Annotated in this window: 44 protein-coding genes and 1 pseudogene (1 of these 45 cut by a window edge); 20 read left to right on the top strand and 25 right to left on the bottom strand. The window is 71.3% G+C overall.

Annotation, left to right across the window (positions count from 1 at the left end):
* The first annotated feature begins 272 nt into the window (after positions 1-272).
* A complete protein-coding gene (locus tag IEY99_RS32235; RefSeq protein WP_229799456.1) occupies positions 273-1820 on the top strand; it encodes a CBM96 family carbohydrate-binding protein in 1548 nt (515 codons plus the stop codon).
* 86 nt (positions 1821-1906) lie between these two features.
* Here the strand turns inward: IEY99_RS32235 and IEY99_RS32230 are convergent, their stop codons facing one another.
* Positions 1907-2236, bottom strand: coding sequence for an ArsR/SmtB family transcription factor (locus tag IEY99_RS32230; protein ID WP_189207890.1), 330 nt, complete (start codon positions 2234-2236; stop codon positions 1907-1909).
* 99 nt (positions 2237-2335) lie between these two features.
* Between IEY99_RS32230 and IEY99_RS32225 the strand changes: the two genes are divergently transcribed.
* Positions 2336-2725, top strand: a complete 390-nt coding sequence (locus tag IEY99_RS32225) for a nuclear transport factor 2 family protein (protein WP_189207889.1) — start codon at positions 2336-2338, stop codon at positions 2723-2725.
* A 110-nt stretch (positions 2726-2835) separates the two neighbouring features.
* Here IEY99_RS32225 and IEY99_RS32220 read toward each other — a convergent pair whose 3' ends face one another.
* On the bottom strand, positions 2836-3426 hold the full coding sequence (locus tag IEY99_RS32220; protein ID WP_189207888.1) for an aminotransferase class I/II-fold pyridoxal phosphate-dependent enzyme: 591 nt from the start codon (positions 3424-3426) through the stop codon (positions 2836-2838).
* Between IEY99_RS32220 and IEY99_RS32215 the strand changes: the two genes are divergently transcribed.
* Positions 3427-4533, top strand: coding sequence for an MFS transporter (locus tag IEY99_RS32215; RefSeq protein ID WP_189207887.1), 1107 nt, complete (start codon positions 3427-3429; stop codon positions 4531-4533).
* Positions 4534-4661: 128 nt separating this feature from the next.
* A complete protein-coding gene (locus IEY99_RS32210) occupies positions 4662-6026 on the top strand; it encodes an AfsR/SARP family transcriptional regulator (protein WP_189207886.1) in 1365 nt (454 codons plus the stop codon).
* Between the two features lie 43 nt (positions 6027-6069).
* Here IEY99_RS32210 and IEY99_RS32205 read toward each other — a convergent pair whose 3' ends face one another.
* From IEY99_RS32205 to IEY99_RS32185, 5 genes are all read right to left on the bottom strand, one after another.
* Entirely contained in the window at positions 6070-7716 is a 1647-nt protein-coding gene (locus IEY99_RS32205) for a hypothetical protein (protein ID WP_189207885.1), read from the bottom strand.
* A gap of 185 nt (positions 7717-7901) precedes the next feature.
* Positions 7902-8282 (bottom strand): hypothetical protein, encoded by a 381-nt coding sequence (locus tag IEY99_RS32200; RefSeq protein ID WP_189207884.1) that lies wholly within the window; start codon positions 8280-8282, stop codon positions 7902-7904.
* Positions 8283-8351: 69 nt separating this feature from the next.
* Positions 8352-9200, bottom strand: coding sequence for an alpha/beta fold hydrolase (locus IEY99_RS32195; protein ID WP_189207883.1), 849 nt, complete (start codon positions 9198-9200; stop codon positions 8352-8354).
* 10 nt (positions 9201-9210) lie between these two features.
* Positions 9211-9552, bottom strand: a complete 342-nt coding sequence (locus tag IEY99_RS32190; RefSeq protein WP_189207882.1) for an STAS domain-containing protein — start codon at positions 9550-9552, stop codon at positions 9211-9213.
* An 18-nt stretch (positions 9553-9570) separates the two neighbouring features.
* Positions 9571-10020, bottom strand: coding sequence for a DUF6232 family protein (locus IEY99_RS32185; RefSeq protein WP_189207881.1), 450 nt, complete (start codon positions 10018-10020; stop codon positions 9571-9573).
* 487 nt (positions 10021-10507) lie between these two features.
* Here IEY99_RS32185 and IEY99_RS32180 point away from each other — a divergent pair, with 487 nt between their 5' ends.
* Positions 10508-10660, top strand: coding sequence for a hypothetical protein (locus IEY99_RS32180; protein ID WP_189207880.1), 153 nt, complete (start codon positions 10508-10510; stop codon positions 10658-10660).
* 263 nt (positions 10661-10923) lie between these two features.
* Here the strand turns inward: IEY99_RS32180 and IEY99_RS32175 are convergent, their stop codons facing one another.
* Positions 10924-11946, bottom strand: a complete 1023-nt coding sequence (locus IEY99_RS32175) for a hypothetical protein (RefSeq protein WP_189207879.1) — start codon at positions 11944-11946, stop codon at positions 10924-10926.
* Positions 11947-12467: 521 nt separating this feature from the next.
* Here IEY99_RS32175 and IEY99_RS32170 point away from each other — a divergent pair.
* From IEY99_RS32170 to IEY99_RS32150, 5 genes and pseudogenes are all read left to right on the top strand, one after another.
* Positions 12468-12677 (top strand): hypothetical protein, encoded by a 210-nt coding sequence (locus IEY99_RS32170; RefSeq protein WP_189207878.1) that lies wholly within the window; start codon positions 12468-12470, stop codon positions 12675-12677.
* On the top strand, positions 12665-13609 hold the full coding sequence (locus IEY99_RS32165; protein ID WP_189207877.1) for a helix-turn-helix transcriptional regulator: 945 nt from the start codon (positions 12665-12667) through the stop codon (positions 13607-13609). Before IEY99_RS32170 ends, IEY99_RS32165 begins: the two co-directional genes overlap by 13 nt.
* 160 nt (positions 13610-13769) lie before the next feature.
* Positions 13770-14423, top strand: a complete 654-nt coding sequence (locus tag IEY99_RS32160; RefSeq protein ID WP_189207876.1) for a chemotaxis protein CheB — start codon at positions 13770-13772, stop codon at positions 14421-14423.
* Positions 14424-14674: 251 nt separating this feature from the next.
* A pseudogene (locus tag IEY99_RS32155) lies at positions 14675-15010 on the top strand (glycoside hydrolase domain-containing protein); the annotation flags it as partial.
* A 277-nt stretch (positions 15011-15287) separates the two neighbouring features.
* Complete coding sequence (locus tag IEY99_RS32150) at positions 15288-15734, top strand: hypothetical protein (RefSeq protein ID WP_229799455.1); 447 nt, start codon at positions 15288-15290, stop codon at positions 15732-15734.
* Positions 15735-15842: 108 nt separating this feature from the next.
* Here IEY99_RS32150 and IEY99_RS32145 read toward each other — a convergent pair whose 3' ends face one another.
* The 3 genes from IEY99_RS32145 to IEY99_RS32135 all read right to left on the bottom strand — a co-directional run bounded on the left by IEY99_RS32145 (position 15843) and on the right by IEY99_RS32135 (position 19762).
* On the bottom strand, positions 15843-16058 hold the full coding sequence (locus IEY99_RS32145) for a DUF2795 domain-containing protein (protein WP_189207874.1): 216 nt from the start codon (positions 16056-16058) through the stop codon (positions 15843-15845).
* Positions 16055-16939 carry an alpha/beta fold hydrolase gene (locus tag IEY99_RS32140; protein WP_189207873.1) on the bottom strand — a complete coding sequence of 295 codons (885 nt, stop codon included), beginning with the start codon at positions 16937-16939 and terminating at the stop codon, positions 16055-16057. The genes IEY99_RS32145 and IEY99_RS32140 overlap by 4 nt, the downstream gene beginning before the upstream one ends.
* Before the next feature lie 84 nt (positions 16940-17023).
* Entirely contained in the window at positions 17024-19762 is a 2739-nt protein-coding gene (locus tag IEY99_RS32135) for a LuxR family transcriptional regulator (protein WP_229799454.1), read from the bottom strand.
* A gap of 434 nt (positions 19763-20196) precedes the next feature.
* Here IEY99_RS32135 and IEY99_RS32130 point away from each other — a divergent pair, with 434 nt between their 5' ends.
* The 3 genes from IEY99_RS32130 to IEY99_RS32120 all read left to right on the top strand — a co-directional run bounded on the left by IEY99_RS32130 (position 20197) and on the right by IEY99_RS32120 (position 23994).
* Positions 20197-21519 carry an ABC transporter substrate-binding protein gene (locus tag IEY99_RS32130; RefSeq protein ID WP_189207872.1) on the top strand — a complete coding sequence of 441 codons (1323 nt, stop codon included), beginning with the start codon at positions 20197-20199 and terminating at the stop codon, positions 21517-21519.
* 96 nt (positions 21520-21615) lie between these two features.
* Positions 21616-23001: a diguanylate cyclase domain-containing protein gene (locus IEY99_RS32125; RefSeq protein ID WP_189207871.1), complete on the top strand. Its 1386-nt coding sequence runs from the start codon at positions 21616-21618 to the stop codon at positions 22999-23001.
* Between the two features lie 606 nt (positions 23002-23607).
* Positions 23608-23994 carry a hypothetical protein gene (locus IEY99_RS32120; RefSeq protein ID WP_189207870.1) on the top strand — a complete coding sequence of 129 codons (387 nt, stop codon included), beginning with the start codon at positions 23608-23610 and terminating at the stop codon, positions 23992-23994.
* A gap of 51 nt (positions 23995-24045) precedes the next feature.
* On the opposite strand, the gene IEY99_RS32115 is transcribed toward IEY99_RS32120, so the two are convergent.
* From IEY99_RS32115 to IEY99_RS32105, 3 genes are read right to left on the bottom strand one after another with little or no spacing between them, the layout of a single operon-like run.
* Entirely contained in the window at positions 24046-24942 is an 897-nt protein-coding gene (locus IEY99_RS32115; RefSeq protein WP_189207869.1) for a 5'-methylthioadenosine/S-adenosylhomocysteine nucleosidase family protein, read from the bottom strand.
* On the bottom strand, positions 24939-26651 hold the full coding sequence (locus IEY99_RS32110; protein WP_189207868.1) for an AbeC-like domain-containing protein: 1713 nt from the start codon (positions 26649-26651) through the stop codon (positions 24939-24941). Before IEY99_RS32110 ends, IEY99_RS32115 begins: the two co-directional genes overlap by 4 nt.
* Before the next feature lie 33 nt (positions 26652-26684).
* A complete protein-coding gene (locus IEY99_RS32105; protein ID WP_189207867.1) occupies positions 26685-27557 on the bottom strand; it encodes a hypothetical protein in 873 nt (290 codons plus the stop codon).
* 327 nt (positions 27558-27884) lie between these two features.
* Here IEY99_RS32105 and IEY99_RS32100 point away from each other — a divergent pair, with 327 nt between their 5' ends.
* Entirely contained in the window at positions 27885-28457 is a 573-nt protein-coding gene (locus tag IEY99_RS32100; RefSeq protein WP_189207866.1) for a hypothetical protein, read from the top strand.
* A gap of 93 nt (positions 28458-28550) precedes the next feature.
* The gene (locus IEY99_RS32095; RefSeq protein ID WP_189207865.1) at positions 28551-29195 is read left to right on the top strand and encodes a dihydrofolate reductase family protein; all 645 of its coding nucleotides are present in this window, start codon (positions 28551-28553) and stop codon (positions 29193-29195) included.
* Between the two features lie 95 nt (positions 29196-29290).
* Here the strand turns inward: IEY99_RS32095 and IEY99_RS32090 are convergent, their stop codons facing one another.
* Genes IEY99_RS32090 through IEY99_RS32080 form a run of 3 tightly spaced genes read right to left on the bottom strand, consistent with a single transcriptional unit; the run spans position 29291 to position 32342 of the window.
* Complete coding sequence (locus IEY99_RS32090) at positions 29291-31195, bottom strand: RICIN domain-containing protein (protein ID WP_189207864.1); 1905 nt, start codon at positions 31193-31195, stop codon at positions 29291-29293.
* Positions 31196-31209: 14 nt separating this feature from the next.
* On the bottom strand, positions 31210-31863 hold the full coding sequence (locus IEY99_RS32085) for a prepilin-type N-terminal cleavage/methylation domain-containing protein (RefSeq protein WP_189207863.1): 654 nt from the start codon (positions 31861-31863) through the stop codon (positions 31210-31212).
* Complete coding sequence (locus IEY99_RS32080) at positions 31860-32342, bottom strand: type IV pilus modification PilV family protein (protein ID WP_189207862.1); 483 nt, start codon at positions 32340-32342, stop codon at positions 31860-31862. Before IEY99_RS32080 ends, IEY99_RS32085 begins: the two co-directional genes overlap by 4 nt.
* Positions 32343-32777: 435 nt before the next feature.
* Between IEY99_RS32080 and IEY99_RS32075 the strand changes: the two genes are divergently transcribed.
* From IEY99_RS32075 to IEY99_RS32060, 4 genes are all read left to right on the top strand, one after another.
* Entirely contained in the window at positions 32778-32957 is a 180-nt protein-coding gene (locus IEY99_RS32075; RefSeq protein WP_189207861.1) for a hypothetical protein, read from the top strand.
* Positions 32950-33462 (top strand): hypothetical protein, encoded by a 513-nt coding sequence (locus IEY99_RS34740; protein ID WP_229799453.1) that lies wholly within the window; start codon positions 32950-32952, stop codon positions 33460-33462. The genes IEY99_RS32075 and IEY99_RS34740 overlap by 8 nt, the downstream gene beginning before the upstream one ends.
* Before the next feature lie 238 nt (positions 33463-33700).
* Complete coding sequence (locus tag IEY99_RS32065; RefSeq protein ID WP_229799452.1) at positions 33701-35272, top strand: TrkH family potassium uptake protein; 1572 nt, start codon at positions 33701-33703, stop codon at positions 35270-35272.
* Positions 35265-35930 carry a potassium channel family protein gene (locus tag IEY99_RS32060; protein ID WP_229799451.1) on the top strand — a complete coding sequence of 222 codons (666 nt, stop codon included), beginning with the start codon at positions 35265-35267 and terminating at the stop codon, positions 35928-35930. Before IEY99_RS32065 ends, IEY99_RS32060 begins: the two co-directional genes overlap by 8 nt.
* 33 nt (positions 35931-35963) lie before the next feature.
* On the opposite strand, the gene IEY99_RS32055 is transcribed toward IEY99_RS32060, so the two are convergent.
* The 6 genes from IEY99_RS32055 to IEY99_RS32030 all read right to left on the bottom strand — a co-directional run bounded on the left by IEY99_RS32055 (position 35964) and on the right by IEY99_RS32030 (position 42444).
* A complete protein-coding gene (locus tag IEY99_RS32055; RefSeq protein WP_189207860.1) occupies positions 35964-37541 on the bottom strand; it encodes an ABC transporter permease in 1578 nt (525 codons plus the stop codon).
* 56 nt (positions 37542-37597) lie between these two features.
* Complete coding sequence (locus IEY99_RS32050; RefSeq protein WP_189207859.1) at positions 37598-38488, bottom strand: ABC transporter ATP-binding protein; 891 nt, start codon at positions 38486-38488, stop codon at positions 37598-37600.
* Between the two features lie 136 nt (positions 38489-38624).
* Positions 38625-39497 (bottom strand): polysaccharide deacetylase family protein, encoded by an 873-nt coding sequence (locus tag IEY99_RS32045; RefSeq protein ID WP_189207858.1) that lies wholly within the window; start codon positions 39495-39497, stop codon positions 38625-38627.
* Positions 39498-39576: 79 nt separating this feature from the next.
* Complete coding sequence (locus tag IEY99_RS32040) at positions 39577-40284, bottom strand: DUF981 family protein (protein ID WP_189207857.1); 708 nt, start codon at positions 40282-40284, stop codon at positions 39577-39579.
* A 182-nt stretch (positions 40285-40466) separates the two neighbouring features.
* Positions 40467-40937 (bottom strand): SRPBCC family protein, encoded by a 471-nt coding sequence (locus IEY99_RS32035; protein WP_229799450.1) that lies wholly within the window; start codon positions 40935-40937, stop codon positions 40467-40469.
* 55 nt (positions 40938-40992) lie between these two features.
* Positions 40993-42444, bottom strand: coding sequence for a S8 family serine peptidase (locus IEY99_RS32030; RefSeq protein WP_189207855.1), 1452 nt, complete (start codon positions 42442-42444; stop codon positions 40993-40995).
* 259 nt (positions 42445-42703) lie between these two features.
* Between IEY99_RS32030 and IEY99_RS32025 the strand changes: the two genes are divergently transcribed.
* Positions 42704-43456 carry a hypothetical protein gene (locus IEY99_RS32025; RefSeq protein WP_189207854.1) on the top strand — a complete coding sequence of 251 codons (753 nt, stop codon included), beginning with the start codon at positions 42704-42706 and terminating at the stop codon, positions 43454-43456.
* A gap of 89 nt (positions 43457-43545) precedes the next feature.
* Here the strand turns inward: IEY99_RS32025 and IEY99_RS32020 are convergent, their stop codons facing one another.
* Together IEY99_RS32020 and IEY99_RS32015 are read right to left on the bottom strand one after the other, a co-directional pair.
* Complete coding sequence (locus IEY99_RS32020) at positions 43546-44502, bottom strand: phosphotransferase enzyme family protein (RefSeq protein ID WP_189207853.1); 957 nt, start codon at positions 44500-44502, stop codon at positions 43546-43548.
* A gap of 75 nt (positions 44503-44577) precedes the next feature.
* Positions 44578-45078, bottom strand: partial view of a SemiSWEET transporter gene (locus IEY99_RS32015; protein WP_189207852.1) — the 3' portion only. 198 nt of this gene lie beyond the right edge of the window; only the last 501 of its 699 coding nucleotides appear in the window; its start codon lies beyond the right edge, outside the window; its stop codon occupies positions 44578-44580.

Below are 45078 nucleotides of genomic sequence, written 5' to 3'. Positions count from 1 at the left end.
CTTGCCGTGAGTGCTGGGTTGCCGGCCGGGTGCCTGCTCCACCGGGTTGCGGCGGCGGTCGACGGGCGGTTGCCGTACGGGTGCAGAAGGCCCGACGACGGCAGGGCGGCACGCAGGCACACAGCCCTCGCCAGGGAGTAGAGGGACCGCTTCGCTGTGGATCGCCGCAACTGGCTGGCACCCGCACGGGCACTGCACGCGCACCGCCGGCCCCGGACTCTTGCCCGCAATCCTGGCCGACCTCGGCCGGACCAACCGGGGGAGAACTCATCGTGCGACGCGCCAAGCTGCCGAAGTCGTGGACAGCTCTGACCGCCGTACTCGCCGGCGCCATCGCCGTGATGGTGCCGAACGCCGCCGCCGCGGCGGCCGATGCCGAACTGGCCATCCGGCCCGCGCACGACACCTACACCTCCAGCGGCCGCAAGAGCACCGCCTTCGGTTCGAGCGACAAGCTCGCCATCGGCAAGCTCGGCAAGGACCGCAAGATCGCCTACCTCAAGTTCACGGTCCCGGCCGGCACCAAGGTCAAGGCCGCACGCCTGTACCTGAGCCCGTCCGGCAAGCCGTCCGGCAAGGTCACCGTCTCGCGGGTCGCAGGCACCTCGTGGACCGAGGCGAAGCTGACCTCCGGCAACGCCCCGAGGCTCGGCGCCGCGGTCGCCTCGGTCACCCCGCGGGCCACCGACACCCGCATCCGCTTCGACCTCGGCCGCGTGGTCACCCGTCCCGGCACCTACGCATTCGCGGTGACCTCGTCGCTGACCAACGGCACGGTGCGCTTCCAGTCGGCCGAGAGCAAGGCGCGCGGTGGCCCGGAACTGGTCATCACCACCGCCGGCACGGCGCCCGCCGCCGCGCCGGCCGCACCTGGCGACTACGGCAACTGCACCACCGGCTCCCTGCTGGTGCCCTCCTGCGGTGTGCTGTGGGGCGGCGCGGCGGGCGGCTTCACCAGCCTGCCCCGCGATGTGGAGCACCAGAACTGGGAGAAGCTGAGCGGCCGTACCGCCACCATCTTCCACACGTACCACAAGGGCGACGAGCCGTTCCCCACCAGGGCCGAGATCGCCATGACCAGCGACCCCGCCCACCCGCGCGTCCTGCTGCTCAACTGGAAGATCGCGTACGGCTCCACCTGGGCCAAGGTCGCCCGGGGCGAGCAGGACAAGCGGATCGACGCGTTCGCCACCCGGATCAAGGCCTACGGCAAGAAGACCTTCCTCGTGCTGCACCACGAGCCGGAGAACGACGTGATCGCCAAGGCCGGCTCCGGCTGGGAGGCCAAGGACTACGCCGCCATGTACCGCCACACCATCGAGCGTCTGCGCGCCCAGGGCGCCACCAACGTGGTCAACGTGCTGGCCTACATGGGCAACGAGAAGTGGATGGCGCAAACCTGGTGGAAGGACCTCTACCCGGGCGACGACGTCGTCGACTGGATCGGCCTGGACTCCTACGTCAGCGTCGAGAAGGGTTACTACCACTACGGTGACTTCGCCGACCTGCTCGACCGCAAGCCGACCGGCGGCGGCCTCGGCTTCTACGAGTGGGCCACCACCGCGCACGCCGGCAAGCCGATCATGATCGCCGAGTGGGGCGCCTACCACCGCATCGGCATGGCCGCCGACAAGTCCTTCGTCTACGACAGCGTCCTGCCACAACTCGCGCAGCGGCCCGCGATCAAGGCCATCGTGCACTTCGACACGAAGGCCGACGACGAGGGCAACCGCGACATCAGCATCGACAGCACCCCCGCCGGCCTGGCCGCCTTCACGAAGCTCGCGGCCAACCCGATCTTCAACGTCAAGCTCGGCTGATCGTCGATGGGGCCCGGTAGCTGCCGGACGAAGCCAGGCGTCGAACCACGCCCGGCCCCTGACGGCCATGACCCACGGGACAGAACCTAGCCGCCGGGAGTGGCGGGCTCCGCGGATGCGGCGGCATTCAGCACGGCGTCGAGGAGGCCGGGGAAGCGGGCGTCCAGGTCCGCTCGGCGTAGGGACATCAGCACGGTGCGCCCCTCGCGCCGCTGGAACAGCACGCCGCCCTCACGCAGCACGCGCCAATGATGGCTGGCCGTCGACTTGCCGACGTCGGGCAGGGTGGTACCGCAGGTCAGCTCTTCACCATCCGCGAGGCGGCGCACGATGCGCAGCCGGACCGGATGGGCGAGCGCCTCCAACACGTCCGGCAGTCGCAGGTCGCCGCGAGCGGGATGCACCAACGCCGTCATGGTTCGATAGTACGCGAACTATGGCGCGCGTCATGGGCGCTGGCGACGGACCGAGCCTCCGTTCTATTGTTCGCGGACAGACGAACTATAGGAGGTCCCATGCTGGCGAACACCGGCGACATCACTGTCGGGGAGCGGTTCTTGGCCGCCTACGCGGCCCGGGACTGGGACGGCCTGCGCGCCCTGCTGGACGAGGCGGTCGAGTGGACCCTGCCCGGGTCGGCGAGGATCTCCGGAACCGCGCGGGGCGCCGACGCCGTCATCGCCCGAACGAAGGACATCGCCGCCGGCGCGGTACGCACCGAACTGCTCCACGTGCTGGTCGGCCAGTCTGGCGTGACCCTGTCGTTGCGCAATACCGCCGAGCACGCCGACGGCCGCACCCTCGACGAGCACCTCGCCACCGTCCTTCGCCTGCGTGACGGCCGGATCCATGCCATCGACACCTACCTCTCGGACGTGCCGGGAATGAACGACTACTTCCGCTGATCTTCCCCGCCGTGGCAGCGGACCGGCGGCGGGCCGCCCGCCAGCCGAGCGACGCGACGCCGACCGCCCGGCCACCGTGGACTCGCCGGTGCGGCAGGCGCTCGATCGGATCACGACCCGGCCTCGCGCAGCACGGCGGCGAGCCGTGTGAGGGCGCCGCGGTACGCGTGGTCCGGCGGGGTGCCGTAGCCGACCACGAGCGCCGGCGGGTGTTCCGGTCCGCCACGCCGGTAGGTGCCCAGACCGTCGACGGCGAGGCTTCGGCGCGCGGCGGCCGCGACGGCCGCCGGCTCGTCGAGGTGCTCGGGAAGGGTGACGATGGCGTGCATTCCCGCGGCGATCCCGCTCACCCGGGCGCCGAGCCGGGGGTCGCCGAGGAGGACGTTCAGCTGGTCGCGGCGACGACGGTAGGTGTGGCGGCAGCGGCGGACGTGCCGGTCGTACGCGCCGCTGGTGAGCAGTTCGGCGAGGCCGAGCTGGTCGACGCTGCTGCTGTGGCCGTCGGTGGTCGCCTTGGCGGCGACCAGCTCGTCGAGCCAGGCGATCGGGGCCACCAGCCAGCCGAGCCGTACGCCCGGGGCGAGGGTCTTGCTGGCGGTGCCGACGCAGGCGACGTGTTCCGGGGCGAGGGCCTGCACGGCTCCCACCGGGTGCCGGTCGTAGCGGAACTCGCCGTCGCTCGTCGCCCTCCAGGAGCGCACGTGACACCGGAGCGCCGGACCGTGCGGGCACTCACCGCCGCGGCCGTGGTCGGCGCGTACCCGTTGGTCTCGGGGTCCGCGTCGTTCGTCGTCGTGGCCACCGGCTACGCGGTCTGCGCAACCGCGCTCGGCGCCACGCGGCAGACCGCCGTGGCCCTGTTCGTCCCCGCGCATGAGCGCACAGTGGTACGCGGTCGGCTGCAGGCTCTGCAGAACGTCGGCATCGGAGCCGGCGCGGGTCTGGGCGGCGCGGCTGCAGTGGTCGGCACCACCGCCTCGTACACGATGGTGCTGTTGCTGGACGCCGTCGCCTTGCTCGTCGCCGCCGGGCTGCTGGGCATGCTCCCCCGCCATCGGACGTCCGCCACGCCACGGCCGCGAGCCGGGATGCTGCGCGACCGCCGGTTCGTTGCCGCGGCCGCCCTCAATGCGGTACTTCTGCTGCAGATGCCGCTGCTCAGTGTCGTCCTTCCGCTCTGGATCGCCACCGCGACGGCCGCCCCGCCGGTGACGGTGGCGCTCGCGTTCCTCACCAACACCGCCGGCGTCGCGGCGCTGCAGACCCGCGCCGCCCGCCGCGTGCCCACCCTTGCGGCGGCCGTCCGCGCGATGCGCCGCGCCGGGCGGGGCATGCTGCTGGCGACCGCCGCGATCGGCGCCGCCGGACTGACCCACCATGCCGCACCGGCGTGCGCCGCGGTGGCGAGCGGGGTGGTGCTGCTGACCCTCGCCGAGGTGGAGTTCTCCGCGGCCAGCTGGACCATCGGCTACGCGCTCACGCCGCCCGGCGCCGAGGGGCGCTACCAGGCCGTCTGGGGCGCCGGGGTGCCGGTGGCCCGCGCCGCAGGCCCGCTCCTGCTGACCGCGGGGGTGCTCGCCGCGGGGCCACTCGGCTGGCTCGCCCTGGGCGGCTGCCTCGCCGCCGCCGGCGCCGCCATGACCCCGCTGCTGCGCCGCGTCTGCGCCCCGGCAACCGCGCCGTCCTCGTCCGTGGGGCTCGCCGCGACCGCTCCCGCGGCCCGGTCGCAAGGCCTCCGCGTGGGGAACCATCGCTTCCCTCGAGGCCACGCCGGCCATGCCGACGTGGCCGACACCGCCGCGGACTGAGAGACCTTCACCGACGGCTCCGGCCGTCTGCCACGCCGTGGTTTCGCCGCGACCTTCTGCGAAGCGATGGTTGTCCGATACGCAACGCCCGGCATCGAGGGCTGGCGATCGAGGGGCATAGTGGTGGCGTGGAGATCCTGGTACTCGGGCCGTTGACCGTCCGGCACGCAGGGCGCGACGTCGTTGTTCCCGCCGCCAAGGCGCGTGCCGTGCTGGCTTGTCTGACGGTGCGTTGTGGGGAGCTGGTCACCCCCGAGGCCCTTGCCGCGGAGGTGTGGCCCGACGGTCCGCCGGTCAGTGCCGCGAACACCCTGCAGACGTACGTGTCGCAGCTGCGCCGGCTGCTCGAGCCGGACCGTGCGCCCGGCGGCAAGCCCCGCGTGCTGCGCTCGGTGCCGGGCGGGTATCTGCTCGATCTGCCGCCCGACCAGCCGGACAGCCGCCGGTTCGAGGAGGCGGTGCGCCGCGGCCGGACGGCCCTGGAGGCCCACGAGTACGACAAGGCCGCGGACCTGCTGCAGGCGGCCCTCGGGTGGTGGCGGGGGCCGGCGTACGGCAACGTGCCCGGCGACCAGGCGGCGCGGGAGGCGGCCCGGCTGGAGGAATGCCGGCTGGTCGCCACCGAGCTGCGGATCGACGCGGATCTCGCGCTCGGGCGGCACGCCGAGGTGGTGGCCGAACTCGAGCGCCTGGTGGCGGCCGACCCCTGGCGGGAGGAGCCGGTGGCGCAGCTCATGCTGGCCCTCTACCGGTCCCGCCGGCAGGCCGAGGCGCTCGGCGTGTACCGCGCCGCGCGGTCGCGCCTGGTCGAGGAGCTGGGCGTCGAACCGGGGCCGGAGCTGCAGCGGCTGGAGCAGCGCATCCTGCGGCAGGACCCGGATCTGGAGCTCGGCGAGGCGCCGCCCGAGTCGCCCCGGGCACCGGTGAGCCCGGCCGAGGTACGGCCCGTCGTCGCGCCACGAGCGGCGCGCCGCCGCCCGTGGGGGCGGATCGCTGCTGTGGCCGTACTCGTCATTGCAGCGGGCGCCGCACTGAGCGTGAGCCGCGGCAGGGCGGCCGAGGAACCGCAGGTCGGCGGGGTCTTCTCGGAGTTCGACGTGGCGGTGCGGCCCGGCATCGGCTACGACCTGGACATCCCCGCGGGACGGCCCAGCGACTGGCACGCCACCAACAACCCGCGCTCGCCGGACTACGACCATCTCGACCTGTACCGCACCAGCCCCACCGCACCGCACGACCAGCTCTCCGGGGTCGACCTGACCAACACGAACGCCTTCAACGCCGTGCATGCGGTCAACCGGGGCGATCCGCCGGAGGTCTGCCGCGGCCTGCCCCGGCAGGGCGGCGGGAACGTGCGGCTGGCCGGGCTGTCCGCCGGAGCCAAGGTGTGCCTGCGCACGCATGCCGGCCGGTGGGCGCTGCTCACGGTGACCCGGATGCCCGAGAACCGGCAGTCGGTCCTGCCGCTGCACGTCGTGGTGCTGAACGACTGAGCGCCGGCGCCCACGTCGGGGCGCCGGCGCCACGGTTACCCGATCAGCAGGTCCGCTCGGCCACGCACGGGTGGAGCACCCGCAGGTGGCTCCACACGGCCTTCATCCAGTCGAGGTTCGGGTCGGGGTCGCCGGGGCGGTTGTAGAGCTTCGCCACGTACGAGGTCACGCCGTCGCTGGTGTACGGCTCCCAGTTCGCCTGTCCGTAGGCGAGCCACGGGTCCGGCTTGCCGAACGCGGTGTACTGGTTGCCCGACTCGACCTCGATGGAGAAGAGGTTCTGCGAGCCGGTGTCGCCGAAGTACATGCCGTACTCGGCCATGGCGCGCAGGAACACCTTCTTCCACGGCTGCACCGGCAGCGCGTCGATCTGCTGCGGCGTCATGTCGAGCTGCAGCAGCGCGCCCATCGGCGGGGCGTCCACCGTGTTCGCACAGGGCTGGCCCTTGCCGCGGGCCGGGTACACCGGTTCGCCGCCGTTGTCGCACTCGAGCACGATGTTCAGGGCGTGGTCGATCCGGCCCGCCTGCAGCTCCTCGACGCGCACCCGGCCGGCCAGCCCGGCGACGTGCGCGGCCGTGCCGTGCCCGACGCTGCGGTCGGGCTCGCAGTTGGTGCCGTCCGCGGGCTTGCCGGGAGTGCACTCGCCGACGATGCGCGACCGGCCGCCGAAGGAGATCTGCAGGGTGCCGCCGGGCGCGGGAAGGCCGCTGCCGCGCACCTGCCACATGTCGTAGGACCATCCGGTGCTCTGGTCCACCACGGTCAGGTGCCGGTCCGCGCCGGCCGGGGCCGACCAGCCACCCTCCGGTGCGGCCTGCGCCGGGATGCGCACGCTCATGCCGTCGATGGTGCAGTTACCGCCGTACGACAGGCAGTCGATCACGTACGACGGGTCGCCGGGCTGGGCGTAGTAGGTGGGCTCGCCGCCGACGCCCCGCGGGTCCGCGACGATGTGCCCGGGGTAGTCGCGGGCGGAGATGTCGCCGAGGATCCGTGCCTTGATGGCGTCGGCGCGCTCGATCAGCCGCGGGTTCGGCGGGATCCGGGTGTTGAAGGGGCTGTTCGCCTCGAACGGGCGCCAGCACGCCGGCGGCCAGGCGCCCGGGCCGAACGTGCCCCAGGCCGGGGTGCACGACGAGCCGGGGGTCACCGTCGCGGAGGCGTACGCGGCCCGCACGTTGCTGTCACCTCCCCCCGCGGTGGTGAACCGCAGCCGCAGATCGTCCAGACCGGCCTGGGCGACCCCGGTCGCGCTCACCGAACGCCAGCCGAATCCCGAGCCGGCGGCGACCGTGGTGCTCCCCAGCGTCCGGCCGCCCGACACGATCTCGGCGGTCAGCTGGGTGGAGCCGCCGGTGTTGGCGTAGAACCAGCCCGCGACCGAGGCCGTGCCGCCGGCCAGGGACGTGGTCTGGAGCGTGACCTCGGTACGCCGCCCGGCGCCGCTCGCATAGATGTAGTCGGCCGAGGACACGGAAGCCGGCTGCACCACGGCGTCGTCGAGCGCGGACCACGCCGGGCCCGGGGTGCCGCTGCTCCATTCCCGGACGACGTCACCGTCCGGACGCAGGACCACGGCGGCGTCCGCCGCGGCGGCGGGTGAAGCCGGACCGGCGGTCACGGCCAGGGCGGTGGAGGCGAGCAGCAAGGCCGCGGAGAAGGCGGCGGGGCGGTACGGCAGTGCCATGAGGAACCTCCTGCGGTAGGAAGCGAAGTGCCCCTCCACCGTCACAGCGCCGCTGGAGATCCGCTGAAGTGCCGCGTGAGGAAATCTCGAGAGCTGTCTTTCCCCTGGTCAGGTCACCTGGCACCGACAGGTCGCACGCTGTGACCGGTGCAAGTGGATGCACCGTGCGAACCGCCGGTCCACCGTCACAGGAGGGACCGCACGAGCATCGTCACCGGTACCGTCACCGCGACCGCCCCGGCCAGCACCAGCGCGGACCGACGCCGCAGCGCCGACCGCAGCGCCTCCCGGCGCTTCGCCTTCTCCGCGCGCACCAACCGCGACGACAGACAGAGGTACGTTCCCACGAGCGTGAGCAGCATCGGAACCGCGAGCACGGCACTGACCCACGACGACGTGTCGTGCCAGCCGTGGTCGCCGCCGCAGCTCACCACTCGCCGCCCACTGACGCAGCGCGGCAAGGCGATCTCGTAGAGCACGTCGGCCACGGCCCAGGTGATGACGGCGGTCGCGGCGACGGCGACACCGGCGAAGACGAGCAGGGACGGCAGGGTACGGCGCGGCATGGCCCCATCCTGCGGCATCCGCCGCCCGACGACAGGTCACGCCGAACCGGCTGGCAGGTCCACTTTCCGCTAGTTTGCGACTCGGGCAAAATGCTCTATGAGCAATTCGGCCACCTGCTCGGGCTTTTCCTCGGGCAGCCAGTGGGAGGCGCCGCGGAGTACCTCGAACCGATAGGGGGCGTCGACGTAACGCCCGCACAGCTCGGCTGCGGCTCGGCTGATGAAGCGGTCGCCGTCGCTCCACAGAAAGAGTGCCGGCACGTCGATCCGGGCGGTCCGGTCTCGCAGACCGAACGGCAATGCCCGGTACCAGTTGAGCGGGCCACGCATGGCGGCGCGGTCGGCCGCCCGGGAGGCGTAGCGGTCCGCGCTGGCCGGGTCCAGTCCCGTACGCAGCAGCGCCGCTCGCATGGCGCGGCCGCCTCGTCGTGACAGCGCCAGTTCGGGCAGTCCCGGCAGCTGGAAGACGACCATGTACCAGGAGCGGACCGCTTGGCTGCTGCTCACCAGGGCTCGCAGGAACGCCTCCGGATGCGGTACCGACAGGGCCCCCACAGAGATCACTCGGCGGGGGTGATGCCCGGCCAGATACCAGGCCAAGGCCGCGCCCCAGTCGTGGCCGACCACGTGGAACCGCTTCACGCCGGCCGCGTCGGCCAGAGCGAGCACGTCTCCTGCGAGCCGGGAAAGTGTGTACGCGCGGCGCGAGACCGGCCTGGCACCGGCGGAGTAGCCACGCAGGTCGGGAGCCAGCACCCGATAGCCGGCCCCGGCCAATGCCGGGGCCACCGCGTCCCAGCAATGGCGATCCTCCGGGAAGCCGTGCAGCAGCACGCAGGTCTGCCCGGTACTGCTGCCGTCGACCGCGGGGACGTCGATGACGTCGAAGCGGTAACCATCGCTGGCGAAGCTCTCCACCCCCGCATCCTCATGGATGTCCGCCGATGTCGCCACCGTGCCCGTCCTCTGGGGAGAAGAGCCCGGACAGTCCACAGGCCCAGATGAACCTGCGCACGGCGGGCGAGGCCCCGACTATCATCAGCCGACTTCCTGCGATGGTCGCCAGTTGATGGCAAGCAACAAGGGGCCCGAACGCCGAGGACGCCACAGTGCCGACCTGACCGAGGTCCAACTCTATGCGCGCCGGAGCGGAGATGAACATCTTCTCGACGATGACGTCCCGAACCTCGCCGGCGCGTGCCTCGTCGAGGTCGCCGGTGAACACGATGCGGACGACCGAACGTGCGCCACTGCCCATCAGCAGATGCATATCCTCAACCTGTCCATCTCATCGCGAGCCGGCGGCCGGATGCTCCGCCGACGCGCCGTCCCTGCGCAACCTGCAGGATTCGACGGCTCGCATCAACGCCCGGGAGACCTGACCGAAGACCCGGGGATCAGTGGTGGAGAACAGTACCGCGACACTCCCGCGATATTCCGCCCACAGCTCCATTTTCGGGACGCGCAGCCGGCGGAATGCGAGAATTGCGGCAAGCACTGCCGACGCCGCAGGAAACAACGGTTTCTGCAGCACCGAACCGACCACCAGACCGGCTGTGATCAGTGCCGCTAAGGCGGCTATCTCACCGGACGACGCCCGCCCGCACCTCAGGCGCCGGACCATGCCGATCTTACCGATATGCCTGATCGAATAACGCGCCACGCCATTGCCGAGCCTGACGAGCGCCTGATCGGTGATGATCATTTCCCCGCCGCGGTAATAGAAGACCGTCCTCATGCCGCCTCCACTTCCATGCGACCCGCCGTGTCGTCCCCTCAGGCGCCCGAACGGTCCCCCACGTCGCCATCGGCCCCCGGCGGGCGCGGAGCATGGTCACCCTCTCGACATCGGCTGCGCTTCGGGTAACAGCTGATCGTTTCTACGTGGCCGACGATGCATCCGGTTCAATGCGGAAAAGAAATTCCCCGAGCATCGTAAATGCGGCAAACGGAGGTACGCCCCGCGCCGTTTCCCCGGCGGGGGCACACCTCTTTGTCTCGCTATTGCGCACCGCAGAAGAAAGGACTGTCCGGCCCTCGAGGAGCGTTGGCAGCCGTTGCGGCGAGCCATCGACATTCCCGGAACCAACAATCGCAGGAAAGTCCGCGCCGTTCTTCTACCAGGCGACCCGACCGCATCTACCGATCGGGAGAGTCGCCTCGGCCGGTTGGCATGGGCGATCCCCAGCCAAGTCGGTTGCGCACTCGTGTAGCGCTATTCGCTGGTGGCCTGCACGCCGTGGTCGAAGGCGGCCGGACTGCCGAACACCACCTTCCTGCCGGGCGGCGAGGCCGAGGTCGCGAGCGTGACCGCGATCTACTTCACCTACCGCCTGGCCCGGGCCGCCCAGCACCGCGCGGCAGTCGGCACCTCCTGACCGATCCGGCAGGAGAGATCGAGGTCCCCCGACGCCTAACTGGTCCCCCGCTTGGCCGGCCTTCGTGGACGATTTCGCTTGATCCACTCGTTGACGTCACGTTCGAGCCACAACCTACCCTGCGCAAGGACGGCAATCGGCGCGGGAAAGTCGCTGCGGTTGGTGATCTGGTAGGTCCGCTGCCGACTCACCGCGCCCAGGCCTGTGCTGGGGTGCTCGGGCGCGCGGCGCCGCCGCGCCAGGGCGGGGCGGCGCCTTCCGGCCTACCGGTCGCCGCAGCGTGGGGTGGCGGGCCGAGCGCCTGCCGCCGATTCTGCCGACCCCGGTATCTGCTGTCCCATCCGTACGGGGCGATATATCGCCGCATGCGAGGTGCCCCACTCCGGCCGGAACGAGGTGGCGATCTCGCCGCGATCGTTGAGGCCCACGAAGTCATGGTCCGGGTCCACGCCGGAACCGGTCAGGTCCGTCATGATGCCACGCTGCCACAGGAACGGATGGACGTCTCCCCCGGCTGTCTCGGAGGTGCCGAGGATCTGTCCACGATCGTTGATGGCGATGACGTGCGTGGCGGCACCGCCGAGGGTGCCGAGGTCGACGGCCTTTCCTCGCCGCCACAAGACTCCGCGCTCGTCCTGGGCGGCGGAGAACTGCCAGCCGACGGCCCAGCCGCGGACGTCGATACCGGAGGTGTTGCTGCGGTCGAACGGGCCCGCACCCAGGTCGGTGACCTTCCCACGCCACCAGACCGCGGCATGGTGGCCCCCGGGCTCGTGCCGTCGTCCACCCGCGACCTGGCCACGGATGTTGATGTCGGAGACGCTGTGCAGCGGCAGCGGGCGCATCAGGCCACACGACCAGAGGAACACGGCGTCGACGGCATCGGCGGTCGAGCTGGTGCCCACCACCTGCCCGCGGTCGTTGATGGCCACCGGATACGTCCAGGGTCCACCGAGGGAGCCCAGGCGGGTGATCGTTCCGTCGCGCCACAGGTACGCGGAGGTGTCGGCTTCGGTCGTACCGATGAGCTCGTCCTGGTTGTTGATGCCGTTCGGCCGGAACAGCCCGAGGTCCGTCATCGTCCCCGACCGCCACAGAAACCCATGCCAGGTGCCGTCGCCGACCTGGCTGCTGCCGACGACATGGCCACGATCGTTGATGGCGCTTGCATAGCTGCTCTGTCCGCCGAGAGTGCCCAGATCCAGAAGCTGGTAGCTGGGGCCCTGGACCGTCGCGTCCGCACCACTCGCGCTCACGAGCGTCGCGAGCGCGGCCGTGATCAGCACCGCGACGATACTTCGAGGTCTCTGTCGCATGGTATGCCTCTCGTCATCTCAACCGGTCCGGCGCCGCCCCCGCGGGGCCGGGTCCACTAGAGCGAGTCGGAGCGCCGGGCACGATCTGCCACAGAAGCGCCCCATCGAGGTGGTCTTGGCGCTGCCGCCACGGTCGACCACGAGCCGTTCGGTCCCGTTCGCAGCAACCATCGCCCTCCCGTCGAGCCCGATCCGAGCCGGCGCGATGTCGGGGACACGCCCATCCACCGGTCGATGACTGCCCGATACACATCCTCCCTCGCGGGAGGCGGCCCGTGCAGGTCCGAAAGACCGGAACACGTCCGCTCCTCGGAGGACTGGCCACCGAGAACGACGGCCGGACCTGAGCATTCGGCCGGCCGGGTTCAGGGCGGCAGGCGGAACACTCTTGCGGGTCTTACCCATCGCCGCCGGCGGGACTACCGTCATGGGCGAGGGGAAGCAGTTGGACAACGGTCCGGTGGGTCCGGCGGCTCGCTGTCGAGCCGCAGGTGCCCAGGCAGGACGGCTTCGGCTCGGCATCCGCGCTGAGGCACAGGCTTGACGACGCCCACCTCGGCCTGCGAGCCGCCGACCTGCCCCCTGGCGGCACGGCCGTGGCCGTCGCCGCCGAGGGTTCCGGCCCCGACACCCGGTTCAGCGACTTCTACCGCGAACAGTTCGGCGTAGTCAGGGAGAGCAAGATCCGATGGAACCGGTGACCTTCGACAGCCATGACGTGGCAGAGGTCGAGGCGTTCGTGAGCAACCTCTACTCCCGGATGCACCTCGGCGCCGCCGGAGAGCGCACGCACACCCACATCACGCGGCGCGTCATGTCCCCACAGGTGGCCTTCGACGAATTCGAATACAGCTTCGACCTCGGCTACAACGCCGAGCCACAGCCGTACCTCGTCCTCAGCAACGTCGTCAAGAACTCGATCTACCGGGTCGGTGAGGAACGCGAGGAGACCTTCGGTCCCGGCGACCTCTTCCTGATCTGCCGGCCCGGGCTTCCCTACCGAGGGATCGTGCAGTCGGCACGCATGCGGCAACTCATGATCGATCCCGCGCTGCTCGACCAGGTGGCCTCGAGCGCGGTGAAGGACGCCGAACCGGTACGCATGCTCGACCACCGGCCGATCTCCCGGCAGGCGGCGCTCACCCTGCAACGCTCCGTGGCAGAGGTACGGGACAGCGTCATGGCCGGACCCGGGCCGCGATCACCACTGGTGGTCTCCACCGCCAGCCAGTACCTCGCAGCCCGCCTGCTGGACACCTTCCCGAACACCGCGGTCACCACACCCACCGCCGGGGATCGGCACGACGCGCACCCGGACACGCTGCGGCGCGCCACCTCGTACATCGAGGCCAATCCCGACATCGACCTGACCCTCGCCGACATCGCCCGCGCCGCCTACGTGACTCCCCGCGCTCTGCAACTGGCGTTCCGGCGGCACCTCGACACCACCCCGATGGCCTACCTGCGCCGTGTCCGGCTCGACCGCGCCCATGAGGACCTTCGCGCTGCCACCGCAGGCGACGGGCAGACCATCGCCACGATCGCCGCACGCTGGGGATTCACCAGCTCACGCTTCGCCCGCCGCTACCGAGCCGTCTATGGACTGCCACCCAGCCGGACCCTGCACGAGTGACAGCAGGAGATGATCACGTAGGCCTGCTTCGTTTTCCGACCGCACGGTCTTCGGTTCCGGACCTATTGCCGGCCCGGTTCGACATGCCACGCTGACACCTACCGGTCGCACGGCTGCCCGTCGTCGCGACGGTCACCCGTGCGGAAACGGAGGTGGCGCCATGCCCGGACGCGATGTCGTGGTCATCGGCGCCTCGGCCGGCGGACTCGCCGCACTCCGGCACGTCGTCGCCGATCTGCCCGCCGACCTGCCCGCCAGCGTCCTCATCGTGGTCCATGCCCAGCACCCCAGCGCGTACCGACTCCCCGCCATCCTGTCGAAGCACGGAGCTCTGCCTGCGGCGCACGCCGTAGCCGGGCAGCGGTTGACCCCGGGGTCGCTCACCGTCGCCGTCCCCGGACAGCATCTGGTCGTCACGGGCCGGAACACCTTGCGGCTGCACGGCGGGCCGCTGGTCAACTGCACCCGGCCCGCGATCGACCCGCTGATGCGCAGCGCCGCTGCCACCTGTGGTCCTCGAGTCATCGCCGTCGTGCTGTCCGGAAGACTTCGCGACGGCGCCGCCGGTGCCGCCGCCGTGGCCGCGGCCGGCGGCACGGTCCTCGTCCAGGAGCCCACCGACGCGGAGCGGCCGGACATGCCGCTGGCCACCCTCGCTCGCGTACCCGGCGCCGGCGCCTGGCCGGCGGCCGAACTCGGCTCGGTCATCGCGGAGCTCGCCGGCACACCCCTCCCGGGCGCGACATCACGCCTGCGGGTCCGCGTCGGCGCCGGCAGTTGCTCCGGCAGCGACTCGACGGCACCAGCCCGGTAGCGCCGGACCCGGCGAGAGGGCGCCCGGACTGGCGGCTGTGCCCGGCGGTAAGGGTGCCCCGCCGCTGCCCGACGGGCGGGTCGCGCGGGTCGTCGGCGACGTGGAGCGGTCCGGGCCGAGGCTTGGCAGGAGCAGCCGGGGTCGTCGGTAGCGGCCCGTGACCGGTGATCACCGGTCGAAAGACCACCGAAAGACGGCTTCCTAGCATCGGTCCGCCCTGTCGATGAACCGGACCGGCCGAGGACGCGGACGCCTACAACATCGGCATGAGGCTGCGTGCCGGCGCGAAGATCACCGACGAGCTCGACGCACTGTTGCGTCGCGGCGGCCACAAGCGCCGCTTCCGCTCCTTCTTCACCGGCAGGTTCCTGAACACGGCGAACCTCGAGAAGCTCGCGATGGCCGCGCTGCTGCCGGGGCCCAGGCCGATCATCGACGTCGGCCGCCTCTTCCTCATCCAGGCGACCGGCGGGATACCGACGCTGATGCCGCAGGATCTGCCCGCCGGGCGGCTGGACGAGTTCGTCCAGGGCCTCGCCGACCGGTTCCAGCAACTCGTCGACGACGAGACCGCGGCGAATCCGTGATGAGCGGCTGCCTGTCCCCGACCATGACTGCCGAGGAGTCCCCGATGACCGACCGTACCCTCCTGTCCCGGCGGCGCCTGCTGGCCGCCCTCGGCGGAGCGGCCGCCGGGCTGGCGATGGGCATGCCCGCCCCGCCCGGCCCGCGGGTGCCACGCCGGCCCGGACCGGGCAGGCCACCGGCAACGGGTGGCCCGCGATCGACGCCGGCCAGGCGAAGAAGCATCGCATCGAAGGCAGCGACGCCACCGTCGCGCTGCTGCCGGGTGCCACGGCGACGGTGCTGCTGCACGTGGCCCGCCGCTTCCACTACGACGTGGACGAGCTGGCCGCGGGGGAGGTCGCCGGCCACCTCGGCGCCGCGGCCGACGGCACCGCCGCGGGCGCGCACTTCCGGTCCGGCACCGCACTCGCACTGCGCCCGGGCAGCTATCCCGCAGGAGCCGGCGACAACCTCTACCCGCAGCAGGTCGCCATGGTGCGCGACATCCTCGCCGAGTGCGACGGCGTGGTGCGCTGGGGCGGCGACGACGCGTCGCGGCCGATGGAGGGCGCCTTCTTCATCGCCGTACCGCCCGGCGATGCCCGGCTGGAACGGCTCGCCGCGCGCATCGAGGGCTGGGCGGACGTGCCGGACCGGGGCGCCGGTGTCGCGGTCGACCCGGCCGCGCCGGACCGGCTCCGGGCAGCCGCCGCGCTGCGGCGCGTGCAGGCCGCCGGCCGCTGAGGCGCAACGTTGTCCGGCCCGGGCGCGCTTCGCGGCCGGACAACGCCGCGGACGACTCTGGTGCGGCAGGCGCAGCGGAGGCCCCTCGGGCGTGACCCGGACCCCGGGTCAGTCCGGTGTCTGCGACGGGTCCAGATCGACCGAGCTGCGAATCTCCGAGATGTTCCGGTAGGTCGCCAGCGGCATGCCGCGAAGGGCCCGGACCGCCGCGGAGTCCTCGGCCGCACCTCGTCCGGCGGCATGCCGCACGATGGTGTCCTTGTCCGCGGGAAAGTCGAGATCGTCCAGCAGAGCCTGCACTTCGGCGAAGGTATCTGTGCTCATGGTCCCCCCATACCCGCAGGTGGACGCCCCATACCGGTCCCCGCACCCGACGAACCCCAAAGGTGATGCCCTCGAGACGAAAGTCGTCGTGAATCAGCCTCCGAGGCGCGAGTGGCGAATTGTCGGATCGGTGCGGACCACGCATCCGGATAGCGCCAGCAGAACGAGTGCGTTCCGGGAACCTCGACGTACCGGCCGTCGGGAGCCAGGTCGGCGAGGCGCCGGCCCCACCGCGCAGTGCCCAGGCGGTCGTCACGGCCGCGGATGATCAGCACCGGTACGGCCAGGGCGCTGACCGGCGTTTCCAGGTCATGCCGCAGATGGGCGCGCAAGACCTGGAACAACCGCCGGAATCCGACCCGCTGGCGTTCGGGTTTGTGCACTTCGTCCAGGCTCTTCGGGTCGCGCCGCCGGTCGGCCCACCAGCGTGCGAAGACCCGCAGGCCACCTCGGGCGGCGGGGTCGATCGCGGGGCCGGCGAGGACGACCCCGGCGATGCGGTCGCCGCAATGCCCGGCCGTCTCCGCTGCGACCTGGGTGCCGCTGGAGTGGCCGGCGAGCAGGACCGGGCCCGGGGGCTGCGCGCGCAGCCATTCGGCGGCGGCGTGGGCGTACTCGGCGACGGTGAGGTCGTGCGGCGGCGGGCCGCTGCCGCTTCCGCCGGGCAGCTCCACCAGATGCGCGCGGGTCCAGGTGCTCAGCGCGGCCAGGCCCGGCAGCAGATAGTCGCTCACGGTCATGCCTTGGATCATCACGATTTCCGGTACGCCCGGACGCGGCTCGCCCAGCGAGCGGATCCGCATGCGCCCCAGCACCCCGTCGTGGAACGAGGTCCGCACGTGGATGGGCAAGGCGGGCCGGTAGGTCTTGTCCCTGCTCATCTGCCACGGGTACCCACGAAGACCGGCGCGACACCGAACCCGCCCCGGGCAGCGGCGCGTTGTCTCTCGCGTGGTACGCCGCGGTCAAGGGCGCCCGATGCGGTCGCCTACCTCGGTCCGGGACGAGACGCCCAGCTTCCGCAGGATGTTCGAGACGTGCACGGCGGCGGTCTTCGGTGAGATGTAGAGGCGCCGGGCCAGCTCCGTGTTGGTCAGCCCGTCGCTGATCAGCACGGCCACTTCCCGCTCGCGGGGAGTCAGGGCGGCCGGGCCGGTGACCGCGGGCGCCGCGTCGGCCGGCGCCATGCCCAGCTGGGCCCGGACCTGGGCGAGCTGGGCCACCCGCCAGCCGCGCCACTCGGCCAGCAGGGGTGCGGCCGCCTCCACCTGTGCGGTGGCCTGCTCTCGCCGGTCCTCCGCGAGCAGGCAGCGCGCGGCGTACACCCGTACGGAACCGCGAGTCGCCGGCCCGAGGATGTGGGCGTCGGCGATGGAGAGGTAGCTGGCCAGCGCTTCGGCGTGCCGGCCGCGCGCTTCCGCAAGCTGGGCGTCGACGAGTGTCCGGTAGGCGTCCCAGACGTCGGCGTCGAGCAGCGCGGCGGCCATCTGGTCGAGCCTGTGCGCCGGCATGCCGAGATCCAGCGCGGCGGAGATCAGGTCGTGGGCCTGTTCGCCGCTGCGCCACGTCTGCTCGGCCAGGGCGGCGAAAAGCTCGTCCAGGGTGGCTTCGGCGCGCGCGAGGTCGGCGCGCCGGCAGGCGAGGTGGAACGCGAGGCCGGGGATCGTGGTCGGCGGGTTGTCGGGCAGCGCTGCCAGGTCCGCGATGAGCCGCTCGACCTGGTCCAGCTCGCCGGCCTCCAGGTAGAGGCCGGCGAGGAACTGCCCGTGGTAGTCGGCCCAGCGGCCCCGGCGCCGGTAGCCGCGGTCCTGCTCGCGACCCTCTTCCAGCGCGGCGATCGCGGCGCTCAGGTTGCCGGCCCGCAACGCGAGCCGGGCCCGGCCCTGGAAGTACGTGGCCACCGCGAGCGACTCGAAGCCCGCTCGCTCGGCGTCGACCCGCATCCGTTCCAGGGTCTCGGCGTGCTCGACCGGGGAGGTCGGTGGCTCGCCCTGCACCAGCGCGTTGAGGGCTCGGGCGGCCAGCACCCACTCCCCCGCCTGCTCCGCCTCGTCGACGAGGGCGGACAGGATCTTGCGGCCCTCCGCCGCGGTCGGGGGACGCTCCGCGAGCGTCGAGCCCTTCTCGACCAGCGCGGCCAGGCGTACGGCCGGCAGGTCGAACTCGTCCGCCAGGGCGAGCGCGCGGTCGGACCAGAGCAGCGCGTCGTCCAGGTCGTCGCGCAGGTACGCGGACTGCGCGATCGCGGTCATCGCCCGCGCCTGGTCGGCTCCGGGCGGCAGCTGCGCGATCAGGGTCCCGATGTCGTGGGTCAGGGCGCGCATCTCGCCGGTTTCGCGGGACTCCCACGCGATGCGGACCAGCAGGTACAGCGACTCGGCACGCTCGGTCATGGTGGCGGCGAGGTCCCGCCAGCGGCGGCCGTACCGCAGGGCGTCGTCCAGCAGTCCGGCCAGCCACGCCGCCCGGGCGGCGGAGGCCAGCAGGTCGGTGTCGTCGCTCACCTCGTCGAGGCCCATCTCCGCCAGCTGCAGGGCCTGGTACGCAGAGCCGATGGAGAGGTAGAGCGCGGTACCGCGGCGAGCCGCGGCGATCATGTCGTCGTAGCGGCCGGCGCCGCGGGCATGGTGCGCCACCATGGCCGGGTCGGAGGTGCCACCGCTCAGGAGTGCCTCGAGCGCCGCCTCGTGCAGCCGGCGGCGCTGCCGGCCGAGCATCTGCTCGGCGATCGCCTCGCGCACGAGCGCGTGCCGGAACGCGAACTCGTCCTCGCCCGACTCGACCAGGACCCCGCGGGTGACCAGGTCGCGCAGCACGGCGATGAGCTCGTCCTCGCTCGCACCGGTCACGTCGGCGAGCAGGTCGAACGGGATGCGGTGGCCGAGCACGGTGGCCGCCTCGACGATGCGGCGGCTGACCGGGTCGAGGTCGTCGACCTGGCGGCGGAGCACCTCGGCCAGGCTCCACGGCAGCGGCTGCTCGACCAGCGCCTCCGCGTCGGAGCTGGGCAGCGCGCGCAGCAGTTCCTCCAGGAAGAACGGGTTGCCGCCGGTGCGCTGGTGCAGCGCCGTCACGGCGCGCAGCGGCGCCGGAGCGCCGGTGGCGGCCGCCAGCAACGCCGCGGTCTGCGCGGGGGTGAGGCGATCCAGCCGTACGTGGGTGACGGTGTGCCGGCGTTCCATCCGGGGCAGCAGCCCGGCCACCGGCTGGCGGCGGGTCACCTCGTCCGGCCGGTACGTCCCGATGAGCAGCCGCGGCCCGCGCTGGTCGGCGATCCGCTCGAACAGCGCCGCGCTCTCCGAGTCGGCCCAGTGCAGGTCCTCGAAGACGATGACCGCGGCGGAGTCGCCGATCAGGTCGGCCAGGACGGCCAGACCGGTGTGCAGGCGCTCGACCGGGCTGCGCTGCGGGTCGGCGAGGACCGCGAGCTGCTCCTCGTCGACCTCCGGGCGGCCGTCGATGGCGTCCAGGAGCACCTCGTAGGGCCGGGACAGCGAGCCGGGCTCCGCCTGCCCGACCAGCACCACGGTCTCCGCCGGCACGGTGGCCAGCAGCTCGTGCACCAGCCGGGTCTTGCCGATGCCCGGCTCGCCCGCGATGATCGCGACCGCCGGCTCGTGCGCCGAGGCGAGCTGCGCCAGCCTGCGCAGCTCGCGTTCCCGCCCGATCATCACCGGGCTGGCACCGCCGCGGATGGTTCGCACGGCGCCAGGGTACCGGTGGGATGTCCGCGGACCATCGAGGCGTGACGAGCCCTGCGGGCCCGGAGGGCACGCAGAGCGCTGGTGAGCAGGCGCCTCCTGTCGGCCGCGGCGATCAACTCCCGGTGGTGATCGTGCGCCAGGGTCAGCATCAGGTCCGGGTGCATCAACATGGCTCGTCTCCTTGTCGACCGTTGATGGATCGATCCTCGGTCGGCGAGCGCGCCGCCACATCGGCAGCGGTTACCTATCTTCGCTGGTCAGGCGGCTTCGTAAGGGGTACCCGGAGCACCTAGGCATACCTAGCCGATGAAGATCACGAGGCACGGCAGACGCCGGACCGGACCGAGTCGGCGCCGGGCTCGTCGGCGAAAGTCGGGCGTTCGTGTTCGCGCAATTCGATAGCTTGGGACTGAATTGATGCGAAAGGAGGGGCTATGCGGCGCCTGTGGGCGTTCCTGCTGCCGTTGACGTGCGCGCTCACCGTCACGGTCGCCTGCGGCGGCGAGGACCCGGAGCCGAGCGGCGCCTCCTGCCAGCCGTACGAGGCGTACCAGGGCCGATCCGGCACGAAGGTCACCATCGAGGGGACCATCCGCGACGTCGAGGCCACCACGCTGGAGCGCGTGTGGGAGGCCTTCGAGCAGTGCACCGGCATCGACATCTCCTACGAGGGCACGACCGACTTCGAGGCCACCCTGGAGTCGCGGGTACGGGCCGGCGACGGGCCCGACATCGGCTTCTTCCCGCAGCCGGGGCTGATCGCGCGGATGGCCCGCGCGGGCCTGCTCGAGCCGGCCACCGCCGAGGTACGGGCCAACGCCGAGCGATGGTGGTCGGCCGACTGGCGGCGCTACGGGACGGTCGACGGCGAGTTCTACGCCGCGCCCATCGAGGGCAACGTCAAGTCGTTCGTCTGGTACTCGCCCCGGCTGTTCCGGGAGAAGGGGTACGCCATCCCCGCCAGCTGGAAGGAACTGATGGCGCTCACCGCCCGGATCGCCGCCGACGGGGTCAAGCCGTGGTGTGTCGGGCTCGCGTCCGGGGCCGCGTCCGGCTGGCCGGCCACCGACTGGCTCGAGGACGTCCTGCTGCGCACCGCCGGACCGGAGGTCTTCGACCAGTGGGTGACCCATGCCATTCCGTTCGACGACCCGCGGGTGGTGGCCGCGCTCGACCGCGTGGGCGCCATCATCCGCAACCCGGCATACGTCAACGGCGGCCACGGCGGCGTGCAGAGCATCGCGAAGACGGGGTTCCAGGAGGGGGGTCTGCCGGTCCTGGAGCGCAAGTGCGGCATGCACCATCAGGCGTCGTTCTACACGAGCTGGTTGCCACCGAACGCCCGGGTCGCCGAGGACGGCGACGTGTTCGCCTTCCACCTGCCGCCGATCGACCCGGCACACGGGCGGCCGATCATCGGGGGCGGCAACTTCGCCGGCGCGATGACCGACCGGCCCGAGGTCGACCTGGTCACCGCGTACATGTCGACGCCGGAGTTCGCCAACAACCGCGCCCGGATCGGCAAGGTCATCAGCGCCAACCGCGGCTTCGACCCGGCCAACGTGGCGGAGCCCGTACTGAAGCTCTCCGCGAAGCTGCTGACCGATCCGACCGTGACCTTCCGATTCGACGGCTCGGACCTCATGCCCTCCGCCGTGGGCGCGGGGACCTTCTGGTCCGGAATGATCGACTGGATCAACGGGGCCGACACGGCCACCGTGCTCGCGCGGATCGAGGCGTCCTGGCCGCCCGGGTGACCCGGCCGTCGTAACGGAAAGCAATAATTCGTTCACCCTGCGTCCTAGTCGCCGATAGGCGTACCGCAAGATCTGGTTCCGGGAGGAGGGCGGTCGATGGACGCCGGACCGAGCGGCACGCCGGTCAAGCTCCGGTACGCCGCCTGTGCCGCGCGACTGCGCCGCCCGTTCGCGTACCTGCGCGTCGGCACCAAGATCGCCGTCGTCTCCCTCGTCGTCGCGGCGATCTTCGCCGGAGTCGGCGTGATCGGCCTGCTCAGCAGCCGCCACCTCGCCGCACAGCAGGACCACCAGTACCGGGTGAACGTGGTCGCCCTGGCACACATGACGGCCATCCGCGCCGCGATCGGCACCCAGCAGGAGGCCGTGCTCGCCCACATCCTCTCCGACCAGGGCTTCTACCAGGACAGCGCGGCCGCCACGATCGCGCAGACCGACGACACCATCACGCTGGTGCTCGACAAACTGAGCACCGTGGGGCTGCCGGCCCGGGAACGTTCCCGCCTCGACTCCTTCCAAGCGGTCCTGAAGTTGTGGCGGACCGCCCGGGACACCGCGCTGCAGGCCAGCACGCTGGGCGAACGGCAGCGCGCCGCCTCCATCGTGCTGGTGCGCTCGGAGGCCATCGCCCGCGCCGTGAAGGACCGGGCCGACGAGTTCCTCGCCCACCTGGTCGACGCCGTCGCCGCGGGCGCCAGGAACGCCCGCGAGAGCAGCGAGAAGACCGGCCGCATGATGATGCTGCTCCTCGCGTCGGGCACCGTCGTCGCGATCGCCCTGTCGGTGCTCGCGGCCCGTACAATCTCCCGCCCCCTGCAGGAAGCCGTCGACGTGCTCAGCGGCGTCGGGCGCGGGGACTTCAGCCGCCGCCTCGACGTGAGCAGTCATGACGAGGTCGGGCAGCTGGGCCGGGCCCTCAACGAGACCCTCGTCGCCCTCGAGGACGCCTTCGCCGCCATGCGGCACCAGGCTTTCCACGACGGGCTCACCGGGCTGGCCAACCGTACGCTCTTCCGGGACCGGGTCGCCCAGGCGATCTCCAGCGCCCGCCGGGGCGTACCGGTAGCGGTACTGCTCATCGACCTCGACGGGTTCAAGCAGATCAACGACCTGTACGGGCATGCGGTGGGCGACGCGCTGCTCACCGCCGTCGGGCAGCGCCTGCGCGAGGGCGTCCGCGGTCACGACACCGCCTCACGGCTGGGCGGCGACGAGTTCGCGGTGGTGCTCGACGGCCTCGACAGCCCGGACGACGCCCCGGCCGTGGCTCAGCGGATCCTCACGGCGATCCAGGCCCCGGTCACCGTGGGCGACCGGGAGATCCGGCCGCGGGCGAGCATCGGGGTCGCCAGGTGGCAGGGCCAGACCGGGGTCGACGCACTGCTGCACGACGCGGATGTGGCAATGTACGCCGCGAAGACGGCGGGCAAGGGCCAGGTCGTGATGTTCGACCCCGCCGACGGGTCGATGCTGACCGCGTGACGATCGTCACGATGGTGATCCGGAGACCGCACGGGCGCCGTACCGCAGGCAGACCCAGGTGTGTGCGGAAGGGTGGTCGCGTTCGTGGCGCCGGCATTCTCGGATCATCCGGCAGTATCCGATCCAGCAGCCCGCTCGAAGTACCGGGGGCCGGACAGGGTTCCGCGCCAGCGCGTCGGGTACGTCCCGCACGGTGGTGGCGGGGGCCACGACAGCTACCCCGGGGCGCACCGATGGCCCGGAGCCCGGCCGGACATGTACGACACGGACTGGCCGCCGCGCCGGCGCCGAAAGGGCAGGCGCCGCGCTCGGCGGTCAGGCCGCAGGGTGTTGGTCCTGGTGGCGATGAGTGCCGTCTCGGCCGCCGTCGGCGGGATCGTCGCCGTCCACGGCGCCGGCCCGGCGACCACGGCGCCGGTCACCATCGATGCCGCGCTCCAGCAGAGATCGAGCGCCCCGCCGGCCGCCACGCGAGGTGAGGTGCGCGCCTCCCGGGCACCGGTCGCGCCCTCCAGGTCAGCCGCGGTTCCTGCCCCTTCGCCGAGGACGACCCGGCCACCACGACCGGTGGCGGGCCTCAATCAGGTGCAGATGAACAATGCCGCGGTGATCGTGCAGGTCGCTCGGCAGCGTGGTCTCCCCCGCCGGGCGATGCTGGTGGCCCTGATGACCGGAATGCAGGAATCGAGCCTGCGCAACCTTGCCAACCCGTCCGTCCCGGCGTCGCTCGACCGGCCGAACGAGGGAAGCGGCCAGAACTTCGACTCGCTCGGTGTCTTCCAGCAGCGTCCGAGTCAGGGCTGGGGCACTGTGGCGCAGCTGATGAGTCCGCGGTATGCGGCGAATGCCTTCTACGAGCGGCTGCTCAAGACATCCGGCTGGGAGTCCCGGAGTCTGGGCGACGCGGCGCAGGCCGTGCAACGATCGGCAGTGCCGGATGCCTACGCCGCGCACGAGAAGCTGGCCAACCAGCTCGTCGACGCGTTGTCGTGAGCCGACGAGGGCGGCGCGACGAGCCGGACGACCTGTGCCGGCGAAGTGGCCCTATCCGGCCGGACCGAAGTCCAGGTACGGCACGAGCATGCCCATCACCTCGGCGGCGTGGCGGGCGGCGAGGTCGTGAAAGGCATGACCTTTGTGCTGGTCTGCGGTGTCCGAGATACCACGGACAGTCAGCCATCCGCGCAGACCGGCATCCTGCCGCACGCTTTCGTGGAACGACTGCGCGACTCCCGCGGCCTCCGTTTCCACCGCCAGTACTTTCTCGTGGAAATGGTGCAGCCAGCGGCGGATCTCCGAACCAGCGTCGGTCACGACGGCGTTGCCGGTCCCGATCGGTCCGCGGTGGATCCGGAACGACTCCCCGTCCGGCCGGCGTTGCTCCGCCGGCGTGGCGGCGCAGAAGTCGTTGAGGCGGTACCCGAGCGAGACCGCGACCGACTGGGCCTGACCACGACGGTGGATGCCGTCCGGTGCTTCGCGCCGGGCGTCGTACGAGATGATCTCATCGGCCAGTACGACGTCGCCGACCTCGACACCTCGGCCCACGCCCCCGGCGATGCCGACCAGCAGCACGACGGCGGGATGGTACTCCTCGACCAGCCCCCGGTATGCCAGCGCAGCCGAGTTCGTACCACGGGTGAAGGCCTGCACCGCGGCCACGCGGATGCGCGGTGTGCCCCGCCCGGGAAGCCATGCCTCCCGGGCCAGCGGGCCGTGGCTCAGCCGCCGTTCGTGGTAGTCGGCCATCTGCCGCAGCACCGCCTGTACGGCGCGGATCTCCTCGTCCAGGATGGTCAGGATGCCGATGTCCGCGCTTCGGCGCTGCGGCGCCGGGCCGGTCCGCGGGGCGCTGCCCCAGACGACGTCTCGGCCGGCGACCGGACCGTTGTTCGTGACGGTGCCGCCGAACGTGTGCACACCGCCGTTGATCATGATCATGCATTGCCTCCGGCGTGTACGTCGCGGCCGGCCACCGGGCCGTTGTTCGTGACGGTGCCGCCCCAGTTGTGGACGCCACCGTCGACGTTGAGGATCGACGCCGCGCGTGCGCGGTACTCGGCGGTGTCGATCTCCCGGTCGTCGAGGAAGTCGAGGACCGAGGCGATCACCCGCCGCTCGATGAGCTTCTGGTACTTGGCGACGTCCTGGAGCTGGGTCAGCAGTCGCATCTCCGGCTCGCGCCCGAGCTCCCGGATGCCGACCCGGGCGCCGTAGTCGTAACCGCGTGTCAGGCGCGCCTCCTCCGCCGGCCCGCTGTCCGCCCCGGCCACAAGGTTGATCAGCGCCGCCGCCAGGTTGGCGGGCGATCGCCAGATCATTCGCGGGGTGTCGGCCAGACCCGTCGTGACGGCGCGCAACCAGGCCACCGAGCTGTGGCCCTCCACCGTGTCGACGATGCGGAACCGCTCGTCGCACGGCGGCAACGCGGTCGTGGTGAGCTCGAGATAGAGCGAACGGCCCTGGACCGCGATGTGCACGTGGACCGTCGTGATCAGCTCGCCGCCCCACGAGAAGACCTGACAGGCCAGGTAGTGGCGAGCCGGGGTGGTCGGATGGCGGACCACGGCCGCCATCACCTCCGGAGGCGTGTGCGGCAGGAGCTGACCGACCTCGGTGCCGCTCAGGCAGATCCGGTCCTCCACGGTGAGACCGGCGATCTGTTCCTCGGCCTGCCGGTGCGGCAGGAGCATCGACAGGTGGGCCCGCACATAGTCGACGAGCTCCTGTGCGTCGAACGGCGGCTGCGCGAACTCCCGCTCCCGCTCCGTCGGCGTGGCGCCGGTGCTGAACGCCGCGCGAATCCCGTCGACCTCCCGGGCCAGCGGGCGGACGGCTCGCACCAGGCGCTGCGCGAAGCCCCACGTCTCGACGATGTCGCCGGATCCGACGTACTGGTTGTAGCCGCTGTAGACCGTCGTGTTGCCGCGCTGCTGCCGGGCGATCTCGTCGAGCCGCGGGTTGCGGACCGGTTGGGTGACGCGAGAGCCGGGCGCCATCCGGGAGAGCTCCGTCTGCCGCCACAGGCTGAAGCCGACCGGATAGAGGAAGATCAGCAGTGCCAGGAACAGACTTCCCACGGCCATTGCGGTCAGGGCGGTGTCCGCTCCCGCGATCCCGCCCTGGCCCAGCGAGCCCATCGCCTGGCTGACCAGCGATGTCGACGCGAACGCACCGACCACGCTGGCCAGCGTCCAGCCGAGGACGAGCAGCAGGACCCGGGGCACCAGCGCACCGAGGGGCAGCGACTCCCCGTTGCGGAGCTTGCGCATCATGTCCCGGGCGAGACGGTACGTCGCGATCGTCGCCTGCAACGTGGCCATGCTGGACAGCACGAGCAGAAGCGACGCAGGCGAGGCGATGGCGGCGACCAGCACGGTGCCGAGAATCGCCGAGTCGCGAACCATGGCGGCGTTGCGTGCACGCAGGCAGTGGGACAACACCGGCACCGCATCGAACCCGAAGGACGGGGCCACGACCCGGCGCGGTTGGTAGTAGACCTGCCGCAGACATTCGTTGCGGAAGGCGTCGTCCAGGTACGCCCCCGCGCACAGGTGCCGCGTCGCCGTCGTCGGATCCTCCGGGTACGGCGGCGCCGCCGGTCGCGAGTACGTGCGCGGAGAGTCCGTACGCTGGGTCGGGTACGTCATGAGGTCTCCTGTGTCAGTGCCTGGGTGTGATGATCAGGCCGGAGGGCGAAGGCGCCGGACGGCGCACTGGTTGGCCCGTGCCTCGACCGAGAGGGCGGGGAAGCGTGCGGCACACCAGGAGCGGACGTCCCGCTCGTGGCGGAAGTCGCCGAGAGCGAACGTCACGTACAGCGGCGCGCCGTGATACAGCTGCTGCGTACCGAAGTCGGTGCTTCTCAGCAGCACCACCGGGACGTCGCCGTTCGCCGGGTCGTCCCTGAGCCGCTGATGTTCGGCGAGGATGTCGGTGGCCTCGAACGTGTGCGAGCCGTCGGCCGTCGTCTGGAGCTCGTCGTGGATGCCGGGATTCTTCGAGGCCAGCTGGGCGACGTACCGGTTGTCGAGCGACAGGCCGGTCAGGTCGTCGTCGCTGATCTCCTCCAGCCGCGCGAGCGCCGCCTGCTGCGGATCCGCCTCCGGCTCGGTCGATGTCCGCTCGGGAGCCGGCGTTTCCACGACCGCGTCGTCGGTGGGCGTCACGGCCACGCCCGAACCGCTCCCCTCGGCGTCGTCGACCGGCGGCACGGCGGCCACGGGTCTGGTCTCCGGCGGCGGCGCGTCGCCGCGACGCAGCAGAAACCAGGTGCCTCCGCCGGCAGCAAGCACGACGACGAGCAACCCCATCACGAGAGGAAGGAGCCGACGCCGACCGGTCGACCGCGGATAGTGCGCGGGGCCTGGCCGAGACACGATCCAGGGTGGCGGATCGGACTGCGCTGCAGGCGTGAATCCGGAGGGCGCGCCAGGGCGCGCATATTCCTCATTCGAGGAGAGAAAGTGTTGATCATTCACGGGCGTGACCGAATCCTCGCTGGAACAGCGCGGCAGACATGGCTTGACACCCGGCGCCCACAACAGAATCGGCATCTATTCGATCGTCGGGTGGCAGGAGCCTAACAGCGGGCCCTTCGCCTTTTCCATGCCTCTTTCCCTCAACCTCCGTATAAAGGATGATCGTCCGGCCTGAGTGGCCGAACGGCCCACTGATCGCCGCATCGCCGCATTCAGCCTGCGACCGGAAGGTCGATGCCGCCAGGACTGTGACCGCCGCGCGCCATCACTCCCCTGCCGGCCGCATCCGCCGTCCGGGGTGGACATCCCAGCCCGGTCACCGCGAGTCGGCCCCGGGACACCGGGCGCCGTTGCTTAGATGGTCAGGCACCTCATCCTCGATCGCGCCGCAAGGAGACCGATGTGCGAAGGCGCGTCCTGACCATCGGCGGGTCAGCCGCGATCGTGGTCGCAGTGGCCGGAATTGCCGTGTGGATCGACGCTCGCGACGACGAAAGGGCAGGCCTCCCTCCGGATCCCACGCTGGCCGCGGACGTGACGCAACGTCTGGTCCGATCGCTGGAGCAAGATCCGCGCTTCCGCACGGAGATTTCTCAGGAGCCGGGCCGGCGACCCGTCTGCGCCGCGAAACTGATCGGCATCGCCCCCGCCGCGGCCACCGACATGGCACGGGTCGAAAAGGTGTACGCCTGGGTCGTGTGCAAATGGATCCCCACGGGGACCAGCACCTCCGGGCCGACAGCCGACGGCCTTTCCGGGCTCACCTCGCCGATCGCCGTCCAATTCAGGCCGGATTTCCGGTACACCCTTCCCGCCGACGGCGAAGGGCACGAGGAAAGCGTGAAGGATATTTTTCCCACGAATCTGCACCAGGTCGCCACCGACGGAGTTCCGGGCTCAGGATCCCTGGAGACGATCGTGAACCAGCGAATCTCGCGCCTGATTCCGCTGCCGTCGCCCTCGCAGTCCGGCTAGGAGGTCACTCTCCCTTCGGAGCCGCAACGGTCCAGGCTTCGGCCCGCCGGCAGCCTCGACATGTCCGGCCGCGAACGGGCCTAGAGTGAGGCGATGTCGAAGGTACGGGTGCACAACCTCGCGGTCTCGCTGGACGGGTTCGCCACCGGGGAGGGGCAGAGCCTGGAGGCGCCGTTCGGGCACGCGGGCGTACGGCTCATGGAGTGGTTCTTCGAGACGCGTGCGTTCCGGTCGATGAACGGCAGGGACGGCGGAACCGAAGGTGTCGACAACGCGTACGCCACGGCGTGGGGGCCCGGCATCGGCGCCGAGATCATGGGTCGCCACAAGTTCGGGCCGCAGCGGGGCGCGTGGCAGGACGAGGAGTGGAAGGGCTGGTGGGGTGACGATCCGCCGTTCCACACACCGGTCTTCGTGCTCACCCACCATCCACGGCCGACGCTGACGATGGCGGGCGGCACCACTTTCCACTTCGTCGACGCGAGTCCGGCCGAGGCGCTCGCGATGGCGCGTGACGCGGCCGGCGGCCTGGACGTACGCGTCGGCGGCGGGCCCGGCACGGTCCGCCAGTTCCTCGCGGCGGACCTGATCGACCACCTGCACGTCGTCCTGGTCCCGATCGTTCTGGGCCGGGGCGTGCGCCTCTGGGACGGCCTGGAGAGCCTCGAGGACCGTTTCGCGGTGGAGTCGGTGACGAGCCCGAGCGGCGTCACGCACTTGACCTTCACCCGGCGCTAGAGAGCGCAACCACTCGTCGTCGCCGCCGTCCGCCGGAGCCGGGCCCTCGCCATGGCCGGGCAGCCGGCCATGGCGAGGACGTCACCGCGTGCAGGTCAGCCGTGGGGCGGTCCGGTCCATGCAGGCGGATCGACCCGCGTCAGGTTGTGCAGCACCACCGGTGAACTCGGCGGCGGCGATGACGACGACGAGGACGGCGACGGCGACGGCGACGGCGACGTTGAGGGCAGCGTCGGCATCGGCGCGGCCGTCGTCGGGCTCGCCGCCGTCGGCGAGGGGGACACCGGCGTCTTGGCGGCGAGCAGCATCGGGGCGTTCCACTTCTGCCGGCGCAGCACGGAGGCCTGGTTGAACCGGTCGACGCTGTTCGGGTCGTTGCTCGCGTTGATGCAGGTGTCCACGATGAGCTTCCAGTGGTACGACGCCTGGTTCCAGTAGAACTGTGCGCTCGAGCCCACGCTGGACGAGCCGTTCGGGTGGGTGAGGCACCTACCGTTGGCGTCGACGATGCGGAACTGCGTGTAGTCGTTACCGGTCCGGCGGTAGATCCGCCATTTCTGGGCCGTCGTCGGCTTCTTGGGATCGCAGGCCGCGAGCGTGGGCCATGTCGTTGCCGTCGTCAGGCAGTACGGATTCCTGCCGACGGGATCGAAGGCGACGATGGGACCGACCACGCCGGCCGGGCCGTCCGCCCACTGCGGCAGCCGCCACAGTTGGGTCCATCGCACGGCGGCGAGCTCAGGCGCCTGCACGCACTCCATGTTGGCCATGAAGGTGGTGTACCGGTCGATGCAGCGTGACGGCATACCGTTGTTGACCAGCTGGGTCGCGACACACGGGTAACCCGCGTCGGCGGTGCAGTCCAGCGTCCGGCTGCCGGCCTGGCCCGGACCGATCTTCGTGTAGGTGCTGAAGGTCTGCCTGCTGCTGAAGGTCTTGCTGCGGCAGTTCGCGCCGCCGCCGAGCACGATCGGAGAGCCGATCCTGCCGGGGCTCTCCACGTTCAGGCACAGGCCGCTGAGCTCCGCGTCCTTCGGGTTGATGCCCTTGGCCCGCGCCATCTCGTAGTTGCCGAACTCGTTGTAGTACCAGCGCTGGCGCATCGGCGGCGGGCTCAGGCACGGCTGCGTGGTGACCTTGACGCCTGCCACGGGGAGCGGGCCCGCGTCGAGGCACATGGCCGTGCCGGACAGGATGCCCGCCACGAGGGCGAGCGTGAGGTCCTCCCGGTAGTACCAGTTCTGCCGGAAACCGTTGTCCTGCACGTTGCCGGAGTTGCAGGTCTCCAGGGTGACGCCGGTGCCGGGTGCCGGCCGCTGGCTACCGGGGTCGAGACACTTCTCGTCGCCACGGGTGGTGGTGTAGGCCATGATCGGACGCGGATTGACGAAGTCGTCGTACTCCGGTCCCCAGGTCGCACTCGGCGTCGGGGCCAGGCTGGTCGGGCCGGTGCCGGTGTTCGGGCCGGCGCCGGACGTGACCGGGCGGATCTCGTAGTCGCCCTGCAGGCTTCGCCGGCCTTCCCCCGCGACCGAGCTCCGCGGGGTTCCGGTCGAGGTGAGCCGAACGTACTCCGGGAACGCCCCGTGTACTGTGGCGCAGCTGGTGATGGGCGCCTGGGCCGGAAGCGCCGGGTCGGCACTGTAGTACTTCAACGTCACCGAGTAGAAGGCTCCCTCCCTGGAGTCCGGGTCGCCGGCAGGTTCGACGATGGCCTTGGTGGGATCGTCGAAGCAGGGAAGCTTGGCGGGAGAACCCTGGACGACCGCGGCACGCACGGACGCCACGGCCGCCTCCAGGCCGTCCGAGGCGGCCTGCAGGACGTCGCCGGTGCGTACCGTGGTGCGCGTGTCGGTGACCTGGCCGAGGACCAGGGGGGTCGCCACCGCGCCGGCCGACACGGCCACCAAGGTGACCAGCATGGCGATCGGCAACGAACCTTCCTGGTCCGCGCGTACCCACCGGCGCAGGACACCGGGCCTGGAACGCCACCGCTTCACGGTCTTCTCCCTACTCAGAAACACTCGGTGCCGACGGCGTACGTGCCTTGGTTGTATGAGTTCGGCGCGACGAACCGCTGCTCGAGCGGCCTGCTCGACGCCTCGCCCCGCAACCTCACCCGCAGGTGGAACTCGACGGTCTCGGGCTTTTCGTCCGGTGGAGGCGCGCTCCCGTCCCCGGGCACCGTCGCCGGTTCGGGCTCGAACTCGAACGGTTCGGCACCGACCGCCTCGACGCCCTCCACGAGGATGGTCGGCTGGGCCGCGGCGGCCGTCCCGCTCGCCGCCCACGTACGCAACTCCAGCTTGCCGTCCTTCAGCGAGACCGCGCCGCAGCTCAGTCCCGGGGTGGCAGTTGCCGTACCGGCGACGGCGACCCACGCCAGCGACGGGTCGGGCAGCTCCGGTCGCGCCGTCGTACCGGAGAACAGCTCCATGTCCTCGGCGAACCGGATCTCGCGGTCCAGCCTCAGCACGGCACGGCCGGACTGGGCCTGCGCATCCGTGTACGCCGTGGCCAGCCTCTGCTGTTGCAGCACGCCGACGATCCCGGTGGTGGCCATCGCGGTGATGACGGACAGGATGGTCATCGCCACCATGACCTCGATCAGCGTCACGCCGGCGTCACCGATCGGCCGGCCCGGCCGCTCGTTCGCCTCCGCGATCACGACGGGATCGCCTTCTCCGCGTTGATCATGGCGTCCCCGCGCTGCGAGCGCATGCCGCCGCCCTCGGGCCATGTGACGGTCACCAGGACACGGGCCATCTCGGCGCTGCCGGGCTGGGAGTGGTCGACACACTCCGGCGTGGTGTCGCCGGGGGTCAGGACCTGCCAGCACGGCGTGACGCTGGTGGTCATCTCGAACTCGAGACCGTTGATCACCGGATTGCTGACCGGTGGCTCCTTGGCGGCCTCCTTGCCTCCGAGTCCGCGCAGCCGGTCCAGCTCACCGGACACCAGCTGCGCGGCGACCTGCCGGTTGGCCTCGGCCCGGGTGGTGGCCAGCGAGATGAGCTGCAGGGAGGCCGTGAACGTGCCGACCAGCCCCACGACGAACATCGCCATCATCAGCTCCAGCAGAGCGAATCCGGCGTCGTCGGGGCGACCGCCGGCGGCGTTCGCACCATGATCGGCAGCTTCGTTCACGGGTGCACTGTCGGCAGGCGGGGCCCCCACTTGAGAACTCTGCCGGTCGCTTTCGGGTCGCGCGACCTCTCTCACACCGGGCGCGGTGCCCACGCCGCCGCCGCGGCACATCGCCGATTGTCAGATCGGCGACAGCGGCGCACTCTTGGTCGGCCAGTCGCCGGACCGAACAGAGCGCGGCCGTTGTCGGTAGCAGCGAGAACAGCTGAGGCCTTGACAGCCTCCAGTTGACAGAAGCAAGGGGTCACCGCCTGTGAGCTTCTGCTGCGTGGATCGGTCGCACAGCCAGTCCGCCGCTCGACCCGACCGTGCTGGGAATCATCGACATCTGCGCGGCGGCGCCCAGGCTGCTTCCCGGACGCCGCCTCACTCCGATCCTGGCAGGAAGGGAATTTCATGACCCTACATGCGCGCGGCCGGAACCACATCCGCCAAGTGGGGCGGCAACCGGATCCCGAGCGGCCGCAGTTCATCACCCTTCGCGGCGTCGTCATCACGATGATCTCACTGATGGCGGCGGTCGCCGTATGGCACCGTACGGGAAGTGATGCAGTTCTGACGGTCGCCGCGGTGCCGCTGGTCTACAACACGCTGGACAGGTGGATCCGTGACTAGTCCCCATGAAGCCGTCGCCTTGCCGAGCGGCCGCCGCCAGCCCGTCCAGCGGCAGTGGTCCATCGAAATCGATTTCCGCAAGGACGAGATGACCAATGCCTGGCTCCAGGCCGCATCCCTTCCCGGTCGACAGTCGACCGAGCACGGCGATCGCACCTGTCTGCGAATCTCCGTGAGGGCGACGGACGTGAACGGCGCAGCCACCAAGGCTTACCGAGTCATCGCCGATGCGGCCGCACATTCGTCGGCGCCCAGCATCATAACCATGCGGATCCGCCCCGCCGGAGAAGCCAACTATCTGCCCGAGCTGGTCGGCCTCTCGGAGATATCGACGATACTGGGCGTCTCGCGACAGCGAGCCGCCCAGGTGGCGCGGAAGGCCGGTTTTCCGTACCCGGTGGCGGAACTCGCCATGGGACCGGTCTACGTCCGGCACGACGTCGAGGATTACGCCCGGGACCACGGCAGGATCGTTCATCACCTGACTCCGAGAAGGGCAATGTAGAAACATGTCGGGCTGTCCCCGGTTCTTGCGGCGTTTGCCGGAGAACCGGGGATACCTGCCGACGGCTGACGATTCTCATGGCCTCTTCGTCGTGGTTCCTGTTGCGGTGAGGTCGGTGCAACACCCGCACGCACGGCCGCACCTCACCCTTGCCGGATGAGGCGCTCATGGCGCTCGGGCGATGGACGTTTCGGTGGTAGGCGGCCGCGTCGCGGACCGCGGCGTGGATCATGTGCTGATGGGTTCGACTGCGGGGCAACTGCTGTTGGCGCTGGCGCTGCTGGTGGGCATGGTCCTGGCCTGGGTCGCCGGCGTCGCGCTGCTGGCGTTCAGGCCCGAACGTCGTGCGCACCCCTCGGCGGAGCCGTCGCGGTGGCGGTTGGCCACGGATCGTGTCGTGTCCTCCCTGCGCCGGCAGGTCGCCGGGGCGTGGGCCGGGTTCCGGCGGTGGCGGCCGCCGGTGGCGGTGACAACCGCAGCGTCGCAGGTGGTACGGCATCCGGCGCGGCTGGTCGTGGTGGGTTTCGGCGCGGCGGTGCTGCTGGGCACGGCGGTGCTGTCGCTGCCGTTCGCCACCGAGTCCGGTCAGCGGGCTCCCTTCATGACCGCGCTCTTCACCGCGACGTCGGCGGTCTGTGTGACCGGTCTGGTCATCGAGGACACCGGCTCGTTCTGGTCCGGATTCGGTGAGGTGGCGATCCTGGGGCTGATCCAGATCGGCGGGTTCGGGATCATGACGCTGGCGTCGCTGCTGGGCCTGCTGGTGGCACGGCGACTGCGGATGCGGCTGCAGCTGGGCACCCAGGCGGAGACCAAGGCGATGGGCGTCGGTGAGGTCCGGCGGGTCGTGCTGAGTGTGCTACGGATCAGTGTGTTCGTCGAGGTCACCATCGCGGCGATGCTGGCGTGGCGGTTCGCGGACGGCTACGGCCACAGCCCGGGCAGGGCGATCTATCTGGGGGTCTTCCACTCGATCTCCGCGTTCAACAACGCCGGGTTCGGGCTCTACCGCGACTCGCTGATGCAGTTCGTCGACGATCCGCTGATCTGCCTGCCGATCTGCGCGGCGATCATCATCGGTGGCCTGGGCTTCCCCGTGATCTTCGAGCTGCGCCGGGAACTGCGCAGGCCGCGCAGATGGTCGGTCCACACCAGGACCACCATCGGGATGACGGTGGTCCTGCTCCTCGGCGGGTGGGTGGCGATCGAGGTCAGCGAGTGGACGAACCCCGCCACGCTGGGGCCGCTGGGCATCCCCGGCAAGCTGCTGGCGGGGTTCGTCACCGCGGTGATGCCGCGTACGGCCGGGTTCAACAGCGTCGACCTGGCCCAGCTCAACGACGTCACCCTGCTGATCAACGATGCGTTGATGTTCATCGGCGGGGGCAGCGCCGGCACCGCGGGCGGCATCAAGGTCACCACGTTCGCGCTGCTGGGATTCGTCATCCTCGCCGAGGTCCGGGGCGAGCCGAGCGTGCATGCCCTGGGCCGGCGGATGCCGTCCGGCGTACAGCGGCAGGCGTTGACCATCGCGTTGCTCAGCGTCGCGGCCGTCGTCTCCGCCACCATGGCGCTGCTGGCGCTGACGCCGTTCACCCTCGATCAGGTGCTGTTCGAGGTGACCTCCGCGTTCGCCACCGTGGGCATGTCTACTGGGATCACCGCCCAGGTCGGCACCGCCGGGCACGTCATCCTGATCCTGCTGATGTTCATCGGCCGGCTGGGCCCGGTCACCGCGGCGGCGGCGCTGGCGTTGCGCGAACGCACGCGCCGCTACGAACTACCTGAGGAGCGACCCATCGTTGGCTAAGAAACCGAACGACAACCGCATCGTGGTCCTCGGCCTGGGCCGCTTCGGCAGTTCCCTGGCCCTGGAGCTGATGCGCCAGGACTGGGAGGTCGTCGGCGTCGACGCCGATCCCAAGCTGGTGCAGACCTACGCCGACCAGCTGACCCACACGGCGGTCGTGAACACGACCGACGAGGAAGCGCTGCGGCAGCTCGGCGTGCACGAGCTGACGCATGCGGTGGTCGCGGTCGGCACCTTCATCGAGGTGAGCGTCATGACCACCTCGTTGCTCGTCGACTTCGGCATCCCGAACATCTGGGCCAAGGCGATCAGCCGGCAGCACGCCACCATCCTGCGCCGCGTCGGCGCGCATCATGTGGTGCTGCCCGAGCACGAGATGGGTGAACGCGTCGCGCACCTGGTCACCGGGCACGTCCTCGACTTCATGGAGTTCGAGGACGACTACGCCCTGGTCAAGACCCGCGCGCCGAGGGAGGTCACGGACCGGACGCTGGCCGACGCCGCGCTGCGGGCGAAGTACGGCGTGACGGTTGTCTCGATCAAACGCCCGGGTGAGGAGTTCACCTACGCCACCGCCGACACCACCGTCTACGCCGGTGACATCCTCATCGTCGCCGGCAAGACCCGCCACGTCGAAGCGTTCGCCAACCTGGACTGACCCGTACCCGGCACCCGGGTCGAGGCACCGGTTCTACAGGCGCAGATCGCGGCGCCGGTAGCCGATCGCTCCGGCACCGAGCAGGGCCACGGCGACGACCGTCATCACCGCGGTTGCCGGCCAGTCCGGGCCGGTGAAGGGAACCGCGGCGACGTGCGCGAAGGGCGACACGTCCACCACCCATCGCGGGGCGTTCACACTCTGCGCGATGACCAGCAGCAGAAAGCCACCCGCGGTCGGCACCGCGCCCACGGCCGTCACGGCGGGAGGCAGCCAGCCGAGCGCCAGGACCGCCGCACCGACGCTGAGCAGGACAACGGGCAGCGTGTTCCAGACGCCGCCCAGAGCCGCGCCGAGCCCCAGATGTCCCGGGGTGACCGCGACACCGGCCCAGGTGGCGAGCCCGGCAACCGTCGTGAGAAGGGCGGCGCCGATCACCGCGGGAACCGTCTCGGCGGCGAGCAGCCGCGTACGCGACACCGGCTGGGCGGCCAGCAGAGCGAGATGGCGACGGGATTCGGCCTTGGCGAACGCGTCGATCCGGCCGACCGCGAACCCGCCGACGGGCACGGCGAGGAGGGCGAAGATCGTGGCGGCGTAGCCCTCGACCGTGGCCAGGCCGGTGAACCCGGCCTGCACCGCCGCGTCGGCGAACGCGGGATTGTCGGTCAGGAAGCGGGTCATCGTGTCGGCGATCAGGCCGATGAGCAGGAAGTACGCCGCCACACCTGCGGCCCAGCCGGCCAGCGGGCGCAGTAGCCGGCGCACCGCGAAACCCTCCACCGATCCGAGCAGCGCCGGCCGTGAGGCCCGGGTGGCCGCAGGGGAGCACAGCGCGCCACCGACGTCACGACGACCCGCCGCTGCGACCGCGGCGGCGGCCAGGACAGCCGTGGCCGCGGCGAGAACCAGCAGCGGCGCCGGCCGGTTGCCCGCATACGGCCGGCTCAGCTCGAGAAGCCCGAACGGCGAGAGCCACCGCAGCCAGGCGAGGCTGTCCACGCCGTCGCCCACCATGCGGGCGAGCAGGGTCATGGCGAGCACTGCGATCGCCGTGCCCGTCGCCGCCGGTCGTGCGGGGTGGAGCTGTGCGCCGAGCGCGGCCGTCGCGATGAAGAACACCCCGAGCAGGGACAGGCCGGCGCCATGGACGACAGCGCCGGTCAGGTCGGTGCCGGTGACCGCCAGGCCGGCCCAGACCGCCGCACCGAACGCCACCGGAGCTGCACCGACGGCCAGCAGGTGGGTGACGAGTACGGTCCGTAGTGGCACCGGGCCGGCCAGGAGGATGTCCCAGCGCCCCGCCTCCTCCTCGCCACGGGTGATCCTGGTGGTCGCCAGCACTCCCCAGACACCGACGAGGACGGCCAGCACGGTGCCGGTACGCCACACCGTGAAGCCGCCCGCATCGTCCAGGGCGACCGGCTCACCGAACAACGTGCGGATCGCAGGGTTGGCGGCCAGCGACTGCAGACCGCCGGCCACCGAGCTGTCCCTCGTCAGCTGCTCGTAGGTGGCCGCGACGAGCGCCGACATCCCGGCGGCGAGCGCGGCCACGACAAGCCCGCCGCGCCGGACCAGACGAGCCGCCAGCGCCACGAGGGTTCGCACGGTCCTCCCCCGGTCGCCGGCGAGCGGTCGTCGGGGGGCGGTCAGCGTCCCGGTGCTCATCGGACCGGCTCGCCGTAGTAGTCGAGGAAGATCTCCTCGAGGGTCGGTTCCCGGACGGCAATGGTGACCACCTGGCAGGCGGCCAGGGCCCGCAGCGCCGGTCCCGGCGCGCCGGTCAACGCGAAACGCAGCCGCCCCGGCGCGGTGTCGACGGTCTCCACACCCGGCACCGCGTCCAGGTCCGGCGGAGCACCGGTGTACGTCACGGTGACCTCCGCACGGTGCATCCGCCGGAGATCGGCGACGGTGGCGACCTCGACCAGGCGCCCGGCGCGCAGGATGCCCACCCGATCGCACACCGCCTCGACCTCGGTGAGCAGGTGGGAGCTCAGGAAGACGGTCTGACCCCGGTCACGGGCCTCGTCGACGGCACGGCGGAACTCGCGTTCCATCAACGGATCCAGGCCGCTCGTGGGCTCGTCGAACACCAGCAGCGACGCCCTCGTCGCGAACGCCGCCACCAACGCCACCTTCTGCCGGTTGCCCGTCGAGTACGCCCGGCACGGCTTGCTCACGTCCAGCTCGAAGCGTTCCACGAGCTCGTCGCGGTACGTCAGGTCGATGCCGGGCCCGGTGCGGGCCAGCAGTTCCAGCGTCTCCGCCCCGGTCAGTTGCGGCCACAGGGCCACGTCCGCCGGAACGTACGCCAGGTGCCGATGAGCACGGCCCACATCGGCCACCTCGTCGCCGAAGATCCAAGCCTGCCCGGCGGAAGGTCGAGCCAGCCCGAGCAGCAGCCGGATGGTGGTGGACTTGCCGGCGCCGTTGGGTCCGAGGAAACCGAACACCTCTCCGGCCGGGACGTCCAGCGTCAAGCCGTCGAGCGCCAGCACGCGCGGCCCGTACCGCTTCGTCAGACTCTGGGTGCGCAGGGCGATCTCGTTCATCGGCGGCCTCCGGTCGCATACGGAAACAGAACCGCCGACCAGGCTTCCCGGCACACCTGCGCTCACCGTACTCCTGCCCCGCCGAGACGAGAAGGGCACCGCCGATGTCAGAACACCGTCATCGCGGCCGGCCGATTCACCCGGGTTGTCCACCCAGCAGCTCGGAGAGGGTGACCGGCTCCAGGCCGCGCCGCTGGAGGCCCGCCAGGATGAGCGGCAGAGCCTCGTCGGTGTACTGGGCGTTCGCCTCCGTGACGTGCATGATCACGATCGAGCCGGGGCGCACCGCCGACAGCACCGCCTGCACCACGGGGGCCGCGCTGCGGGCGAACGGGTCACCGCTGACCACGTCGCCGTCGACCACGGTCACGCCGAGCGGCGCCACCGCCCGCAGCGCCGCCTCGTCGTGGCAGAGGCCCGGGAACCGGAAGTACCGGGTCTGACGCCCGCCGAACGGTTCCAGCACCCGGAAGGTCCTGGCGACGTCGGCCGTCATCCGGTCGGCCGGCAACCGGGGCAACCCGTAGCAATCGCCCGTGAACGCCGCGTGCTCGTAGCTGTGGTTGGCCAGCTCGACCCGGGGATTGGCCGCGAGTCTGCGCGTCACCTGCGGATACTGCTCGGCCCACTGGCCGGTGACGAAGAAGGTCGCCGGTACCTTCCGTTTCTCGAGCAGAGTCAGGATCGGAAGATTCGCGTACGAGGACACCTCGCCGCGCCGCAGCCGAGCGATCATGGCGTCGGTCATGTCGGCATCGAAGGTCAGCGCCACCCGCGTTCCGGTGCGCGGGCCGTGGTTCACCACCGGCGGCAACGCCCCGCGACGGCGCGGAGCCGGCGTGCCGGTAGGGCCGTGCGTCGACTCGACCGGCGGCGGGCCGGACGATGCCCGGGCGCCCCGCTCGGCCGGTGCGCTCGTCGCCGGAGCGTCGGGCACCGCCTCCGTGCCGCCGCACCCCGCCAGCGCCAGCACCGCGCAGAACGCGAGCATCCGTCCATGAAACGACATGCGGGCGATGGTGGCACCGCCGCGCCACCACCCGCTACACCCCGGGCGCCCTGGCCGCTACCCGGTCGCCGCGGCGCGATCACCAGCGGAAGTCCGGGCCATCCGTGCCGAGGTTGATCAGCAGGCCCGTGTGCGTGTAGAAGTTCATCGCCGAGAACAGCGCGAAGGCGACGCCGGACACGGTCCAGGCCCAGTACATGACCGGCCAGGCGACGCGGCTCTGCGGGCGGATCGCGAACGGGAAGGCGAGGCAGCCGACGGCGGCGAGGCCGTACAGGACGATGGCGAAGAACAGGTTCTCGATGATCGGCCAGTCGTGCAGCAGCCCGGTGATGGGCTCCTCGGCCGGCGCCGAGGACACCGCGTCGAACCGCGCGATCGCGGCGGCGCACCAGGCGAGGACGATGCCGAGCCAGAACACCATCCAGCTCGCCGGCGACAGCGCCGTCCGCAGCCGGTCCGGGTCGAGGGGATCGCCGCTACGGGCGAGGTACCAGGCCGCGGCGAGCAGCAGCACGCCGAGGATCAACGTCGGCTCGCCGAAGATCGTGTCGATGTGGTCCTTGGCCGGCGCCAGGGGATGCCACACCGTCATGACGAAGCCCAGGCCGGCGAGGATCGCCCCGAGGACGCCGAAGGTCGCGGCCCATCCCCCGCCGGCCCGCTGGTGGCTGACGAGCAGCAGCGGCGGACGGTCACCGCGGACGACGGCCCAGAAGCGCGGGACCAGCATGAGGGCGACCCCGGCGGCCACCCCCATGGTGGTGTTGAACATGATCAGTCGCATCGGACGCCCCCCGGGACGGCGCACGGATGGTCCGCCGGGGAGCATTCCGAACCGACCGTCAGGTCATCGGTGGGCTGTCGCACCTCGGCCGCGGTGTCCATCCACCCACGACATCAACATCGCCACCTCCCTGTCACCGTCACCCACCCGAACGTGACAGAGCCCCACGAGCGGTACGGCGCTCAGGCGGCTCCGGCCCGTGCCTCCGCGGCCACGCGGAGCCGCTCCAGCGTCTCGGTCATCGTGCGGCGGTTGTGGGCGTCGCGGTCGGTGATGCCCAGCGCGGCGATGCCGAAGAGCTTGAGCAGCAGACCCCGGCGGTCGGTGTAGGTCTCGGTCACCTCGCAGCCGTCGTCGACCGGGCGGAACGCGTACGTCCAGCGGGCCACCGTGAGGAAGCCCCCACCGACCACGTCGAAGCTGAACTCGCGGCCCCGGTCGGCGGCCACGACGGTGCATTCGGTGCGCCATCGCCGTCCCCGGTAGGCGTTGGTGCCGGTGAAGCGGGCTCCCACCCGGGGGCTGGGCGGTTCGGTGAGCCAGCGGCAGCGGGTGGTCTCGGGACTCCACTGACCCATGCGGGTGACGTCCGCGACGAGGTCCCACACGGCCTCGGGCGCGGCGCCGATGCGGGTGGCAACGGTGACGGGCATGTCCGCCATCGTGCCTGACCCGCACCGGTCGTGGTGTACCCGGTCCGGGCCGGGGTCAGGACCAGGCGGCGTTCTGCCAGGTCACCGCCGTCCAGGAGTTGTTCGACCAGGAACGGCCCGACCACGAGCGGCCCGACCACGAGCGGCCGGTCCAGGACGACATTCCGGACGCGGCGGCGGTGTAGCCGGTCCCGGTCCAGTCGTGCCCCATCCACCTGCCGCCGGACCAGGACTTCTGTGCTGCGCTGGCGGGAGCCCAGCTCTTCGTGCTGAACGGGCCGAAGATGTCGTTCTCGCCCTTGAGCGCGACCGTGCCGTCGGAGATGTGCATGGTGCCCCGCGAACCTTCGAGCGTTCCGGTGCCGGTCGACGGGGTGAACCTCTGGGCGGTACTCGCCACGTTGTAGCTGAGCGGCGCCTGCGAGTACGCCTTCCACGCCCGCGTGATGTCGAGGACCTTGTAGGCGACCCTGTTCGACGCGGTGATGGTCTGTGCGCTGGTCTTGATGACGCTCTTGATCTGGTTCGGCGTGAGGGCCGGGAACAGCTGGAGCAGGTCGGCCACCACCGCGCCGGTGACCGCGGCGGCCTGCGAGCTGCCGCTGCCCACGAAGTAGTTGGTGCCGATCCGGGCGCCGGGGTACCGGACGTCGATGAAGGAGCCGGGCGCGCGCAGCGAGACCAGCGAACGACCGGCCGAGATGACGTCCGGGTACCGGGCGCTGCTGCCGCCGCTGCTGAAGTCGGCGAGCTTGTCGTCGGACCAGGTGGCGGTGGCGTTGTCGTCCAGGGCGCCGACGGCGATGACGAACGGGTCGGTCGCCGGGTTGCGCAGCCGGGCACCGATCCCGTCGTTACCGCCGGCCACGACCACCGTGATGCCGGCGCGCCAGGCGTTCTCCACCGCGGCGGACAACGGGTCGACGATGGAGGCCTGCGTGCCGTCGGTGCCGTACGCGAGGACCATGACCTTGATCGGGTTCTTGGGGTCGTCGTTGCGGTGCGCGGTCGCCCAGTCGATGCCGGCGATCACCTGGGAGACGTCGACCGCGCCGTTGGCCGCGCCGACCTTGATGGAGGTGAGCTTCGCGTCGGCCGCCAGACCGGTGAAGCCGGGGGTCCGCGCCGAGATCAGCCCGGCCAGGTGGGTGCCGTGGCCGAAGCGGTCGACGTACCGGGTCTTCGGGTCCTGGCTGTCGAAGGACAGGTCCGGACCGTTGACGACGTTGCCCGACAGGAGACCGGGCACCGGCGCGACGCCGGTGTCGATCAGCGCGATGCCGACGCCCTTGCCGGTCGGCTGGACGTTCGCGGGCAGGCCACCGAAGTTCACGTCGTCGCGGACGTTACCCACCGTCCGGGTCGTGCCCTCCCAGAGCCACCCGCCCGAGGTGGACTTCGTCACGTCGGCCTGTGCCGGGCCACCCGGCGCCGCAACCACCAGGGCAGTGGTGCAGGCAGCCAGCGCGAGTGCACCACCACGCCGAAACGCTCCGACGGTACGCATGCCACCAGCTCCGTTCGTCGCTCGACCCCGGCGGCGAGGTGCCGCCGATCGATCGAGGCCGACCATCGGCCCCGCCGTGCGGCACCTGAGACAAATGGAGATCTCGTTCTTCAGTCATCGCGGTGCCTCGCACCGCAGTGGTGGTGAGTGCCTTGCACCTCGCCGGTGATCTGCGGGAAGGCAGAACTTCGGTTGAGGTCGGCTTGACCTGGGTCCGGCAATGTTGTCGGGGTCAGCAAGCATGAAGGAGCAGGGGAACATGAAGAAGTTGTCGCGCCTCGTCGCCACCCTCGGTGTGGCCCTGGCCGGCGCCGTGCTCGCCGCCCCGCAAGCGGCGTCGGCCGCCGCCGACGCCGAGGTTCCCGGCGTCCCGATGGGTGTGCAGCAGGTCCGCTCGGCGAGCAGCGCCACCCAGACCGACGTCTACTGGAAGCCGGTCAGCCACGCCGCCCGCTACCGGGTCACCGTCAAGGACGGCGCGGCCACCGTGGCGAGCACCCTCGTCCCGGCCACCCAGGCCCTGGCCGACGGCCGGCACCACCTGAGCGTGGCCACCCCGAACGCCTGCAGCACGTACAAGATCACCGTGCGGGCCGAGGACGCCTTCGGCCAGGGCGACCAGATCACCGTCACCGAGAAGTCCCTCGCGCCCACGATCGTGACCAAGGCGCGCGGTTACCGCGGCACCGACCGCAGCCGGGCCGTCTTCGAGATGTCCGCCCCGCAGTGGAAGGGCTACCTGGTCGGTCCCGCCGGCGGCGCCCGCGGCGACGACCTCAAGAGGCCCACCATCGCGGTCACCACCAAGCTCCAGCTGGTCCGGCTGGCCGACAACAAGGTGATCAGCACCGTCACCACCACCCAGACGGGCTGGACCACCGCCAAGCTGACCCGCACGTTCAGCGGCCTGGACGCCAAGCGCGCCTACGTGCTGAAGGTCAGCACCGCCAACGGCTGGGGCAGCTGCGCCCGCCAGGAGGGCAAGATCCTGCTCAACGCGATCCGCGCCTGACAACCGGCGAACGTGACCCACCCCCCCAACCGAACGGCCCGGCGCCTCGCCGGGCCGTTCGGCATGGCCGGCGATCCCCCGAGGCCTTGCTAGCCGGCGTCGAACGGGTCCATTGCCATCGCTATGAGGGCATCGGGCCGGAGGTTCGCCTCCAGCAGCCGCACTGCCCTCGCCCGCCAGGTGTCGCCATAGTCGCCGGGCGTGAACGCCTCCCCGGCGAGGAATGCGATGTCCGCGAGACCACGGCTGCCACGCCAGTACGCAAGGCGGCGGGGGTCCACCGTCACCGGCCCGTAGCCCTCGAAGAACCAGTCCCGTTCCCGGGCGCCGATGTGCTCGTCGCCGTAGGTTCCGCCGAGGACGAACATGAGGTCGTGCTCGGGCGTGGACAACGCCGCGTCATCCCAGTCGATCAGCCACGTCCGGCCGGGCGCCGCCAGGACGTTGCCCAGGTGAGGGTCGGTGTGGCACACCGTCGACGGCGTCACCGCCGGCGCCAGCGACTCGACCCGGTCCGCGACCGCCGCGATGCGTTCCGCGTGCGCCATCCAGATCTCGCGGGTCCGGGCGGCGATGTCGTCGGGCGGTGGCGAGGACTGCAGCAGTTCCTGGGTCGCCCGGGTCGCCGCGAGGTCCTGCTCGTGGCCGGCGACGGGTAGCACGGCCGCCAGCTCCGGCGTGACCGGCAGCGCATGCGCCGCGGCGAGCACCGCGCCGAACTCGCGCCACTGGGCCTCGTCCAGGCCACCGTCGAGACCGGAACGGTCACCCACCCACGGCACGACCGACAGGCGGCGCCCGTCCCGCTCCGACCACAGACGACCGTCCCGCGTCCGGACCGGAGCGGCCACCGCCCGCAGCCCCCGATCGGCGAGGGCGCTGGGCACCACGAGTCCGGCCGCGGTGCCACCGGCGGACCACTTGATCGCGTATGCGGCCGTTGCCGTGCGTCCCCGCATGTTCTGCGCCGCCCGGTCCACCCCGCCGTCGATCGCTTCGACGGAGACCAGACGGATGCCGAAGTCCGCGGCAACGTAGTCGATCATGACAGGAATGCTAGCCCGGCCGCTCGCCTCATCCTCAGACGGCTATCGATGTTGCTGCCCGCCGGCAGGACGAGATCACGCCGCCGCCACGGACAGCACCAGGGCGTCGGTGTCGGCGGCGGCTCGCGGCACGGCCACCACGCCGGCCGGTACGGCAGCCGCGGACACCGGCGCCGGCCGCCGGGCCATGACCAGGACGACGCACACCACCAGGCAGGAGATCAGGCCGGCGAGCGAGCACACCAGCACCGCGGACTGACCGGTGTCGTGCGCGTACCCGGCCCAGCAGAGATTGGCCGCGGCCGACAGGCCCCACCGGAGCCCGGAGACACCGGAGAGATCCTGCCCGCGGTCGCGCAGCAGGGCGAGCGGTTGCGGGAGGTTGGCCAGCAGGACCGCGCCGGTCAGGGCCACTCCCAGGGCGGAGCCGAGGGCGCGGTCGTCCGATCCGGGCAGGTACGCGAGGCCGGCGGCGGCGGCCGTGACGGCCAACAGAGCCGTGGCGCCGCTCGCCGCGCCCAGGCCGGTCCGGCGCCGGCGCAGGTCCGGGCGGGCGACCAGCAGGGCGACCAGGAT

The sequence above is a fragment of the Couchioplanes azureus genome (assembly GCF_014648355.1).
In the GTDB taxonomy this organism is placed as follows: domain Bacteria; phylum Actinomycetota; class Actinomycetes; order Mycobacteriales; family Micromonosporaceae; genus Actinoplanes; species Actinoplanes azureus.
This window is presented reverse-complemented; position numbering and strand designations above follow the sequence as displayed.

What these genes read in the sequence shown, in the direction of transcription:
- IEY99_RS32230 (WP_189207890.1), bottom strand. Translation starts at nt 2,236, where the DNA reads ATGACGGCGTTGGTGCATCCCGCTCGCGGCGACCTGCGACTGCCGGAC.
- IEY99_RS32225 (WP_189207889.1), top strand. Translation starts at nt 2,336, where the DNA reads ATGCTGGCGAACACCGGCGACATCACTGTCGGGGAGCGGTTCTTGGCC.
- IEY99_RS32205 (WP_189207885.1), bottom strand. Translation starts at nt 7,716, where the DNA reads ATGGCACTGCCGTACCGCCCCGCCGCCTTCTCCGCGGCCTTGCTGCTC.
- IEY99_RS32200 (WP_189207884.1), bottom strand. Translation starts at nt 8,282, where the DNA reads ATGCCGCGCCGTACCCTGCCGTCCCTGCTCGTCTTCGCCGGTGTCGCC.
- IEY99_RS32190 (WP_189207882.1), bottom strand. Translation starts at nt 9,552, where the DNA reads ATGCATCTGCTGATGGGCAGTGGCGCACGTTCGGTCGTCCGCATCGTG.
- IEY99_RS32185 (WP_189207881.1), bottom strand. Translation starts at nt 10,020, where the DNA reads ATGAGGACGGTCTTCTATTACCGCGGCGGGGAAATGATCATCACCGAT.
- IEY99_RS32165 (WP_189207877.1), top strand. Translation starts at nt 12,665, where the DNA reads ATGGAACCGGTGACCTTCGACAGCCATGACGTGGCAGAGGTCGAGGCG.
- IEY99_RS32160 (WP_189207876.1), top strand. Translation starts at nt 13,770, where the DNA reads ATGCCCGGACGCGATGTCGTGGTCATCGGCGCCTCGGCCGGCGGACTC.
- IEY99_RS32145 (WP_189207874.1), bottom strand. Translation starts at nt 16,058, where the DNA reads ATGAGCACAGATACCTTCGCCGAAGTGCAGGCTCTGCTGGACGATCTC.
- IEY99_RS32140 (WP_189207873.1), bottom strand. Translation starts at nt 16,939, where the DNA reads ATGAGCAGGGACAAGACCTACCGGCCCGCCTTGCCCATCCACGTGCGG.
- IEY99_RS32130 (WP_189207872.1), top strand. Translation starts at nt 20,197, where the DNA reads ATGCGGCGCCTGTGGGCGTTCCTGCTGCCGTTGACGTGCGCGCTCACC.
- IEY99_RS32125 (WP_189207871.1), top strand. Translation starts at nt 21,616, where the DNA reads ATGGACGCCGGACCGAGCGGCACGCCGGTCAAGCTCCGGTACGCCGCC.
- IEY99_RS32115 (WP_189207869.1), bottom strand. Translation starts at nt 24,942, where the DNA reads ATGATCATGATCAACGGCGGTGTGCACACGTTCGGCGGCACCGTCACG.
- IEY99_RS32110 (WP_189207868.1), bottom strand. Translation starts at nt 26,651, where the DNA reads ATGACGTACCCGACCCAGCGTACGGACTCTCCGCGCACGTACTCGCGA.
- IEY99_RS32105 (WP_189207867.1), bottom strand. Translation starts at nt 27,557, where the DNA reads ATGCCGATTCTGTTGTGGGCGCCGGGTGTCAAGCCATGTCTGCCGCGC.
- IEY99_RS32095 (WP_189207865.1), top strand. Translation starts at nt 28,551, where the DNA reads ATGTCGAAGGTACGGGTGCACAACCTCGCGGTCTCGCTGGACGGGTTC.
- IEY99_RS32065 (WP_229799452.1), top strand. Translation starts at nt 33,701, where the DNA reads ATGGGTTCGACTGCGGGGCAACTGCTGTTGGCGCTGGCGCTGCTGGTG.
- IEY99_RS32050 (WP_189207859.1), bottom strand. Translation starts at nt 38,488, where the DNA reads ATGAACGAGATCGCCCTGCGCACCCAGAGTCTGACGAAGCGGTACGGG.
- IEY99_RS32045 (WP_189207858.1), bottom strand. Translation starts at nt 39,497, where the DNA reads ATGTCGTTTCATGGACGGATGCTCGCGTTCTGCGCGGTGCTGGCGCTG.
- IEY99_RS32040 (WP_189207857.1), bottom strand. Translation starts at nt 40,284, where the DNA reads ATGCGACTGATCATGTTCAACACCACCATGGGGGTGGCCGCCGGGGTC.
- IEY99_RS32035 (WP_229799450.1), bottom strand. Translation starts at nt 40,937, where the DNA reads ATGCCCGTCACCGTTGCCACCCGCATCGGCGCCGCGCCCGAGGCCGTG.
- IEY99_RS32030 (WP_189207855.1), bottom strand. Translation starts at nt 42,444, where the DNA reads ATGCGTACCGTCGGAGCGTTTCGGCGTGGTGGTGCACTCGCGCTGGCT.
- IEY99_RS32025 (WP_189207854.1), top strand. Translation starts at nt 42,704, where the DNA reads ATGAAGAAGTTGTCGCGCCTCGTCGCCACCCTCGGTGTGGCCCTGGCC.
- IEY99_RS32020 (WP_189207853.1), bottom strand. Translation starts at nt 44,502, where the DNA reads ATGATCGACTACGTTGCCGCGGACTTCGGCATCCGTCTGGTCTCCGTC.